This is a genomic window from Arthrobacter sp. ES3-54, assembly GCF_029504395.1.
In the GTDB taxonomy this organism is placed as follows: Bacteria; Actinomycetota; Actinomycetes; order Actinomycetales; family Micrococcaceae; genus Arthrobacter.
Genome location: NZ_JAQFIF010000011.1, coordinates 56419 through 114089, shown reverse-complemented (window position 1 = coordinate 114089; position 57671 = coordinate 56419). Strand labels below are relative to the sequence as shown.

The 57671-nt window shown below is 67.1% G+C and carries 51 protein-coding genes and 2 riboswitches (1 of these 53 running past the window's edge); of the genes, 27 read left to right on the top strand and 24 right to left on the bottom strand.

From position 1 onward, the window contains the following. From M2428_RS17265 to dcd, 4 genes are all read left to right on the top strand, one after another. A protein-coding gene (locus tag M2428_RS17265) for a LamG-like jellyroll fold domain-containing protein (RefSeq protein WP_277527190.1) crosses the window boundary here: on the top strand, positions 1–2453 show its 3' portion. The gene continues 580 nt to the left of window position 1, outside the view; only the last 2453 of its 3033 coding nucleotides appear in the window; its start codon lies beyond the left edge, outside the window; its stop codon occupies positions 2451–2453. Positions 2454–2855: 402 nt separating this feature from the next. Further along, positions 2856–3209 carry a hypothetical protein gene (locus tag M2428_RS17260; RefSeq protein ID WP_277527189.1) on the top strand — a complete coding sequence of 118 codons (354 nt, stop codon included), beginning with the start codon at positions 2856–2858 and terminating at the stop codon, positions 3207–3209. A 54-nt stretch (positions 3210–3263) separates the two neighbouring features. Beyond that, on the top strand, positions 3264–4715 hold the full coding sequence (locus M2428_RS17255) for a polysaccharide biosynthesis tyrosine autokinase (protein ID WP_277527188.1): 1452 nt from the start codon (positions 3264–3266) through the stop codon (positions 4713–4715). Between the two features lie 157 nt (positions 4716–4872). Further along, entirely contained in the window at positions 4873–5448 is a 576-nt protein-coding gene (gene dcd, locus M2428_RS17250; RefSeq protein WP_277527187.1) for a dCTP deaminase, read from the top strand. Between the two features lie 66 nt (positions 5449–5514). Here dcd and M2428_RS17245 read toward each other — a convergent pair whose 3' ends face one another. Genes M2428_RS17245 through M2428_RS17235 form a run of 3 tightly spaced genes read right to left on the bottom strand, consistent with a single transcriptional unit; the run spans position 5515 to position 8639 of the window. Next, positions 5515–6711 carry a cation:proton antiporter gene (locus M2428_RS17245; RefSeq protein WP_277527186.1) on the bottom strand — a complete coding sequence of 399 codons (1197 nt, stop codon included), beginning with the start codon at positions 6709–6711 and terminating at the stop codon, positions 5515–5517. A 5-nt stretch (positions 6712–6716) separates the two neighbouring features. Beyond that, positions 6717–7199, bottom strand: coding sequence for a TrkA C-terminal domain-containing protein (locus M2428_RS17240; protein ID WP_277527185.1), 483 nt, complete (start codon positions 7197–7199; stop codon positions 6717–6719). 39 nt (positions 7200–7238) lie between these two features. Next, positions 7239–8639, bottom strand: coding sequence for an MFS transporter (locus M2428_RS17235; RefSeq protein WP_277527184.1), 1401 nt, complete (start codon positions 8637–8639; stop codon positions 7239–7241). 277 nt (positions 8640–8916) lie between these two features. On the opposite strand from M2428_RS17235, the gene M2428_RS17230 reads away from it, so the two are divergent. From M2428_RS17230 to mnhG, 6 genes are read left to right on the top strand one after another with little or no spacing between them, the layout of a single operon-like run. Further along, positions 8917–11922 (top strand): Na+/H+ antiporter subunit A, encoded by a 3006-nt coding sequence (locus M2428_RS17230; protein WP_277527183.1) that lies wholly within the window; start codon positions 8917–8919, stop codon positions 11920–11922. Continuing rightward, positions 11919–12479, top strand: a complete 561-nt coding sequence (locus M2428_RS17225; protein WP_277527182.1) for a Na(+)/H(+) antiporter subunit C — start codon at positions 11919–11921, stop codon at positions 12477–12479. The genes M2428_RS17230 and M2428_RS17225 overlap by 4 nt, the downstream gene beginning before the upstream one ends. Then, positions 12476–14107 (top strand): Na+/H+ antiporter subunit D, encoded by a 1632-nt coding sequence (locus M2428_RS17220; protein WP_277527181.1) that lies wholly within the window; start codon positions 12476–12478, stop codon positions 14105–14107. Before M2428_RS17225 ends, M2428_RS17220 begins: the two co-directional genes overlap by 4 nt. After that, positions 14104–14649, top strand: coding sequence for a Na+/H+ antiporter subunit E (locus M2428_RS17215; RefSeq protein WP_277527180.1), 546 nt, complete (start codon positions 14104–14106; stop codon positions 14647–14649). The genes M2428_RS17220 and M2428_RS17215 overlap by 4 nt, the downstream gene beginning before the upstream one ends. Then, positions 14646–14924 (top strand): monovalent cation/H+ antiporter complex subunit F, encoded by a 279-nt coding sequence (locus M2428_RS17210; RefSeq protein ID WP_277527179.1) that lies wholly within the window; start codon positions 14646–14648, stop codon positions 14922–14924. Before M2428_RS17215 ends, M2428_RS17210 begins: the two co-directional genes overlap by 4 nt. After that, positions 14914–15321, top strand: a complete 408-nt coding sequence (gene mnhG, locus M2428_RS17205) for a monovalent cation/H(+) antiporter subunit G (RefSeq protein WP_277527178.1) — start codon at positions 14914–14916, stop codon at positions 15319–15321. The genes M2428_RS17210 and mnhG overlap by 11 nt, the downstream gene beginning before the upstream one ends. A 74-nt stretch (positions 15322–15395) precedes the next feature. Here the strand turns inward: mnhG and M2428_RS17200 are convergent, their stop codons facing one another. Then, a complete protein-coding gene (locus M2428_RS17200) occupies positions 15396–15659 on the bottom strand; it encodes a DUF4235 domain-containing protein (RefSeq protein WP_277527177.1) in 264 nt (87 codons plus the stop codon). Positions 15660–15698: 39 nt separating this feature from the next. Continuing rightward, positions 15699–16244: a heme-degrading domain-containing protein gene (locus M2428_RS17195; protein ID WP_277527176.1), complete on the bottom strand. Its 546-nt coding sequence runs from the start codon at positions 16242–16244 to the stop codon at positions 15699–15701. 187 nt (positions 16245–16431) lie between these two features. After that, a riboswitch (TPP riboswitch) is annotated at positions 16432–16575 on the top strand. Positions 16576–16641: 66 nt separating this feature from the next. On the opposite strand from M2428_RS17195, the gene M2428_RS17190 reads away from it, so the two are divergent. From M2428_RS17190 to M2428_RS17170, 5 genes are all read left to right on the top strand, one after another. Continuing rightward, complete coding sequence (locus M2428_RS17190; protein ID WP_277527175.1) at positions 16642–17289, top strand: ECF transporter S component; 648 nt, start codon at positions 16642–16644, stop codon at positions 17287–17289. Between the two features lie 44 nt (positions 17290–17333). Then, positions 17334–19007 (top strand): ATP-binding cassette domain-containing protein, encoded by a 1674-nt coding sequence (locus tag M2428_RS17185; RefSeq protein ID WP_277527174.1) that lies wholly within the window; start codon positions 17334–17336, stop codon positions 19005–19007. Then, positions 19004–19807, top strand: coding sequence for an energy-coupling factor transporter transmembrane component T (locus M2428_RS17180; RefSeq protein ID WP_277527173.1), 804 nt, complete (start codon positions 19004–19006; stop codon positions 19805–19807). The genes M2428_RS17185 and M2428_RS17180 overlap by 4 nt, the downstream gene beginning before the upstream one ends. Positions 19808–19957: 150 nt before the next feature. Further along, positions 19958–21481, top strand: a complete 1524-nt coding sequence (locus M2428_RS17175) for a UDP-N-acetylglucosamine 1-carboxyvinyltransferase (RefSeq protein ID WP_277527172.1) — start codon at positions 19958–19960, stop codon at positions 21479–21481. Positions 21482–21590: 109 nt separating this feature from the next. Further along, positions 21591–22775 (top strand): glutamate--cysteine ligase, encoded by a 1185-nt coding sequence (locus M2428_RS17170; RefSeq protein WP_277527171.1) that lies wholly within the window; start codon positions 21591–21593, stop codon positions 22773–22775. Positions 22776–22791: 16 nt separating this feature from the next. Here M2428_RS17170 and M2428_RS17165 read toward each other — a convergent pair whose 3' ends face one another. Genes M2428_RS17165 through M2428_RS17155 form a run of 3 tightly spaced genes read right to left on the bottom strand, consistent with a single transcriptional unit; the run spans position 22792 to position 24656 of the window. Then, positions 22792–24000: an O-succinylhomoserine sulfhydrylase gene (locus M2428_RS17165; RefSeq protein WP_277527170.1), complete on the bottom strand. Its 1209-nt coding sequence runs from the start codon at positions 23998–24000 to the stop codon at positions 22792–22794. Continuing rightward, on the bottom strand, positions 24001–24411 hold the full coding sequence (locus M2428_RS17160) for a rhodanese-like domain-containing protein (RefSeq protein WP_277527169.1): 411 nt from the start codon (positions 24409–24411) through the stop codon (positions 24001–24003). Beyond that, positions 24408–24656, bottom strand: coding sequence for a DUF1737 domain-containing protein (locus M2428_RS17155; protein WP_277527213.1), 249 nt, complete (start codon positions 24654–24656; stop codon positions 24408–24410). Before M2428_RS17155 ends, M2428_RS17160 begins: the two co-directional genes overlap by 4 nt. A gap of 120 nt (positions 24657–24776) precedes the next feature. Beyond that, a riboswitch (SAM riboswitch) is annotated at positions 24777–24892 on the bottom strand. A gap of 342 nt (positions 24893–25234) precedes the next feature. Here M2428_RS17155 and M2428_RS17150 point away from each other — a divergent pair. Next, entirely contained in the window at positions 25235–26215 is a 981-nt protein-coding gene (locus tag M2428_RS17150) for an ATP-grasp domain-containing protein (RefSeq protein WP_277527168.1), read from the top strand. An 804-nt stretch (positions 26216–27019) separates the two neighbouring features. Here M2428_RS17150 and M2428_RS17145 read toward each other — a convergent pair. Then, positions 27020–28141, bottom strand: coding sequence for a DDE-type integrase/transposase/recombinase (locus M2428_RS17145; RefSeq protein WP_277527167.1), 1122 nt, complete (start codon positions 28139–28141; stop codon positions 27020–27022). A 374-nt stretch (positions 28142–28515) separates the two neighbouring features. Further along, entirely contained in the window at positions 28516–29478 is a 963-nt protein-coding gene (locus M2428_RS17140; protein ID WP_277527166.1) for an aminodeoxychorismate lyase, read from the bottom strand. 142 nt (positions 29479–29620) lie between these two features. Between M2428_RS17140 and cls the strand changes: the two genes are divergently transcribed. Then, entirely contained in the window at positions 29621–31048 is a 1428-nt protein-coding gene (gene cls / locus M2428_RS17135; RefSeq protein ID WP_277527212.1) for a cardiolipin synthase, read from the top strand. Positions 31049–31125: 77 nt separating this feature from the next. Here cls and pabB read toward each other — a convergent pair whose 3' ends face one another. From pabB to M2428_RS17100, 7 genes are all read right to left on the bottom strand, one after another. Next, complete coding sequence (gene pabB, locus M2428_RS17130) at positions 31126–33180, bottom strand: aminodeoxychorismate synthase component I (protein ID WP_277527165.1); 2055 nt, start codon at positions 33178–33180, stop codon at positions 31126–31128. Further along, entirely contained in the window at positions 33177–33737 is a 561-nt protein-coding gene (locus tag M2428_RS17125; protein WP_277527164.1) for a low molecular weight protein-tyrosine-phosphatase, read from the bottom strand. Before M2428_RS17125 ends, pabB begins: the two co-directional genes overlap by 4 nt. A 75-nt stretch (positions 33738–33812) precedes the next feature. Beyond that, positions 33813–34370 (bottom strand): NUDIX domain-containing protein, encoded by a 558-nt coding sequence (locus tag M2428_RS17120; protein WP_277527163.1) that lies wholly within the window; start codon positions 34368–34370, stop codon positions 33813–33815. A 121-nt stretch (positions 34371–34491) separates the two neighbouring features. Further along, positions 34492–35115, bottom strand: coding sequence for a LysE family transporter (locus tag M2428_RS17115; RefSeq protein ID WP_277527162.1), 624 nt, complete (start codon positions 35113–35115; stop codon positions 34492–34494). A 49-nt stretch (positions 35116–35164) separates the two neighbouring features. Then, positions 35165–35716, bottom strand: coding sequence for a dihydrofolate reductase family protein (locus tag M2428_RS17110; protein WP_277527161.1), 552 nt, complete (start codon positions 35714–35716; stop codon positions 35165–35167). A gap of 161 nt (positions 35717–35877) precedes the next feature. Further along, positions 35878–36330 (bottom strand): hypothetical protein, encoded by a 453-nt coding sequence (locus tag M2428_RS17105; protein WP_277527160.1) that lies wholly within the window; start codon positions 36328–36330, stop codon positions 35878–35880. A gap of 128 nt (positions 36331–36458) precedes the next feature. Next, positions 36459–37274 (bottom strand): class I SAM-dependent methyltransferase, encoded by an 816-nt coding sequence (locus M2428_RS17100; RefSeq protein WP_277527159.1) that lies wholly within the window; start codon positions 37272–37274, stop codon positions 36459–36461. Positions 37275–37424: 150 nt separating this feature from the next. On the opposite strand from M2428_RS17100, the gene M2428_RS17095 reads away from it, so the two are divergent. Continuing rightward, a complete protein-coding gene (locus M2428_RS17095; protein WP_277527158.1) occupies positions 37425–38795 on the top strand; it encodes an amino acid permease in 1371 nt (456 codons plus the stop codon). Between the two features lie 14 nt (positions 38796–38809). On the opposite strand, the gene M2428_RS17090 is transcribed toward M2428_RS17095, so the two are convergent. After that, positions 38810–39376, bottom strand: a complete 567-nt coding sequence (locus tag M2428_RS17090; protein ID WP_277527157.1) for a MarR family transcriptional regulator — start codon at positions 39374–39376, stop codon at positions 38810–38812. A 230-nt stretch (positions 39377–39606) separates the two neighbouring features. Here M2428_RS17090 and M2428_RS17085 point away from each other — a divergent pair, with 230 nt between their 5' ends. Continuing rightward, on the top strand, positions 39607–41850 hold the full coding sequence (locus M2428_RS17085) for an MMPL family transporter (RefSeq protein ID WP_277527156.1): 2244 nt from the start codon (positions 39607–39609) through the stop codon (positions 41848–41850). Between the two features lie 37 nt (positions 41851–41887). Here M2428_RS17085 and M2428_RS17080 read toward each other — a convergent pair whose 3' ends face one another. Next, a complete protein-coding gene (locus tag M2428_RS17080) occupies positions 41888–42850 on the bottom strand; it encodes an NAD-dependent epimerase/dehydratase family protein (protein ID WP_277527155.1) in 963 nt (320 codons plus the stop codon). A gap of 125 nt (positions 42851–42975) precedes the next feature. Between M2428_RS17080 and M2428_RS17075 the strand changes: the two genes are divergently transcribed. The 6 genes from M2428_RS17075 (at position 42976) to M2428_RS17050 (ending at position 48780) form a co-directional block, all read left to right on the top strand. Then, a complete protein-coding gene (locus M2428_RS17075; RefSeq protein WP_277527154.1) occupies positions 42976–43764 on the top strand; it encodes a TetR/AcrR family transcriptional regulator in 789 nt (262 codons plus the stop codon). Between the two features lie 91 nt (positions 43765–43855). Beyond that, positions 43856–44311 carry a hypothetical protein gene (locus tag M2428_RS17070; protein WP_277527153.1) on the top strand — a complete coding sequence of 152 codons (456 nt, stop codon included), beginning with the start codon at positions 43856–43858 and terminating at the stop codon, positions 44309–44311. Between the two features lie 322 nt (positions 44312–44633). Then, positions 44634–46502 carry a molecular chaperone DnaK gene (gene dnaK, locus M2428_RS17065; protein WP_277527152.1) on the top strand — a complete coding sequence of 623 codons (1869 nt, stop codon included), beginning with the start codon at positions 44634–44636 and terminating at the stop codon, positions 46500–46502. A 2-nt stretch (positions 46503–46504) separates the two neighbouring features. After that, on the top strand, positions 46505–47179 hold the full coding sequence (locus tag M2428_RS17060; protein ID WP_277527151.1) for a nucleotide exchange factor GrpE: 675 nt from the start codon (positions 46505–46507) through the stop codon (positions 47177–47179). A gap of 179 nt (positions 47180–47358) precedes the next feature. Further along, complete coding sequence (locus M2428_RS17055) at positions 47359–48342, top strand: DnaJ C-terminal domain-containing protein (protein ID WP_277527150.1); 984 nt, start codon at positions 47359–47361, stop codon at positions 48340–48342. A 15-nt stretch (positions 48343–48357) separates the two neighbouring features. Next, complete coding sequence (locus tag M2428_RS17050; protein WP_277527149.1) at positions 48358–48780, top strand: helix-turn-helix transcriptional regulator; 423 nt, start codon at positions 48358–48360, stop codon at positions 48778–48780. A 98-nt stretch (positions 48781–48878) separates the two neighbouring features. Here M2428_RS17050 and M2428_RS17045 read toward each other — a convergent pair whose 3' ends face one another. The 3 genes from M2428_RS17045 to M2428_RS17035 all read right to left on the bottom strand — a co-directional run bounded on the left by M2428_RS17045 (position 48879) and on the right by M2428_RS17035 (position 52475). Then, positions 48879–50204 carry an MFS transporter gene (locus M2428_RS17045; protein WP_277527148.1) on the bottom strand — a complete coding sequence of 442 codons (1326 nt, stop codon included), beginning with the start codon at positions 50202–50204 and terminating at the stop codon, positions 48879–48881. A 103-nt stretch (positions 50205–50307) separates the two neighbouring features. Then, on the bottom strand, positions 50308–51033 hold the full coding sequence (locus M2428_RS17040) for a FadR/GntR family transcriptional regulator (RefSeq protein ID WP_277527147.1): 726 nt from the start codon (positions 51031–51033) through the stop codon (positions 50308–50310). A gap of 83 nt (positions 51034–51116) precedes the next feature. Next, on the bottom strand, positions 51117–52475 hold the full coding sequence (locus M2428_RS17035; protein ID WP_277527146.1) for a Gfo/Idh/MocA family oxidoreductase: 1359 nt from the start codon (positions 52473–52475) through the stop codon (positions 51117–51119). A gap of 448 nt (positions 52476–52923) precedes the next feature. Here M2428_RS17035 and M2428_RS17030 point away from each other — a divergent pair, with 448 nt between their 5' ends. Continuing rightward, positions 52924–53322 carry a hypothetical protein gene (locus M2428_RS17030; protein WP_277527145.1) on the top strand — a complete coding sequence of 133 codons (399 nt, stop codon included), beginning with the start codon at positions 52924–52926 and terminating at the stop codon, positions 53320–53322. A gap of 91 nt (positions 53323–53413) precedes the next feature. After that, on the top strand, positions 53414–55576 hold the full coding sequence (locus tag M2428_RS17025) for an elongation factor G-like protein EF-G2 (protein ID WP_277527144.1): 2163 nt from the start codon (positions 53414–53416) through the stop codon (positions 55574–55576). A gap of 21 nt (positions 55577–55597) precedes the next feature. On the opposite strand, the gene M2428_RS17020 is transcribed toward M2428_RS17025, so the two are convergent. Together M2428_RS17020 and M2428_RS17015 are read right to left on the bottom strand one after the other, a co-directional pair. Continuing rightward, positions 55598–57007 (bottom strand): aldehyde dehydrogenase family protein, encoded by a 1410-nt coding sequence (locus M2428_RS17020; protein ID WP_277527143.1) that lies wholly within the window; start codon positions 57005–57007, stop codon positions 55598–55600. 143 nt (positions 57008–57150) lie between these two features. Further along, positions 57151–57465 carry a hypothetical protein gene (locus M2428_RS17015; protein ID WP_277527211.1) on the bottom strand — a complete coding sequence of 105 codons (315 nt, stop codon included), beginning with the start codon at positions 57463–57465 and terminating at the stop codon, positions 57151–57153. Positions 57466–57671: the final 206 nt, after the last annotated feature.

The window sequence follows — 57671 nt, the reverse complement described above, 5'->3', positions numbered from 1 at the left end:
CAGCCCGTGCGCTGGACATTCCCGCCGGCAGGAACGTCGCCATCCTCGGCGGCGATTTCGCAAACGTCAACGGCGTTGCATCCCAGTCGCTTGCGGTGGTCGATGCGACTACCGGTGCGAACGTAAGAGCCTACGGCAGCTCCTTCATTTCCCGCACTTCGTTTACAAAGTCAATTGTTGACGACGGCCAGAGCTTCTACATCGGCAACGAGGGCACGGGCGGCGGCGTCTTCGACGGCAGGGCCCGATTTAGCCTCGACACGTTCGATCAGGTCTGGAGGGACACCTGCCTCGGGGCCACCCAGGCGGTGGATGTCTATGGCGGTGTTTTGTATGCCGCAAGCCACGAACACGATTGCTCGACCATGAACGAACTGGCAGACGGCGTTCGGCAGCACTTGACCGCGCAGAGCGTCGACACCCCTGCACCCCAGCTGGGGTGGAGCCCTGACACCAACGACGGCATCGGCGAGGGCATCGGCCCCCGGGCCATAGTCCACACGAACAAGGGCTCGGGCGACATGCTGTGGGTGGCTGGCGAGTTCACCACGACCAACGGCAGGGCCCAGCAGGGACTGACCAGGTTCGGCCCCGGTCCGGGAACCGTGGCCCCTTCGGCGCCCAGCAACGTCAGCACGGAAAGCATCAAAACCGGTGAAAACCAGATCCGGTGGCGTGCCAGCCTCGATGCCGACGACTCGGCTCTGACCTACAGCGTCTACCGGAATGGCTCGGCGACTCCTCTGGGAACCGTGAACGCCAGCTCGCTGTGGTGGTCGACCGGCCAGGTGTCCTTCACGGACAAGACAGCCGTACCCGGGACGCAGTACAGCTACCGCGTCCGGGCGACTGACGGCACCAATACCGGCCCGCTCTCGGCGTCGGTTGCCGTCACCACAGCCAGGAGCACTGCCTCCTACCCGGCAGCTGTCCTCGGCGCCGGTGCGACCACGTACTGGCGGCTTGACGGCAGCGGTCCGACGGTCGGCGCAGACAGCTCTCCGGGCAACAACCTGGAACTGAGCTACGGCGGCCCGGCATTTGCCGGCGACACCGGAACCATCAACAACGATTCCAGCCGGTCGACGACCTTCAACGGCACTAGCGCCTACGCCTACGGCCAGAATCGCGGCAATGCTCCAACCGTCTACACTGCAGAAGCCTGGTTCAAGACGAACACGACCCGGGGCGGGAAAATCTTCGGCTTCGGCAATGGCCAACCGAACCGGCACGGGACAAATCCCGGGCTCAGCGGAAACTATGACCGCAACCTCTACATGACGAACGCGGGCACGCTGATCTTCGGTGTTTATGTCAACGGCACAAGGACCGTCAGCACGGTGCTTCCCTACAACGACAATGCCTGGCACCATGCGGTGGCGACACAGGGCAGTGACGGCATGCGTCTCTACGTTGACGGAACCCAGATCGGCGCTCTACCGAACCAGACGGCGGCGCAGACCTACTGGGGATCGTGGAGGATTGGCGGAGACCAGTTGAACTCCTGGCCGTTGCGGCCGTCGAGCAACTACTTCGCCGGCTCCATCGACGAGTTCGCCGTGTACCCCACGGTACTTTCGGCAGCGCAGGTCACCGACCACTTCAACATCGGCAAGGGAATCGGACAGCCGGTCCCCGACACACAGGCTCCCGCGGCCGTGACAGGAGTTGCGGCCGCGGTCAACGCAAGTGATGTGACGGTTTCTTGGGATGCGTCCACTGACAACGTAGGGGTCACCGGTTACCAGGTCCACCGCTCCGATACCAGCGGGTTCACCCCGTCAGCAAGCACCCTCGTCGCCACGGTGAACGGGAGCACGCTCAACTGGGTTGACGCGGGCCGTCCGGCGGGAACCTCGTACTATCAGGTTCTCGCCGCCGATGAGGCCGCCAACATCAGCGGCCCGTCCAACGAAGCCTCCGCAACGGTGGTTCCGTTACCGCAGCCCGTCTCGCTCACGCTGACTCCGACCGCCGACACCTATGTGAACGCGGGGGCGCCGAATACCGCAACAGGGGCCTTCACGACCCTGGCCACCAGGGGCACGTCGGCCTACATCACCTACATGAGATTCAACGCTTCCGCGCAGGTTCCTGCGGGCCAGCACCTCGTGTCGGCAACCTTGAGGTTCTCAACCACTGCGGATTCCTTCGCCGGGTCCAACGATCCCCAGCAGACCGTGGCGATGGCCGGTGACTGGTCCGAGGCAACGACGACCTACAACAACCGTCCGCAAACCAACGGCGCCCTGCTGGGCACCCTCGCCGGCCCGACGGCACCCAACGCGTCGTACTCAATCCCACTCGACGCGACCGCCGTCTCGGCAGCGCTCGCAGGTGACATCAACTTCTCGATGCAGAGTTCAGGAACCGACAACATGTGGTTCTTCTCGCGGGAAGCTGCTGTTGCCAAACGTCCGGTTCTGGTCCTGAACTTCGAGCCGAACGCCTAGATCAGAACAGCTCTCGAAAGAAAACATCCCATGTATAACGGTCTCTCGAAATCCCTGGGAATGGTGCTCCTGGCGGCTGCGGTTCTCGCAGCCGCCGGTTGCACCTCACCGGGAAGTCCCAACTCCACCTCGGCGGCCCCCAGTGCCCCGTCTCTGTCCACCCCGAGCGCTGAACATCCGGCTGCTGATCCGACGGGGACTTCCTCGCCGCTTCCAGCCGCCAAAGTGGCTGGGACAGCGGCCCCCGCTGATCGTTCCGCGCCGTCCAGCACTGTGCAGACCGCACCTAAGCCCACTTTTGCGCCCCCTGAGCAGAAGTACCTCTCTTCACGGGTCCCCCAGGGCACAGACCCGAATGCTGTCCTTCAAGTCGGACAGGAGCGCTGTGCCCAACTTGAGACTGTGAAAGCAACGGACAAGTTGGCCGTGGTGTCCCAGTTGATCGAGAAGCTGGATACCGACGTGGCCGACGCGATTGCTGATCTCTGTCCCGGACTCCAGCCCGAGCTCGATGCCGCCGGCCGCGGGTTCACCGATGGTGACTTCACTATTGGTGCCGCAGCGCCTAAGGAGGGCGGCGGTTCAATCTCGGCAGGCAGGTACGAGGCTTGGAATCCGTCCCCGAACTGCACGTTGGTAGTCTACGACGCAGCAGGCGGCACCATCGCGGAATCGAACGGTGCGTCCGCGGTCACCATCCCCGCCAAGGCCGCCCGCGTTATGTCGGATGGATGCTACACCTGGCTGGCAGCATGAAACCGCGCCGATTCGTCTGGGCTGCAGCGATCATCGCCCGTGAAAGGACACGCAATGGACGTCCGTGAACAATTGCTTATACTGCGCCGAAGCTGGCGCCTGATCACTGTCCTGGCGCTGCTGGGAACGATACTCGCGGGCGTGGCCTCCCTGCTTACGCCCACTTCCTACACGGCTACGACCAGCCTTTTCGTCTCTACGCAGAACTCGGAAACGTCCGCGGAACTGCAGCAGGGCAGCGTCTTCGCCCTGGCGCGCGTCCAATCGTATGTCGACGTCACTTCGAAACCAACCGTTCTCCAGCCGGTCATCGACAAGCTCAATCTCGGAATGACCCCGGAAGCCCTGGCCGCCAAGATCAAGGCATCAACCGCGCGCAACACGGTAATCATCGACATCGAGGCCAGAGACAGGTCCGCCCAGCGGAGCGCCGAGATCGCCAACGCAGTGGCCGCCAGCCTTATCACGACTGTCGCTGACCTCGAGCGGCCGACGAACGGGACGCCGACCCCGGTCCGGCTCAGCCCCGTGGATCATGCCACCACGCCGACCGAGCCGTCGAATCCCAACGTGAAGCTGGATCTTGGTTTGGGCCTGCTATATGGGCTTGCAGCCGGAATCGCGGCGGCGGTGCTGCAACATGTCCTGGATCGCAACATCAGGACTGAAACGGATCTGCGCAAGACGACCAATCTACCGCTCTTGGCAGGAATCACTGAGCAGGCTGCCGGGCGTCTGCCCGGCGCGGCTCCCTCCGTCCTGGACGGAACGGGCGCGGAGGCGTTCCGCAAGCTCCGCACCAACCTGCAGTTCGCAGGTGTGAACCGGCCGATGCGCTCGATTGTTGTGACGTCGGCGTCCGCGGGCGAGGGAAAGAGCACCGTTGCGCTCAACCTTGCCGTAACTGTCGCCAAGGGAGGTCAAAAGGTCATCCTGGTGGACGCGGACCTTCGCCTCCCGTCAGTGGCCGCGGCGACAGGTATCGAGGGGGGAATCGGCCTCACCACTGTCCTCGTCGGATCAACCAGCCTCGAGGACAGCATTCAATACTGGTCCGACGACGGCTTGGCACTTCTGGCCTCGGGACCTTTGCCGCCCAATCCCAGTGAGCTGCTCGGTTCAGTAGCCATGAGCCGTCTTCTGGATGAACTGCAGACGAAATTCGACCTGATCATCATCGACTCTCCGCCGATCCTCCCTGTCACCGACGCCAGTGTGCTGACCAGAAGCACTGACAGCGTGCTCCTGGTAGTAGGAACGAAAAGGGTGAGCCAACACAGTTTGGCCAAGGCGATCGACCAGCTCAACTTTGTCGACGCACATATCTTGGGCGTCGTTCAAAACCGGATCCCCCGCCGGGGCCCTGACGCCAACACCGCATACATTGCCGGCTACGGCGCCACACATCCCGAAAGCGTTCCGTCTGTCCAGAAGCACGACGACGACGGATCCTTCCGTCCCGCCCACGTTCGCCGGAGCAAGGTTGTGAGTTTGGAAAGTACATGATTCCGGCACGTTTTCAGACCCTGCCCGTCGTAGTGGCGCACAGCCGGAGCGGAGAGCCGCCATCTTTTCCGACGTGTCGCGGTAGGAGTGAAGTCACACTGGGCGGCTGCGCCCGTTCATGCAGCCCGGCAGGGCGCCGTGCGGTATTTTTGAACGTGTGCTGATCTCTGACCGCGACATTCGAACCGAAATTGACTCCGAGCGTATTATCCTCGAACCGTTCGACCCCGCCATGGTCCAGCCGTCCTCCGTGGACGTCAGGATCGACAGGTTCTTCCGGCTGTTCGACAACCACAAATACGCCCACATTGACCCGGCCGAGGAGCAGCCCGAGCTGACCCGCCTGGTGGAAGTGGAGTCCGGCGAGCCGTTTATCCTGCACCCGGGGGAGTTCGTTCTTGGCTCCACCTACGAGACCGTGACGCTACCGGATGACATCGCGGCCCGCCTCGAGGGCAAGTCCTCACTTGGCCGGCTCGGCTTGCTGACGCACTCGACGGCAGGCTTTATCGATCCCGGATTCTCCGGCCACGTAACGCTGGAACTGTCCAACATGGCCACGCTGCCCATCAAGCTGTGGCCCGGGATGAAGATCGGCCAGCTGTGTTTCTTCCGGCTGTCCTCCGCCGCGGAGCACCCCTACGGTTCGGGGGAATACGGCAACCGCTACCAGGGCCAGCGCGGCCCCACTGCCAGCCGCAGCCACCTGAATTTCCACCTCACCGACATCTAGGCAGACACTTAGCACCGCGGCTCGTAGCACAGGCATCCAGTGCCGCGGCTCGTACCGGCGGCAGGCTTACGCCGGGCCGGAGGTCCGGAAAGCGGGACCCCGCACGGGACGGCGCAGGGCCCGGACGAGTGGCTCCACGAAGCGGGCCGCCAGCGGCCCCACGATTGCCATGATCAGGACATAGGCGGTGGCGAGGGCCGCCAGATCCGTGGGCACCACGCCGGAGGCGACGGCCAGTCCGGCGATGACAATCGAGAACTCGCCTCTCGCGATCAGGGCGGCGCCCGCACGGTACCGGCCGGGAACGCCAATTCCGGCCCGTTTGGCCGCCCAGAACCCGGTGATCATCTTGGTGGCTGCCGTCACTACGGCCAGCAATAGGGCCCAGCCGAGGACCGGAGGGATGGATCGGGGATCGGTGTTGAGGCCAAAAACAACGAAGAAGATCGCTGCGAAAAGATCACGGAGCGGTTCCAGGACGCGGGTGGCGCTGTGGGCCGTGGCGCCGGAAATGGCGATGCCGAGCATGAACGCTCCGACGGCCGCGGAAACCTGCATGGCGGCGGCGAGCCCCGCCACGAGGAGTGCCGCGCCCAGCAGGTTGAGCAGGAAGACCTCGGAGTTCTCGCTGTGCACCGCCTTGGACACGTGGTGGCCGTGCCGCAGGGCCACCACCAGGACCAGGGTGACGACGGCCAGGGAGATGCCCACGGTCTGCAGGCCCATCAGCAAGCTGACGCCGGCCAGCGTGGCGGTCAGGACCGGCAGGTATATGGCCATGGCCAGGTCCTCGAAGACCAGGATGGAAAGGACCACCGGGGTTTCCCGGTTGCCGATCCGGCCGAGATCGGTAATCACCTTGGCCGCGATCCCGGAGGATGAAATGTAGGTGACGCCGCCCATCACCATGGCCCCCACGCCGCCCCATCCCAGCATCACTGCGAGCATCGCGCCGGGCAGGAAATTGAGCAGCAGGTCCAGGATGCCGGCTTGCCAAGACCTCCGTAGCCCGGTCACGAGCTCGGCTGCCGTATATTCCAGTCCAAGCATAAGCAGAAGCAGGATCACGCCGATCTCGGCGGAAAGATGGGCGAACTCGTGCATGCCTTCGAGTTTGACGAGGCCGCCGGCCCCGAAGAACAGCCCGCCCACCAGATAGAGCGGGATGGGCGACATGCCGATCCGCCCGGCCAGTCTGGCCAGCAGGCCGAGACAGAAGACGACGGCCCCCAGCTCGATCAGGGTCAGGGCGAGCGGATCCATGCCGCTTATCCGTTGCGCAGGATGCTGGCCGCCGTGTCCAGGCCTTCTTGTATTCCCACCGCAACGAGGAGGTCACCAGGGTGAAGGACGACGTCGGGCCCCGGGGAGGGCAGGACCTCGCCTTCGCGCATGATGGCCACAATCGAGACCCCGCTGCGGGTCCGGATGCACGCCTTGCCCATCGGCTGGTTCTGGAAGGGGGACTCGGCGCTGATCGAAAACTGGCGCGTGACGATCCCGGGGATTTCCCGGTGCTCTTCGGAGAGTTTCATGGCAAGACGCTGGCCGCCCAGAAGGTTGCCCAGGGTGGCGGCCTCGTCCGCGGTCAGCGGCACGGAGGCCTGGCATGTGTCGGGATCGTCCCAGGTGGAGACGATGAGTTCCGTCTGGCCCTCCCGGTATTCCACCACGCCGATCCGGCGTCCGGAGGCAGTCATGAAGTCCTTGCGCCGGCCGAGGCCGGGGAGGTCCGTCTCATCCACGTTCATATCATCAGCCTAGTGCGCGAACCGGATTTTCGGCCGCCCTCAGGCCTCCGGGACCTCCGCGATTTCGGTCTGGTCCGGGGCTTTGACCGGCAGGAGCACCAGCAGGCCTGCGAGCAGCACCACCATGATGCCGAGAATGCCCCAGCGCTGGGCCTCGCCTGTTGCCACGAAGGGGGTGGCGACGGTGATGCACACGGTGAAAAGGGCGGGGGCGAGGAAGCTCACGGCCCGGCCGGTGGTGGCGTAGAGGCCGAAGAGCTCGCCGGATTCGCCGTTGGGGGCGAGCCGGGCGAGGTAGGCGCGGGACGACGACTGGGCCGGTCCCACGAAGAGGCACAGCAGCAGGCCGAAAATCCAGAATGTGGTGCTCCCGGCCCAGGCCATGCCAAAGAACTCGTAGCTGCCGTTGCCGAGGACCAGGATTGCGGTGCCCGCCACCAGCAGGCCGGCGAGGGACGCGATAATCACGGCCTTGGGCCCGATCTTGTCATCCAGGAAGCCGCCGAGGATGGCGCCGACGGCGGCCACGACATTTCCGAAGATCGCGAAGAAGATAACGTCCTTGAGTTCGAAGCCAAAGGTGCCGGCCGCGATCACCCCGCCAAAGGTGAAAACCGCGGCCAGCCCGTCCCGGAAGATGGCGCTCGCGAGGAGGAAGTAGATGGTGTGCGGGCTGGTCCGGTAGATCGCCTTGATGCGCCGGACGAGCAGGCCGTAGGAGCCGAGGAAGCCAATGCCCGCGCCCCGCTCGGAGCGTGGCAGCTCCGGCACCGCGAACAGCACGGGCAAGGCAAAGATGAAGAACCACAGGGCCGAGAACACTGCCACCAGCCGGATGTTCAGGCTGTCCGCGGTGGAGGCGCCAAACCACTCGAAGCTGGGCTGGACAAAGAGCTGGAGCACAATCAGCAGCGCCACAATGCCGCCGAGATACCCCATTCCCCAGCCGAATCCGCTGACCTTGCCGATGTTCCGCGGGGTGGAGATCTGGGCGAGCATGGCGTTGTAGTTGACCCCGGCAAATTCGAAGAAAACGTTGCCCAGTGCTATCAGCGTGACACCAAGGATCAGGAAATCCGGCCGCGGGAAGACGAAGAAGCACAGCCCGGTCAGGAGCGCGACGGCGGCCGTGTTGACCCCCAGCCACAGCTTGCGCCGGCCGCCGGTGTCCGAGCGTTGCCCGGTGACCGGGGCCAGGAGCGCGACGGCCACGCCGGCGAAGGCCAGCGCGGCGCCCAGGACCGCCGAGGCCTGGTCCTCCCCGCCGAAGGACTTGGAGGTCAGGTAGACGGTGAAAACAAACGTTGTCATGACGGCGTTGAAGGCTGCCGAACCCCAGTCCCACGCGGCCCATGCGAGGATCCGGCCCCTGTGCGTGACGGGACTTCCCGATTCCAGTTCCGAGGGGCGCATGGCCTCTGGGGCGGCGGCAGTATTCATAGCCTGAATGGTAACCGCCCAGGGTGTCCTTGGAGGGGCAGCATGCGGGGTCTCCGGCGGGGTTTTGCCGGGCAGTGTTTAGCTCCGGGGTCGCTATGGCTTCGAACTGTGCTCGGCTGGTTGTTATGGGCCGGTTGTTCAGGGCCGGTCTTCAGGGGCCGGTGTCCCTGCCAAAAGAATTTGTACACGCTTGGTAAACTGTCCGCACCGAACCTAACAAATGACCCGCCTGCTCCAACTTGCTGACAATCGACTTTCTGACGTTGCGGAGATACCAGTGATCACAGTCCTTGCCGTGCACTTTGCGGTGGCTGCTGTGGCCCCGCTGCTGTTCCGGAAGTTTGGCAGGAATTCGTTCTTCGCCCTGGCCGCGGTCCCCGCGGCCTCCTTTGTCTGGCTGCTGCTGCAGCACGACGCCGTCTATACAGACGGGGCGATCACGGAGGTGGTGCCCTGGATTCCCGGCCTGCAGCTCGACCTCGCATTCCGGATGGATGCCCTGGCCTGGGTCATGTCCCTGCTGGTGCTGGGGGTGGGTGCGCTGGTGCTGGTCTACTGCGCCCGCTACTTCGAGAACAAGGACGACTACCTCGGCGGTTTCGGGGCGCAGCTCCTGGCCTTCGCCGGTGCGATGTTCGGCCTCGTTACGGCTGATGACCTCCTGCTGATGTTCATCTTCTGGGAACTGACCACGGTGCTGTCGTACCTGCTGATCGGCTACGCCCGCACCCGGCTGTCAGCGCGGCGCTCGGCGCTGCAGGCGCTGGTGGTTACTACCGCCGGCGGGCTGGCCATGCTTGTGGGGCTCATCATCCTCGGTGCGACAGCCGGAACCTACCGGATCCAGGCCATCTTGGACCAGGCGCCCGCCTTGGTCGCCGGGCCCGCGGGCGGGGCGGTGAACGCCGCCGTCGTCCTCATCCTGATCGGTGCGATCACCAAGTCCGCCCTGGTGCCGTTCCACTTCTGGCTTCCCGGCGCGATGGCTGCCCCCACGCCCGTGAGCGCCTACCTGCACGCCGCGGCCATGGTGAAGGCCGGGATCTACCTGGTTGCCCGGCTGGCCCCCGGATTCGCCGAAACACCGCCGTGGCTGCCGATCGTGCTGGGCCTGGGCCTGGCCACCATGCTTGTGGGCGGCTACCGGGCCCTGCGGCAGACCGACATCAAGCTCATCCTCGCCTACGGCACCGTGAGCCAGCTGGGCTTCATGACCATGGTGGTGGGCCTGGGCACGCCCGAGGCGGCACTCGCCGGACTGGCCTTCCTCCTGGCGCACGGGTTGTTCAAGGCCACGCTCTTCCTGGTGGTGGGCATCATCGACCACCAGGCCGGGACCCGCGACATCCGCGAGCTCTCCGGCGTCTACGGCTCGGCCCGGGCACTGGCGATCGTAGCGGCGATCGGCGCGGCCTCGATGGCCGGCGTACCGCCGCTGGCCGGCTACGTCGCCAAGGAATCGGTGTTCGAGGCCTTCATCGAGTACACCTCGGCGTCCGGGACCGGGCCCTGGCTGCTGGGAGGCGTGGTCCTGGGCTCCATCCTGACCTTCGCCTACAGCGCCCGCTTCATGTGGGGCGCCTTCGCCTTCAAGCCCGGCGTGGAGCCCACGGACTTCAAGCCGGTCAAACCCGCCTTCCTTGCCGCGCCGGCGATCCTGAGCCTCCTCACGGTCCTGTACGGGCTATGGCCCGCCCCCGTTGACGGCTGGATCCAGCCGTATGCGGAGCTCTTTGTGGACGGCTCCGAGTCCTCGCCGGGGCACTTGGCGTTGTGGCACGGCCTCACCCCGGCCCTGGGGTTGACCGCGGTGACGTTCGTCCTGGGCCTGGCCATGTTCTACGGCCGCAACGCCGTGGCCCGGCTGCAGGCACTGGTGCCGGGCTGGATCGACAGCGACCGCGCCTACCAGAACACGATCGGCGCCCTGGACGACACCGCTGTCTGGATCACCGGCCGAACCCAGCGAGGCTCCCTGTTCTTCTACCTCTCCGTCATCCTGACCGTGGCGTTCGTCCTGCCGCTGACGGCGCTGCTGCTGGCCAATAAGCCGCTGCCGGACGGTCTCTATTTCATCGATCCCGGAGCGCCGCTGCAACTGGTGGCCGGCGCCGGGATCGTGATCGGGGCGCTGGCCGCGGTGCGCGCCAATAAACGGTTCCTGGCCGTCCTGATGGTGTCCGTCACCGGCTACGGGATCGCCATGATGTTCGCGCTGCAGGGAGCCCCGGACCTTGCCCTGACCCAGATGCTGGTCGAAACCATCATCCTGGTGGCGTTCGTGCTGGCCATGCGGAGCCTTCCGCCGGGGCTTCGGGACCGCACCGGCGGCAAATACCGAGTCATCCGCGTGGTGATCGGCCTGGCCTTCGGCGTCACCATGATCTTCGTGGCCATCTACGCCCTCGGCGCCCGAGTGGCAACGCCGGTCTCCCTGCAGTTCCCGCAGCTGGCCTATGAGGGCGGCGGCGGCCTTAACGTCGTCAACGTGACCCTGGTGGACATCCGGGCCTGGGACACCTTTGGCGAGATCTCCGTCCTGGCCCTGGCCGCCACCGGCGTGGCCAGCCTCATCTTCGTCCGGGGCCGCGGCGACCGCATCCGGACGTCCGCAACTGTCGCGGAAGGGACCGTGGGCCGGCGGACCGGGGCCAGGGGCAGCACCCGGGACGACGCCGCCCTGGCGATGTCCCGGCGGTTCGCTGCCGCCACGAGCGACGCCTGGCTGGTGGCCGGCCGGACCCTGGCGCCCGAGCGCCGCTCGATCATCTTCGAGGTGGTCACCCGCCTGATCTTCCACTCGATCATCGTGTTCTCCCTCTATCTGCTCCTCGCCGGCCACAACCTGCCCGGCGGGGGCTTCGCCGGTGGCCTCACCGCCGGCCTCGCCCTGACCATCCGCTACCTGGCCGGCGGCCGCTTCGAACTCCGCGAAGCCACACCCGTCGGCGCCGGCACCCTGCTGGGGATCGGCCTGGCTACGGCGGCGGCCGCCGGAATGACGCCGCTGCTGCTGGGCGGCCAGGTGTTCCAGAGCGCCATCGTGGAGCTGTGGCTGCCGGTCTTTGGCGACATCAAGTTCGTCACCTCGACCATCTTCGACATCGGTGTGTACATCGTGGTGGTCGGACTGGCCCTGGACGTGCTGCGCAGCCTCGGTGCGGAAATCGACGAGCACTTCGAAGAGCCCGCCGAGCCCTCCGAAGACGAGGACAGCGGCAGAATCCCCGCCGAAGCCACCGTCGAGGCCGACGCCGAAACCACTTCCAAGGGGAGAACATGAGCGTCAACCTGACCCTGCTGGCGGTGATGGGCGCCCTCTACGCCTGTGGCATCTACCTGATCCTTGAGCGCAGCCTCACCCGGGTGCTGCTCGGCCTCATGCTGCTGGCCAACGCCACCAACCTGCTGATCCTCGCCACCGGCGGCTACGCCGGGCTGGCGCCGATCTTCGACAAGGACACCCCAGCGGAGGACTACAACGACCCCCTGCCGCAGGCCCTGATCCTGACCTCGATCGTGATTTCCTTCGCCGTGACGGCATTCATGCTGGGCATCATCTACCGCACCTGGGTCCTGGCCCGCCAGGACGAAATCCAAGACGACGCCGAGGACCGCCGCGTCGCGGAAACGCCCAGCTTCGATGCCGAGGACGACTCCGTCATCCCGGTCGAGACGTCAGAATTCCCGCTGGCCATGGTCGGCTCCGACGGCGCCGGAACCAACGGCACGGCCGCGGTCATGTCCGGTGGCCGCCCCATGCGGGCCGACAAAGCCGCCTCTGAAGAACAGCCCGGCTCCCTGAACGTTGACCCCAGACCGGAAGGAGGCGAAGAGTGAACATCACCAGCTTTGCCCCGCTCGCCGTCGTACTCCCCATCATGGGCGCCGCCCTGACCTTCCTGCTCATCCACTACCCCCGGGCCCAGCGCGCGATCAGCATCGCCGTCCTGACCCTGACCCTGCTGCTGGAATGCTGGCTGCTCGCCTCCGTCTGGGAAGGCGGGACGGCCGCGGTGGACATCGGCGGCTGGTTGCCGCCCTGGGGCGTCGTGCTGGTGGTGGACCAGTTCTCCTCGCTCATGCTGGTGGTGTCCTCGACCGTGAGCCTTGCGGTTCTGATCTACGCAACCGGACAGGGTATGGCCGACGGCGACCGCGACGCGCCGGTCTCGATCTTCCACCCGACCTACCTGATCCTCGTGGCCGGGGTGTCCAACGCCTTCCTCTCCGGAGACCTCTTCAACCTCTACGTCGGCTTTGAGATCCTGCTGACGGCCAGCTACGTGCTCATCACCCTCGGCGGGACGGGCCCGCGCATCCGGGCCGGCGTGACCTACGTGGTGGTCTCAGTCGTGTCCTCGGTGCTGTTCCTGATCGCGATCGCCATGATCTACGGCGCCACCGGAACCATCAACATGGCGGACCTCGCCATCAAGCTCGGGGACCTCGACCAGGGCACCCGGACGCTGCTGCACGTGATGCTGCTCGTGGCCTTCGGCATCAAGGCCGCCGTCTTCCCGCTGTCCTTCTGGCTCCCGGACTCCTATCCCACCGCGCCGGCCCCGGTCACCGCGGTGTTTGCCGGGCTGCTGACCAAGGTGGGCGTCTACGCCATGGTCCGCACGGAGACGCTGCTCTTCCCGGGGGATGCGCTCAACGCCCCGCTCATGGTCGCGGCGCTGCTGACCATGGTGGTGGGCATCCTCGGCGCCCTGGCCCAAAGCGACATCAAGAGGCTCTTGTCCTTCACCCTGGTCAGCCACATCGGCTACATGGTCTTCGGCCTGGCCATGTCCACGGTGGCCGGCCTGGGCGCCGCCGTGTTCTACGTGGCCCACCACATCACCATCCAGACCAGCCTGTTCCTGGTGACCGGCCTGATTGAACGCCGCGGCGGCAGCTCATCCATGGACCGCGTGGCCGGGCTGGCCAAGCTCTCCCCGGTTCTGGGGGTCCTGTTCTTCGTTCCCGCCATGAACCTGGCCGGAATCCCGCCGTTCTCGGGTTTCCTGGGCAAGCTGGGGCTGCTTCAGGCAGGCGTCGAACTGGGCACGCCGCTGGCCTACGCCTTGGTGATCGGCGGCGTGCTGACCAGCCTGCTGACGCTGCTGGCGATCGCGAGGGTCTGGAACCGGGCGTTCTGGCGCAAGCCGGAGGACGCTGAGCACCCCGATCCGGTGCTCCTGGCGGCGCCGGCGGACTCCGCCACCGGGGACCGGGCCGGGAAGACGAACGTGACCCTGCTGCCCCGCACCATGGTGGGATCCACCCTGGGCCTGGTGGTCTTTGGCGTGGCCCTGACGGTCTTCGCCGGGCCGCTGTTCAGGGTGGCCGACCAGTCCGCCGAGGAAATGCTGGACAGGTCCTCGTACATCCAGGCCGTGCTGGGCGAGGACGCGCCGGTGCCGCCCGTGCCTCCGGCGGCCCAGCCCGGGCAGGCCCAGCAGCAGGGCGGCGGCAAATGAACCGGAAAAGGATCTCGCTGCGCCAGGAACTGCCGCTGCTGGTGTGGCTCGTTTTTGTCTGGGGCGCGCTGTGGCAGAACTTCAGCCCGGGCAATCTCCTCTTCGGGGCCCTCATCGCCGTGCTCGTGGCACGGATCTTCTATCTCCCCCCGGTGGAGCTCGGCGGCCGCTTCAACGTCCTCCGCGCCGTGCCCTTCGCCCTCATCTTCCTCGGAAAGGTGGTCGCGGCAAGCTTCCAGGTCCTGTACCTCGCCGTGGTCCGCGGCCCCAACGTGGTCAGCGCAATCGTCGCCGTGCCGCTCCGGAGCCACTCCGACCTGCTGGTCACGGCCACCGGGCATGTGATCTCGCTGATCCCGGGATCCCTCGTGGTGGAGGTGGACAGATCAACGTCCACGCTCTACATCCACGGCATCAACGTCCGCAATGCCGAGGACGCGGCCAAGCTGCGCAAGGAGGTCCGGGACACCGAGGCCGGGCTGATCAGGATCATGGGGACCAAAGACGAACTGTCCGCCCTTACCCAGGAGCTCGCCGCATGATGCAGACCGTCCTGACGGTGACCGCCGTCGTACTTTCCCTGGCCGCCGCGGGGGCGATCATCCGGATCGGGCGCGGCCCCTCGCTGCTGGACCGGGTGCTCGCCGCCGACGTGCTGCTGGCCATTTTCGGGGCGGCCCTGTGCATCGACATGGCCGTCAACCGGCACCTCAACAACCTGATGCTGCTCGTTGCGATTTCCCTCATCGGCTTCGTCGGCTCGGTCACCGTGGCCCGCTTCGTGGCTGAGAGGAGGGAGGGCAGCCGTGAATCCTGAAACAGTGATCGATGCCGTCTCGGCAGTGTTTATGGTGGTCGGCGCGCTCATGTCACTCGGCGCCGCGATCGGGCTGTTGCGGTTCCCGGACCTCATGAGCAGGATGCACGCCGCCACCAAGCCGCAGGTCCTGGGCCTGTTCCTGCTGTTGGCGGCCCTTGGCCTGCAGATGCGCACCTGGTGGGTGTGGCCCGTCCTGCTGGTGGCCTGGCTCTTCCAGCTGCTCACCGTCCCCGTGTCCGCCCACATGGTGGGCCGGGCCGGCTACCGGACCAAGCACCTGCATCCGGAGCTCCTGAGCTCCGACGAGCTTGAGGCCGTAGTCCAGAAGGCCGCCCAGAAGGCCGCCCAGAAGACGGCCAACCACGGAGTGGACGACGACGACGCCGGCCGCTGAGCCCGTGGGGGACGGGCGCGGCGGCCAGCGCCGTCGGCCATGCCGCGACCGGTGCCGCGGCTAGCCGAGTCCGGTCAGACGATTTCCTGGGACTTGGCGAAGCGGGTGATCGCGCGCTGGGTGCCGCGGTTGGCGAGCACCTGGATGATGGCGCTGACCGATGCGGAGATCAGGGCGAACGTCAGGGCCGAGCGCAGCGTGGTGGGGACGTCGTCGTCGTCGCCCTTGGGCGGCTTGTTGCCCGTGGACTTCTCCCAGATGGCGTCCACCAGCTTGGTGCCGGCAAAGCCGGCCACAAGGCTGATGCCGGTGCCGAGCAGCTTGATGAGGATGTTCATTCTTCGGTCTCCTTGGGACGGGAACGGATTTCCCCTAGCCTAGCGTTCCGGTGTCAGGACCATCCGCAGGGCCTCGACCACCAGGTCGTGGTCCGCCTTCTGGGGCAGGCCGGACACGGTGACGACGGCGACGGCGCCCGTGCCGCGCACGTATATCGGGAACGCCCCGCCGTGGGCGGCGAACTCCGTCTGATCCCACCAGGCGTTGTCCTCGATCCTTCCGCCGGCAGCCCGGGCCCGGAGGCCCACCAGCAGGGACGGGACCTCGTACCGCAGCGCGGTGCGCTTCTTGGCATTGATCCAGCGCTCGTTGTCCGGCGTGGCGCCGTCCAGTGCGGCGTGGAAGAGCACCTGCTCGCCTTTGGTGATGTCGACGGCGATGGGCAGCGAGCGTTGCCTGCCCAGCTCGACCAGGAGGAGGCCGAGGTCCAGGGCGTCGTCCTTGCTGAACGACGCGAACTGGAGCGCGTCCATCTCGGCCAGCACGCGGCCGATGAGCGCCGCCAGTGACCCCGGCGGCTGCGGCTCGCTCGAGTCCGGTTCGTATTCCCCGGAGGGATCTTGTGTGGCTGGTGTCTGCGTCAAAATAATCCAGCTTTCCCGTAGGTGACGCGGCCGCCCGCTGGCGGGTCCGGGTGTCCGACACGTCGACTCTACCAAGCCGCTTTTCCCGGCCGCGGTGGCCGTCCCTGCCCGGACCCCGATTGTGACGGCACACCACTGAAAACCCGGCCGTCCGGGTGTAAACTGAGCCAGCCCACAAGGGCGAAATAATTTACGACAGGGGAGCGCCGCCGTCGGGCATCGCCGGAAAAATCCGGGGAAACCTTTGGTGGGCGCTGAGAGTGCGGACAGCCGCAGACCCTCGAACCTGATCCGGTTAGTACCGGCGCAAGGGAGTCGAGTTCTCAGGGTGCGCGGAGGGCGGCGGAAGCCGAGGCCGGCCGGAGCACCCTCCCCTCCTGTTCCTCAGGAGGACGACATGACAGATATTTCAGCGCAGCATGGTTCCGCCAGCCGTTCATCCGCTCGGCGCAACTACAGCTGGCGTGTGGTGGACATTGTGGTGGCCGCGTTGATCGCCGTTGCCGGCGGCGTCATTTTCTGGGCCTGGTCCCAGGGCGCGAACCTGATTTCGGTTCCGGTCAACGCGCTCTACCCGCCGCTCAGCGGACTCTACGCCGGCGGCTGGATGATCCCGGCGGTGCTGGGCATGCTCATCATCCGCAAGCCGGGCGCAGCGCTTTTTTGCGAAACGGTCGCGGCCACGGGCGAGCTCATCATGGGTTCGCAGTACGGCACCACGGTGCTGATCTCCGGTGTCCTGCAGGGCCTCGGCGCGGAACTGGTCTTCGCTGCCTTCCTCTACAAGAAGTTCAACCTGCCGGTCTCGCTGCTGGCCGGAGCCGGCGCGGGCCTCTTCTGCGGCCTGAACGATTCCTTCCTGCCGTGGGGCTGGAACATCGCCTACGCTGCCGGTGACAAGCTCGCCTACATCGTCTTCACCACAATCTCCGGCGCAGTGATTGCCGGAGGACTGGCCTGGCTCGCCACCCGCGGCCTGGCCAAGACCGGAGTGCTGGGTTCCTTTGCCTCCCGCAAGGCCGCCACGGAGCCCGTGTTCTCCTGATCCCTTCTCCCGAACACACTCATCCTGAATCCCGCAGAGAACCCATGAGATCTTCACCAGGCGTCCGGCCGGCCGCCGTCACGGCCCGCGGCTGGGGCTGGCGGCATGCCGGACGGCCCCGGCCCGCGGTCAGCGGCCTTGACCTGGACATCCAGCCGGGGGAGCGCGTGCTTCTGCTGGGGCCCTCCGGCGCCGGAAAATCCACGCTGCTCCACGCCCTGGCCGGCGTGCTGGGCGACGGCGCGGCCGGCGCCTCGGGGGCAGCGGGCGACGCCGAGGACGCCGACGAGACCGGAAGCCTGCTGATCGACGGCGCCCCGCCACGGGCGCAGCGCGGCCGCGCCGGGCTTGTGCAGCAGGACCCGGAAACCCAGGTGGTGCTTTCCCGCCTCGGCGACGACGTCGCCTTCGGGGCGGAGAACCTCGCTGTCCCGGCGGCAGAGATCTGGCCGCGGGTGCGCGAGGCGCTCGACGACGTCGGGCTGGGCCGGCTGCCGCTGGACCACCCGACCTCGGCCCTCTCCGGCGGACAAAAGCAGCGGCTGGCGCTCGCCGGGATCCTCGCGATGCGGCCGGGGCTGCTGCTCCTCGACGAGCCGACAGCCAATCTCGACCCCGCCGGCGTCCTGGAGGTCCGCGATGCCGTGGGCCGCTGCCTGGACAAGACCGGCGCCACCCTGGTGGTCGTGGAGCACCGGGTGGGGGTCTGGAAAGACCTGGTGGACAGGATTGTGGTGCTGCAGCCCGGGTCCGCCACGGACTCCGCGGGATTGAACTCCGCCGTACTCATTGACGGGCCGCCGGACCGGGTCCTGGCCGAGGCGCGGGACATGCTCATCGGTGCGGGCGTGTGGGTGCCGGGCTACGTCCCGGCGACTCGGACGCGGCGGCCGGCGCGGGACGCAGGGCAGCTCCTGCTCGCGGCCGAGGGGCTCGCGGTGTCCCGCGAGCGGCCGCGGCGTGCCGGGCTGCGCGACGGCTTCCGCACGATCGCGCCGCGCCCGGTCCAGGCCGGGGTTTCGGTCCAGGTCCGCACCGGCGAGGCTCTGACCATCACCGGACCGAACGGTGCGGGGAAGTCCACCCTGGCGCTGACGCTGGCCGGTCTCCTGCGGCCCGTCGCGGGGACGGTCTCGGCCGCGCCGGCGCTCAGCGGCGGCGCCAGTGGTCACGCCAGGGGCCGCTCCGCTGGTCACTCCCCTGGTCACATAGGCGGCGGCGCCGGAACCGATCCGTACCGGTGGAAGGCCCAGCAGCTGATCGCCAGGATAGGCACCGTGTTCCAGGAACCCGAGCACCAGTTCGTCACCGGCAGGGTCCTGGACGAACTCATGTTCGGCCCCCGCCACCTCGGCTACGGCGAAGACCGCGTTGACGAGCTGCTGGAGCGGCTGCGGCTGACGGAGCTGGTGGACGCCAACCCCTACACGCTCTCCGGCGGCGAGAAGCGCCGCCTTTCGGTAGCCACGGTGCTGGCGGCGCACCCTCAGGTGCTGGTCCTGGACGAGCCCACCTTCGGCCAGGATGCCAACACGTGGGCCGAACTCGCCTCGTTCCTGTCCGAGCTCCTCGACGCCGGCACCGCCGTCGTCTCCGTGACGCACGACGCCGAATTCAGCGCCGTCCTCGGCGGCACCGAACTCCGCCTCCGGCCACGGGAAACCGCCGCCGCTGCTCCCGGCCCGGAACTTGAGCTGCCGGAAGGGGCCTCGCCGTGAGGGACGCACTGAGCCTGCGCGGCAACCATGCGCTGCTGACCCGCGCCAACCCGCTCGCCAAGTTCACGGCGGTCACCCTGATCACGCTGGTCCTGGCGCTGTCCATTGACTGGGTCTCGGCGTCGGTGGCGCTGGCATTCGAACTGCTGCTCCTGCCGCTGGCTGGCCTGACCCTGGCACTGCTGTGGCAGCGGGGCTGGCCGCTGATCCTCGCGGCGGCACTGGGCGGCTGGAGCACCGCCATCCTGGCGCCCGACGCCGGTTCCGTGCTGGTCGACGCCGGGATCTGGTCCATCAGCGCCGGCTCCCTGCAGCTGGGGATCGGCTTCATGCTCCGCGGGCTTGCCATTGCGCTCCCTGCGGTGCTGCTAATGAGCTGCACCGACCCCACGGACCTGGCCGACGCCCTGGCCCAGAATGCAAAACTGCCGCACCGGTTCGTCCTGGGCACCTTGGCCGCCATGCGGCTGGTCGGGATCATGGCCGAGCAATGGCAGACGATCGGTATGGCCCGGCGGGCCCGCGGGGTGGGTTCGAGCGGCAACCCCTATCAGCGGTTCCGCGCCACTTTGGGCCAAAGTTTCGGCCTGCTGGTGCAGGCGATCCGGAGCGCCTCACGGCTCGCGGTGACCATGGAGGCCCGCGGCTTCGGCGGCGCCGCGCGGACCTGGGCCAGGCCGTCTACTTTCAGCGGACTCGACGCCTGGGTGCTGTTGGGCGGGCTCGGCATCGCGGCAGCAGCCGCCGCCGCGGCCCTCGGTGCGGGCACTTGGAACCTCGTCTTCCTCACGCACCAGTAGCCGGCGCCGCCACCGCCGGCGCCACTGATTCAAGCGCCGCAGCACACCGCAGTCCGCCCGTTATCGCATGATGCGGGTATCCCTGTGAGATTAACGGCATTCCGGCCGGAATGCCCTGGGTTAATAAATCATCCGTGATATTTTCGGGACATGACTCAACCGACTGCTGAACATGTAGGCCTCCTGCTCCGCGAAGCCCGCGGGGCGAAAGGCTGGACCCAGGGACAACTCGCCGCCGAGCTCGGCACCAGCCAGAGCGCCATCGCCCGGATGGAACAGGGCAAGCAGAACCTGAGCCTGAAGATGATCCAGCGCCTAGAGGCGATCGTCGGGCACAGCATCGTCAAGGTGGGCCGGCCCCAGATGACCCACCTCCGGGTCGAGGGCGGCCGCACGCTCGCCGGTGCGGTGGACGTCAACAGCAGCAAGAATGCCGGCGTCGCGCTGTTGTGCGCCAGCCTCATCAACCGCGGCACCACCACCCTCCGCCGGCTGGCCCGGATTGAGGAAGTCAACCGGATCGTGGAGGTGCTGACCAGCATCGGCGTCGAATGCACCTGGCTCAACGCGAACGACCTCCAGATCCGCCGCCCCGCGGTCCTGGACCTGGCATCCATGGATGTGGAGGCGGCCCGCCGGACCCGCAGCGTCATCATGCTCCTGGGCCCGCTCCTGGACGAGGCCGACATCTACCGGCTGCCATACGCCGGCGGCTGCGACCTCGGCACCCGCACCGTGCAGCCACACATGCAGGCACTGCGCCAGTTTGGCCTGAGCGTGGAAGCGAAGTCCGGGTTCTACGCGGTGCAGGCGCCGCCGTCGGACGCCCATGACCGCTCGTTCGTGCTGAGCGAACGCGGCGACACCGTCACCGAGAACGCCATCATGGCCGCAGCCCACCGCCGCGGCACCACCATCATCCGCAACGCCAGCCCCAACTACATGGTGCAGGATCTCTGCTTCTACCTGCAGATGCTCGGTGTGGAAATCGCGGGGGTTGGCACCACCACGCTGGAGATCACCGGCCGCCCGTCGATCGACGCCGACGTCGAATACTTCCCGTCCGAGGACCCGATCGAGGCGATGAGCCTCATCACCGCCGGCATCGTGACGAACTCGGAAGTCACCATCCGCCGCGTCCCGATCGAGTTCATGGAAATCGAACTCGCCACCCTCGAGCAGATGGGCCAGCGGCTCGAGGTCTCCGGGGAATACTTTGCCCGCAACGGCCGCACCCGCCTGGTGGACGTCACCACCAAGCCCTCGGAACTGCGGGCGCCGGAAGACAAAATCCACCCCATGCCTTTCCCCGGCCTGAACATCGACAACCTGCCCTTCTTCGCGGTGATCGCCGCCAACGCCCACGGCCAGACCATGATCCATGACTGGGTCTACGAGAACCGGGCCATCTACCTGACGGAACTGAACAAACTGGGCGCCCAGGTCCAGCTGCTCGATCCCCACCGGATTTATGTCAATGGGCCCACCAAGTGGCGTGCCGCCGAGGTGGGCTGCCCGCCGGCCCTCCGCCCCGCCGCCTGCCTGCTGCTGGCCATGCTGGCCGCCCGCGGCGTCTCGGAGCTGCGCAACATTTATGTCATTGAGCGCGGCTATGAGGATCTGGCCGAACGGCTCAATACCATCGGCGCGAAGATCGAGTATTTCCAAGACTGATCCTCGGCAGCGCGGGGTCGGATCGCGCCGCCCCAAGCGGTGCCACGGGCCCCGCGTGACCCCCCGCCGGTGTGGCACGTTTCGGCCGATCGTGACGCACAATAGAAACATGCGAACCTTCGGCGCGGAGGAAGAACTGCTCATAGTGGACCCCGAATCGGGGATGCTGCTTGCCCTCGCCGACCTGATGCTGCCCAGCCTGGTTCCGCCGAAGCAACCTGCCACCGGGGTCCGCGGGACACAAAAACCGGTCCACGAGGGCGCCGACTTCAGCTACGAGCTCAAGCTCGAACAGATCGAAACCCAGACGCGGCCTTGCCTGGAGTACACGGAACTGCTCCGCCAGCTCAGGCAAGCCCGGGTTCTGGCGGACACCGCCGCCCGCGCTCACGGCGGCCGCGTCGCAGCCCTGGCAACGTCACCCCAAGGCTCCGCCACACACCTGACGCCGAATCCGCGCTACATGACCATGCAGCAACGCTTCGGGCTCACAGTCCGGAATCAACTGACCTGCGGCCTCCACGTCCACACCTTTGTGGAGTCCCCGGAGGAGGGCGTGGCTGTGATGGACCGGATGCGCGACAAGCTTGCCGTGCTGATAGCACTCAGTGCGAATTCCCCATACTGGAACGGGGCTGAGACCGGATTCGAAAGCTACCGCACCCAGGCGTGGAACCGCTGGCCGGGGTCGGGTCCCACGATGATTTTCGGCAGCTTGCCCGTCTACCGGCGGACAGTGAAGCGGCTGGTGGAAAGCGGCGTCCTGATGGACGAGGGGATGGTCTATTTCGATGCACGGCTGGCCCGGCAGCACCCCACTGTGGAAGTCCGCGTCGCCGACGTCTGCCTGCGGGCCGAGGATGCTGCCCTGATTGCCGTGCTGGTGCGGGCCCTCGTGGAGTCGGCGTCGCGGGAATGGAACGACGGCGTCGAACCCGCCCCGGTGCCCACGCTGCTATTGCGGATGGCCGCTTGGCAGGCCAGCAACTGCGGACTGCGCGCGGAGCTCCTGGACTTCGGAACCTTCACCCCTGCCCCGGCCGCGGACGTGGTCAGGGCACTCGTGGACTTCCTGGCCCCGGTGCTGGAGGAGCAGGGCGAGCTGGACCTGGTGCGCGAGGGCGTCGAACGGATCGTGGCTGAGGGCACCGGTTCCCAGTTGCAGCGCGGGCCGTTCCGGGCGGGCGGGCTGCCCGCCGTCGTCGAACGGGCCGTCGAACTGACAACTCAAGGGGCCGCCGCCGGGGAACCGCTCGGCGGGAACGTGCCCCTGGACCGGCTGCGCCGGGGCTGAGCTGGCACGCCGCTGGCTAGACCTGCTTGAGCGCTTGGCCGAGGTCGCGGATCAAGTCCTCGACGTCCTCCAGGCCCACCGAGAGCCGGACCACGCCGTCGCTGAGCCCGATCGCCGCACGGCCTTCCGGGCCCATCGCGCGGTGCGTGGTGGTGGCCGGGTGCGTAATGAGCGTCTTGGCGTCGCCAAGGTTGTTGGAGATGTCGATGATCCGCAGCGCGTCCAGCAGCGCGAAGGCGGCCTGCTTCGCAGTGCGTCCCGGCGAAGGCGAAAGCTCCAGCGTGAGCACGGTCCCGCCGGCCTTCATCTGCTTCACGGCGAGGGAGTACTGCGGGTGCGACGGCAGCAGCGGGTACAACACCGCGCCGACCGCAGGCTGTCCCTCGAGCCATTCAGCCAGCCGCAGGGCGGAGGCCGAGGAATGGTTGACGCGCAGGGCCATGGTCTCCAGGCCCTTGGTGAGCACCCAGGCATTGAAGGCCGACAGCGCCGGACCGGTGTGCCGCATGAGCTGCTTGACGGGCCCGTCAATGAATTCCTTGGTGCCCAGGATGGCCCCGCCCAGGACCCTGCCCTGGCCGTCGATGTGCTTGGTGCCGGAGTAGACCACCACGTCCGCGCCGAGGTCTCCGCAGCGCTGCAGCAGCGGGGTGGCGAAGACGTTGTCGACCACCACCGTGGCGCCGGCCGCATGCGCCAGTTTGCTCACGGCGGCGATGTCCACGATTTCCTGCATGGGGTTCGATGGCGACTCGAAGAACACCGCCGTGGTCGGCTCGGACAGCGCAGCCTGCCACTGCTCCAGGTCCGGTCCGTCCACGAAGACCGTATCGACACCCCAGCGCGGCAGGATCTCGTTGAGGATCACGAAGCACGAGCCGAACAGTGAGCGGGCTGCGACCACGCGGTCGCCGGCAGCCAACAGCGCGCCGAGGGCGGTGAAGACGGCGGACATGCCGGACGCCGTCGCGAAACATGCCTCGGTTCCCTCGAGCAGCCGGAGCCGCTCCTGGAACGTCGCGACGGACGGGTTGCCGTAGCGGGAGTAGACGAAGCGCTCGTCCTCCCCGGTGAAAGCGCGCTCGGCGGCGGCCGCGGACTCGTAGACGAACCCTGAGTTGAGGAAGATCGGCTCGGTGGTTTCCTGGAAGCCGGTGCGGTCCAGGCCACCGCGGACGGCCTGGGTGTCGGCGGCCCAGCCGGCGGCGTCGGGATTGAAGGTCACTTAGATCTTTCCGAGGTTGGTGGGCAGGCCGCGGTTCTTCCAGCCGTTGACAGTGCGTTCGCCAAAGCGGTCGGTGTCGCCTTCGAAGCCCTCAAGAACGTTGTACGAGGTGTAGCCGGCGGCCGTCGCGGCCGTCGCGGCGGCGGCCGACCGGGCACCGGACCGGCAAAGGAACACCAGCTCGACGGCGGTTTCCTCCGGTGCCTGCCGCTTTAGCTGTTCCACGAAGTGCGGATTCGGCGCGCCGCCGGCGAGGTTCCACTGGATGAAGAGCGGATCGTTTTCCGTCGCTTTCGTGTCCGGGATGCCGATGTGGGCCCATTCGCCCTCGGTCCGGACATCCACCAGAATGGCTCCCGCCTCAAGCTTGGCCCACGCCTCAGTGGGGCTGAGGTCTCCTGCGTAGCTCATGCGTGGCCCTCGAATGCTCCAACAGCGTCAAACTCGTCGGCGTCGAGCTCATCAACCGCATTTGCCACGGCGGCGTCCGCGCTCGCAATGGCAGCCGGCAGGACCAGCGCCTGCGCCACGATCACGGTGCTGCCGTTGAAGCTGGCGGCGGGGCTTCCATGCAGGACATAGCCCTCGGCCAGGGCGGCCGACACGCGCTCACAAAAGGCGCGGTCATCCGCACCGGTGAACAGGCGGTAGGCCAGTCTTTCCTCGCCGGCGGGGGCTGTGCTGGGGGCTGCACTGGGGGCTGTGCCGGGGGCGGCTGAGGTACTGAGTATTTCGGGTACCGCGGGTGTTGACGTGTCGGGCACGACGGATCTCCTCTTTCACGCTTGCAGCTCGAATGGTCGATATGCCGAGTATTCACCTGAGGCACCCCGCCGCGAAAAGGGAGGGTTGCCGACCGGCCAGTCAGGGCTTGGCACCGGTTCTCATTACTCCCCAAAAACGTAACACCAACGACGCCGACCCGCACGGCCGCCGTCGTCATGTTCCGTAACCGGGCTACGCCCGACGGGCTGGTGGATCGTATGCGCGCACCTCAAGCAAGTAGTAGCGGGCTCCAACTTCGGGTATTGCCCACTCGTGCGTGCGCGGACGATTCGCCGTCTACTAGGGGAATGGTCCTGCATGTCAGCCGGAGTTGCGGCTGATTCGAGCAGTCCGTCAATCAAGCAGTCCGTAAACGAGTCGTCTGTCCGTCAACAAGTCTGTGGATCGGTGGCCGGAACCGTCGGCGCCGCAGCCGCGGCCCGGCCAGTGACGGCGGAATGGAGCAATTGTGGGCCCGCGCATACTGGTTACCGGGATAGCAAGCGCCGCCGGCCGTACGGTCGCGGCCCAACTCGAAGCCCGCGGCCTCCCGTATCTCGGCTCCGACGCCCGCGCCGACACCCGCGCCGACGCCCGCGCCGACACCCGTCAGGCGGAGACTGTTCCCGCCGCAGCCGCGGTCAGGCTTTTGCCGCCGACGGACCCGGACATGATCCTGGACCTGCGCCGGCTGGTGGACCGCGAAGCCATCAACGTCATCATTCCGACCCTCACCGTGGAACTCCCGGTCCTGGCCGCGGCCCGTGCCGGATTCGCCCAGGACGTGCGGATCATCGTGGGCGACCCTGCCGCGGTGGCGCTCGCCAACGACCACCTGTTTACCACGTGGGCGTTGGAGGCAGCCGGCATTCCGGTGCCCCGGTTCGGCGTTCCGGGCGACCTCGCCGCTGCGCCGGCATCCCTCGCCGGCCTCAGCGGCCCCGTGGTGGTCAAGCCGCGGGTCTTCGAAGGCTCCCGTGGGGTCCACGTGCTGGCCGGAACCGCATCCGTCACCTGGAAGAACATGCCCACGGGGCAGCTTGTCCAGGAGTTTATCCCGGGCGCCGACTACGTCTGCCTGGTGTTCGGCACCCCGGCGCGCAACGCGATGGCGCCAGTTGCGGTGGTCCTGGAGAAGACCAGGACTCCGTATGGACGCGCCGGCAGCGACGAGGTCAGCCGCAGGGTACCGGCCAGCGAGGCCGGGGACGTACGGAAGCTGGGCCTGGCCGCCGTCCGCACGCTCGGGCTGACCGGGCCAGTCCAGGTCCAGATCCGCCGCCGCGCGGACGGAAACCCTGTGGTGCTGGGCGTCTGCGCGACCCTCGGGGAGAACAGCACGTGGGCCCCGGAAATGCTCGACGCCGTGCTGGCAACCTTCATGCTCCCGGCGTTCAACCCCGCCTCGTTCCGGCGGTGCCCGGCAATTCCCGCGGACGCCCTGGGGTGAGGCGCCAGCGTTGATGGAATTGTTCGCCACGGTCCGGTCAGTGCGTGATGAGATGGGATCCATGTCGGGGCCTGCGCGGGCTGCCAGCCGGGCTCCTGAATAACCGGATCAGCCCACCGGTCAGGGCAGTCGCCAGGAGGAGGATCAGCCGCACGGCACCTGCCAGGAGCATGAGCAGCACTAATCCGAAAATGAGGGGCAAACACAATATGAAAACGGCGACGAGGGTAACAACATAGCCGAATGCGTAGCCAACAAGGGTTGCCTGATCCATTGGACTGCCGTTCATTGCGATAGGGCGATTCCCTGAATTCTGCCGATGCCTACGGCAGTTGTACGGCATGTGGCGCGGGGCCACTGCCGCGGTTCCGGACAGCTTTGGGCCAAGCAGGATCCCGCGCCGTCGGCTGTTAAGGGGTCAGCTTCTCCGGGAGCCGGCCCGTCAACCATGTGCCCTAAAAACAGAACGGCGAAGGCCCGCGCGCCCCGCTGTGCGGTTCACGTCTATGCCGGGGCCCCTGCAGGACTCGCTCGATTTTCAATTCAGCTTCCCGGCGCCGCTGATCAAAAGTCCTCAACTGCCGGGTGGTCGGTGCCGGTGCCTCCGGAAAATTCTTGGCTGCCGCGCCGCGCGCACTGTTCCGCGCGGACGGTTCCTGGCTCACGCTCATGGATGGATCGTCCCACTTAGCCACTGTGGCGGACAGGGTCTTCAGGCCTTCCTACAAGCGACGGTTGCTAGTCGGCAGTGGCGAACTATTCGGCAAGGTGTCATGTCTCAGGGCTTCGTGGACACTTCATGTCTCAGGGCTTCGTGGACACTTCATGTCTCAGGACCCCGTAGACACTTGATGTCTCAGGACCTCGTGGACAGTTCGCGGGTTGGTGTTGGGGTGGTGTCGGATTTTCGGGGTATTGGGTTCGTTTTCTGCGTGCTCCCACGGGGTCAGCGGCGATTCCTGATGGCTTGCCGTTTCCGACGTAAGGGGTTCCTTTCGGGGGCCGGCGGTGGCTGATGATTTCGGTGCCCTGTGGTCCGAAGAACATGATGGTGGCGTCGTCGTAGATGATGTGGACGGTTATTCCGATGTGTTCTTTCCCCATTTGGAAATGAGTTCCCAGGATGGTTGCGCAGCCGTCCCTGCGGACTATCCGTTGCGTGCTGTGGCGGGCTGATCCGGTTGCCGGTACCTGCTCCGGCGCGATGGGTGCGGGTGTTCTTGGGGTGGCGTCCCACGCCTCGCGCGGGGTCGTGCCGGGAGGCAGGCCCTGATGGTCACGTTCGGTGTTGTAGTAAAGATCGAAGGTGTCGACCTGAAGTTGCAGGGCGGGCATTGAAGGCGCCGGGAGCTGCCGGTGCAGGTATTTGTGCAGGGTCTGGTGGAAGCGTTCATTCTTGCCCTGCGTGGTGGGTTTGTAGGGTTTGCCCGTGATCGGCTCGATGCCCCTGGCCTTGAGGAATTCGACCAGCGCGCCGGTGCGTCCGCGGCGGGTGGGGTTCAATGCCGCGCCGTTGTCGGAGAGGAATTTCTGCGGCGCACCGTGGCGTTCGATGGCCAACGTGACGACGGCGATCGCGGCGGCACTGGTTTCCCCGGCGGCCACCAGGGAAGCCAGTGCCAGGCGCGAATGGTCATCAATGAGCTGGAAGATCGCTACCTTGGTGCCGTCGGCGAGCGGCCACTCGGTCGAGTCGATCTGCCAGCACGCATTGGGCTGAGGATAGACGAACCTTTTGTAAGCACTTCGCGGCTTCTTCCGGGGCTCCGGCACCACGGCGCCGGCCCGGGCGAAGATCCTGGCCACGGTGGCCCGTGACGGGGGCCGGAGGCCTTGCCTGGTCAGCTTTGCCATCACCGACAGAGGGCCGTGGTCCAGGCCCAGTCCCTTAAGTTCGTCCCGGGTACCAAGCAGGAGATCAATCATGGCCGGGGCAGTCGCGGTCGGCATGGTCGACGGAAGCGGAGGCCTCTTCTCCAGCGCCTTCACAGGTCCCACCTCAGCGGCCGCCGCCCGGACCTGGTAGAACCAAGCCCGGGAGACGTTGTGCTTCCTGCAGAACGCGGTCACCGCACCCCTGGGCGATTCTTCGGACCACGTCGCGACAGCATGCCGAATCCTGATATCCGGTTGGGATTTACTCATGAACAGCAGCAAACCCCAGCCCAAGTGTCCACGAGCTCCTGAGACATGGTGTCTACGAAGTCATGAGACAGAACTGTCCATTAAGTCATGAGACTCCACAAACTATTCGGCAAGGCGAACTATCCGGTCGTGGAGAACTACTCGATCGTGGAGAACTACTCGATCGTGGCGAACAGGGCGTTGAGTTCGGCTGTGAGCTGGCGTCGCAGTTCCGGGGTGCCGATTTCCTGGCCGTCGATGTGGTTCACCGGGGCCAGGAGGCGAATGCTGGAGATCAGCCAGACCGCGTCGGCGTCCAGCAGGTCCTTCGGCTCCAGCGGGCCGTAGCCCAGCTCCCAGCCGGCAGCTTTGGCGGCGGTGAACAGGGCACCCTGTGAGGTGCCCGGCAGGATGCCGCTGTCCAGCTGGGGCGTGATGAGCCGCCGGATGGTGCGGACGCCGCCGGCGCCGTCGTCCGCGGTTTCCAGGTGGGCCAGCAGAACGGTCGACGTCGGTCCCTCCAGGACCCGGCCGTCCGCGGACGTGAAGATAACGTCGTCGGCGCCGTGGCGGTGGGCGTAGCGCAGCGCTGCCATGTTCACGGCGTAGGAGAGGGTTTTGGCGCCGAGCAGGAGCCAGGGCGCGCGCTCGCCGACTTCGCTGTCATAGCCGCGGTCCAGCAGGATGACATCGATCCCCGTCTCGCGCTGCCGTCGGCCTGCGGGCGCGGGTGCGGAGGCCTGGACCCAGCACGTGGGGGCGGCGGCGCCCTCCGGCCCACGGGTGACGAGCAGCTTCACCACTACCTCGTCCGTGCCGCCCGCTGCCGCCGTGGCCGGGTCCTGCCGCCGGAACTCGCCGATGGCCGTGTCCACCGCGCGCCGCCAGGCGTCCTCGGCAGGGATGTCCAGCTCCAGCAGCCGGGCCGAACCGGCCAGCCGGGTCAGGTGTGCCTGGATCTTGCGGGGCCGGCCGCCGACGGCCAGCAGCGATTCAAAAACGCCGTCGCCGCGGGTGGCGCCCAGGTCCGTGGCCATCAGTTGTGGCTGCGCCGCGTCGGCAACCCGGCCGCCTTCGAACGCCGGGTCGAGGAAGACCAGCACGGTCGCGGGCGCAGGAACAGAGGCAGGAGTGGTCATGGCTACAGCTTAGTCTCGGTGGTCCCGGGATAGGATTTGCTGATTGCCCGTTCCGGAACTGTTCCGCGGGCCTTGTACTTTGAGGGGTTCGCCTGTGCTGTGGCCATTTCCGCTGGCGGAAACTTTACCGTCCTGGGCAATCATGATCCTGACCGTGATCGACTTCGCCATCCGGGTGCTGGCCCTGGGCATCATCCCCGGAAATCGGCGGCCCACCACGGCAATGGCGTGGCTGCTGGGCATCTTCATTGTGCCCGTCCTGGGTCTGGCCTTGTTCCTGCTATTTGGCAACTTCCGGCTCTCCCGCCGCCGCCGTGCCCAGCAGGATGCGGTCAACACCCGGATCCAGGCCGGAACGTCGGAGCTGCAGGCTGTCGAAAGCCGCTACGCCGGTCCCGAATGGGTGGCGTCGGCCGCTGAACTGAATAAGACGCTGGGATCGCTGCCGATGGTGGATGGCAACAGCGTGGAGTTGCTGCCCGGCTACCCCGACTCCATGAAGGCGATGGCCGCAGCGGTCCGCGGCGCCAAGTCCTTCGTCAATGCCGAGTTCTACATCATGAGCTCGGACCACGTCACGGACGATCTGCTCACCGCACTGGAGGAGGCGGCGGAGCGCGGCGTCGAGGTCCGCGTCCTGTTCGACCACCTCGGCACGCTCCGGATCAAGGGCTACCGCCAGCTGAAGGCAAGGCTCAACGCCAGCAAGATCCGCTGGCGGCCCATGCTGCCGCTAAGCCCGGTGCACGGCCAGTGGCGCCGGCCGGACCTCCGCAATCACCGCAAGATCATGGTGATCGACGGCGAGATCGCCTTCACCGGATCCCAGAACCTGATCGAGCCGTCCTACAACAATCCCAAGCACCGCAAGGTGGGCCGCGAATGGGTGGAGCTCATGGCCTGTATGCGCGGGCCGATTGTCACCACCCTGAATGTGGTTTTCGCGACCGACTGGCTCAGCGAAACCGACGAATCCCTGGAAGAGCAGCTCGAACACGAGCCGGAGTCCCACCCCGGAAACATCACGGCGCAGGTGGTCCCCAGCGGCCCCGGGTTCATTACCGAGAACAACCTGCGGCTCTTCAACACCCTGATTTACTCTGCGCAGCACAAGATCTCGCTCTGCAGCCCCTACTTCGTCCCGGACGACTCGCTGCTCTATGCGGTGACCACGGCGGCGCAGCGCGGCGTCGAGGTGGAACTCTTCGTCTCGGAAAAGGGCGACCAGTTCCTGGTCCACCACGCGCAGCAGTCGTACTACCAGGCCCTGCTCGAGGCCGGGGTGCGGATCTACCTGTACAAAGCGCCGTTCGTACTGCACGCCAAGCACTTCACCATCGACGACGAGGTTGCCGTGCTGGGCTCCAGCAACATGGACATGCGCTCCTTCTCGCTGAACCTCGAGGTCTCCGTCATGCTCCTCGGGGAGGACATCGTGCAGCGGATCCGTGCCGTGGAGGACACTTACCGCACCATCTCGCACGAGCTCGTGCTCGAAGACTGGATGAAACGGCCCATGCAGGTCAAATACGTGGACAATGTGGCAAGGCTGAGCGCAACCCTGCAGTAGCCCTGCCGCTGGGGGAAGTCTTCGGGAACGTCAGCCGCTGGCGGGACAGTCTTCGGGAACGTCAGCCGCTCGGGAACTCAGGCGCTGGGGAACTGGGCGCCGAGCGCCGAGAGGACGCCGAACGCTTTGGTCCGGACTTCCTCGTACTCCTCCTGCGGGGACGAGTCGGCGGTGACAGCGCCGCCGACGCCGAGGCTCAGGGTCGCCGTGCCGTCGTCCAGCGCGCTCATCACGAGGGTCCGGATCGCCACCGAAAGGTCGGCGGCCCCGTTCAGGGAGAAGTAGCCGATTGCCCCGGAGTACACCCCCCGCGGTGCGGCCTCCAGCCGCTCCAGGATGGCCATGGTGCTGACCTTCGGGGCGCCGGTCATCGAGCCGGCGGGGAAGCAGGCGGCCACCGCCTCGGCCCGCGGCAGTCCGGGCCGCAGCCGGGCATCGATGGTGCTCACCATTTGGTGCACGGTGGCGTAGCTCTCGATCGCACACAGCCGGCCGACGGCCACCGAGCCCGGGACGGCGAAATGGCTGAGGTCATTGCGCAGCAGGTCCACGATCATGATGTTTTCCGCGCGGTCCTTGGCCGAGGACTCCAGTTCCTGCCGCAGGGCAGCGTCCACGTCCGGTTCCGTATCCCGGCGGCGCGTGCCCTTGATCGGTTCGGCCCGCATCCTGCCGTCCGCGGCAATCTGCAGGAAGCGCTCCGGCGACGTGCTGGCCACGGCGAGCTCGCCGAACCGCAGGAAGCTGGCGAAGGGGGCGGGGTTGCGGCGCCGCAGGTCCAGGTAGGTGGGCCACGGATCCATACCCTGAGGGCCAGTGGGCGAGTTGGCGGTGAGCGCCGTGGTCAGGCAGACCTCGTACGTGTTGCCTTCCGCAATCTCGCGCTGGGCCTCGGTGACCTTTGCCTTGTAGCCGGCTTCCGTGTCCCGGGCAGTGAAGCGCGGGGCGGCCGGTCGCCCAGGAGTGTTGCCCCGCGGCGCGGTGCCGGGCGCCGGGGTGGCCGCGGCGACGGCCGCGCGTGCCACCTTGAGCCAGTCCCCGGCGTCGGGTGCGTCCAGGGTCAACAGCCAGGCTGTGCCCTCGGCATGGTCAAGGACCACGGCGCGGCCGGCGAAGAGCAGGCAGGCGTCCGGGGTGGCGGCGGCCACGTCATTGCCGCCGGTTTCGCGTTTGAGCTCATAGCCGAGGTACCCGAGCCAGCCCAGGGTGAACTCGCATGGGTAGGCCTCTGGCGCCCGGAGCGCCCGGCGCCCCCAAACGCCGTCGAGCCAGCGGAAGAACGGGCCGTCGGTGGTCACCGTGGCCTGGCCCGTACTGACACGCGTCCGTCCGGAACTGTGCCGGACGGCCTGGCCGAAGCGGCCGCCGTCGTCGGCCAGGATGCTGAAGCGGCTGCGCTCCGCGGCCTCCGGGGCGAGGCCCGCCGGGGCCAGCGAGGAGTCGAGCCACACGGCGTTGGCTGAACCGCCGAAGAGCTCCGCAAACAGCTGCCCGGCCTCCGGCTGGGCGTCGATCCGTTCTGCCAGCAACTGCAGGCCAAGCCGGGCGGTGAGTTCGGGCAGCAGGGCGGGGGCCACTGCCGGGATGTATTGGAGGGCCTGCAGGACGTCGTCAGGTGCGGTGCCGTCCGCACGGTTGAGTACGTGCACATCTGCGCGGGCCGGGACGTCGTCGGCCGCCAGCCACTCCGCTTCCTGAGCAGCCCACTGGTCCCAAAACGGTTCGTAGGTGTCGCCGTCCCGGGCCAGCGCCCTGGCCCGGCGGTCGGCGTCGGAGGAGTCTGCCCAGATCACGGCGTCCAGCAGGGGGAGTGCCGCTGCTGCTGCGGCGCCGACGCCCTCCACCAGGACGATTTCGGCAGGTCGTGTGGTGCGGGCGTCGCCGTCGTAGTGCCGCTCCCAGTCCCAGCTGACCCACTCCGCGCTCTCCCCGCGCCGCAGGGGCGAAAGCACGGTGGTGACGTAGCGTTCAATCCCGGCGGCGAGCCCGTTCCAGCCGGGATAGATGTCCTCGAGGTGGAAGAGTGAGACTTTGCGGTGTTCCCTGAGCCGCGCCGCCAGTTCGATGGCCAGGGTGGTCTTGCCGGAGCCGGACCGCCCGTCGATTGCGATGATGACGGGTGCGGGGCTCATGAAATAGAGCGTACCCGCTGACCTTCGCTGCCGTGATGTTGCCCGTCCCGTCGCTGAAGCTCGGTGCGAACGTGCTGCACAATCCCCGGAATTGAGGCCCTGATGAGGTTCCAGGTGGTGTCGAAGTCGGTGTGGCCGCCGTACCACGGGTCCTCGATGCCCTGCTCCAGCGGGTCCTTGTCCGCCAGGGCGGCGTCGAAGCTGCGGAGCATGCGGATCTTGGCCAGGGATTCCTGGTCCGGTGCTGCCTGCCGGAGCCAGCCGTAGTGGTCGACGTCGAGGGCCAGGACCAGCTCCCGGCTGGCAAACCATTCAGGCTGCCATTCGCGCGCCACGTGGCGGTCCGATGCGATGTTGTGGGCTGTGAGTTTGCGGGCGGCCCGGGGATCGATGGGCCGGCCGGCCTCATACGCTGTGGTGCCGGCGGAATCGACCACGGCCCCCGTGAGGCGCTCGGCCCGGAATGCCTCCGCCAGCATGAGTTCGGCCATCGGAGACCGGCAGATGTTTCCGGTGCAGACCGCGATGATCCGGTACTGGCTCGACATTGAGATCATAGCTAAGCATGAACGATCCGGGCCCCCTTGGCTAGCTGGCCCCCGCGATGTGTTACAAAAAATGTCAAGCGACATTCAGTTTTTGTCATGACCGGATTCGTCGGCAGGCGCGTCGCGTGCTGCCGGACCAAGCCCAAGATGCCGGACCAGCGCGTCGAGGACCGGCAGCTGGCCCTTGACCAGCCTGGACCGGGCTTCGGGCTCGGCAGTCCATTCGGCGCGGTCGATCTCGGGGAAACTGCTGATCGTGCCGGATCCTCGCGGCCACTCCAGCGTGAAGGTGTTGCTCACGATTTGTGCGGGCTGAAAGTCAGACTCGGTCGTGAAGACCGTAATGATCTTGCCGGAGGGCTGGCGGAAGTCGCCGAGCCGGTGGTAGTCAGCGGCAGGTGCCGGGGTGCCGATTTCCTCCGCGAATTCGCGGAGCGCAGCCGCCAGCGGATCCTCGTCGGGCGGGTATTCACCCTTGGGGATGGACCAGCCTTGGGCCTCCTTGCGGGCCCAGAACGGCCCGCCCATGTGGGCTATCCAGACCTCCAGCTGCGGCGCGGCGCCGGGCTGGGGCGGCGCGTTGCTGGGCCGGGATGTACTCCGCAGCCGGTACAGAAGAATGCCGGCGCTCCGAACGGTCATGGCTCCTCCTGCCCCAAGGCTATTCCCTCCGGTTCGGAATCAGGTCCGGAATCAGGTCCGGAATCAGGCCCGCGACGGTCCCGCTGGCGCCGCCCGGGCTGGCCGGAGGCGCCCGCGGCGCCTAGTGGATCGCGGCCAGCAGGATGCCGACGCCGACAAAGAGCCCGCCGAACGTCCGGTTCAGGACTTTCTGTCCTCCGGCGTCGCGGGTGAAGCGCTGGAACGACCGGGCCGCTGCCGCGAAGAAGAGCCACATGACCAGGACGTCGATCACGATCACTGTGGCGGCCAGGACCGCGTATTGCGGCAGCAGCGGCTGCTCCGGCCGGATGAACTGGGGCATGAAGGCCAGGAAGAAGACCACGGCTTTGGGGTTGAGCAGATTGACCCAGAGGCCGCGGCGGAACATGGACAGGCCCGGTTCGTTGCGCAGGGCGGCGGCCTTCTCCTGGTCCAGGTCCGGTTTGTGCAGGAACTGCCGGATGCCCAGGTAGACCAGGTAGGCGGCGCCGGCGTAGCGGATCACGTTGAAAACGACCGGTGAGCTCGCCACGAGCACCCCGACGCCGAGGGCCACGATCAGGATGTGCACCACGAGGGCGGCCTGCTGGCCCAGGATGCCCCAGAGGGAACGGCGGAATCCCGAATTCAGGGAGTTGCTCATCGTGTTGATGGCGCCCGCGCCGGGGGTGAAGCTGATCAGGATGCCGGCGCCGGCCAGGGCCAGCCAAAGGGAGGGTTGCACCAGCCAAGTTTACGGTCCCGGCCGTGGCCGGCCTGATTGATGACGGGAGTCAGTCGCGGCGCAGGCCGTAGCTGAGAATCATGTTGCCTTTGCTGGTCTGCTGGGACGACTGCAGCTCCAGCCGGGTGAGGGGATCGCCGTCGTTGAACAGCCGCCGCCCGCTGCCCGCGATCACGGGATGGACGATCAGCATCAGGGTGTCGAGGAGCCCGGCGAACAGCAGCTGGTGGGCCAGCGAGATGCTGCTGAAGACCCCTATTTCGCCCCCGTCGCTGTCCTTCAGGCCTGCCACGAAGTCCTCCAGCGGGCCCTCGATCAGGCGCGAATTCTGCCACTCCAGCTCCCCTGTCAGGGTCCGGGACGCGACAAACTTCGGCAGCGGATTGATGAACCCCGCGAAGTCGGCGTCGCTTTCGGCGTTGGGCCAGTACTGTGCCCACTGCTGGTACCCGATGCGGCCCAGGAGCGCGGTGTCGATCCGGCCCATCATCTCGCCCATCCCGGCACCCAGCTCTTCGTCGAAGCTGTCGAATTGCCACAGGAACGGGTCTTCAACCACGCCGTCCACAGAGCAGAAAAGGCCGGCCGTCAATTTGCGCATGGGGTTCTCCTTACCGGGGGTCTCTAGTGCACCCTATCCGCTGACCCGGAAGCAGGGAATGGCTGCCGAAAACTCGTTAGCGGGCAGTCCGGGAGGATGGCTGTGCCGCCAGCACCGCGAGCCTTGGGCGTGCCCGGGGCGCGCCCAAGGCCCGCCAGGGTCTAGCCGTTGGACGTGTAGCCATCCGTGGCAGTGCCGCCCTGGCCGCCGTGGCCTCCGCCGGGTCCGCCCTGGCCTTCCTCGGTTGCGGTCACCGTGAAGTTCGCATCCAGCAGGACGGTCGCGCGGGTGCCGTCCGCCTTCGTGATGTGGGCTTCGTAGGTTGCGCCGTCGGCGTCGGTCTCCATCCGCTCGATCGTCGCGTTCGGCTTGGCGGCCTTCACCGCTGCCTCGACCTTCGTCGCGGTGTCGCCGGTGAGGACCTCCTCCGTCTTCCCGTTGGCCTGGTGTGGCCCGCGCTGGCCGCCGGTGCCGTAGCCATTGGTGGCCTGGGTCGAGGACGAGCCGCTGGTGGAATCGGCAGCCATCGCGGGGATGGCCGACGCGCCGATGGCGCCGCCGCCGATCACCGCAGCGAGCATGATGCCCGCGGTGGTTTTGTTGATCTTTGCCATTGTGAAACTCCTTTGCTGAGGCCCGGATGCCGGGCCGGCCGAGTTTTCGGCCTGGACCCAGCCTCAGCCGCGGAGTTATGGCTGCACTTTCGGCAGGCTGTGCCAGTGCTGTGACCACTGGCGGCCGCTCAGGCCCGGGCGATGACCTCACCGTTGGGAATTAGGAACCAGCCGTCGTCGGTGGATCCCCACCGGTGCCAGCCCGCGGAAATCCGGGCCAAATCCGCCTCGCTGGCCAAGCCGTACTCGAGCGCCTGGTCGGCAAAGGACGAATGCAGCACCCGCTCGCCCCACACCCGGGCCTGCCAGCGCCGCTCATGCCCGGTGGCGTAGAGCCAGTTGCTGCTGGACGGCGCCACGTCCGTGAACCCGGCGGCCTGCGCCCAGGACACGAGCCGGCGGCCGGCGTCGGGCTCGGCGCCGTTGCGGCGGGCGATCCGCTGGTACAACTCCATCCAGTCGTCCAGCTCGGGAATGGCCGGGTACCAGCTCATGCCATGGAAATCGGCGTCGCGCACCGCCACGATCCCGCCGGCCTTGGCCGCCCGGCGCATCTCCCGGAGGGCCGCGACCGGGTCCGTGAGGTGCTGGAGGACCTGATGGGCGTGGACGACGTCGAACGACTCATCCGGGAAGTCGAGGTCATAGATGTTGCCGGCGGCAAAGTCGACGTTGTCCACGCCGCGCTCGACGGCGAGGGCCGCGGCCTGGGCGATGACGTCGGCGGAGCGGTCCAGGCCCGTGACCCTGCCCGGTGCCACGAGTTCCGCGAAGTCGCACGTGATGCTGCCCGGCCCGCAGCCGACGTCGAGGACGTTCGCCCCGGGCGTGAGATACGGGATCACGAACGCTGCCGAGTTCTCCGCCGTGCGGGCGGCATGGGCACGGACCACCGACTCGTGGTGGCCGTGTGTGTACACGTCGTCAGGCTGCTGCGCACTCATAGTGGAACGCTACCCTCCCGCGACCGGAAAAGTGCAGACCCTCTAAGTGTGATCGCCATTTCGGTCGTCCCGCGCCGGCAGGCAGTATTTTGCGGCTGGCCGTCAGTTTTGCCGCTTCCGGCGCCGGAGATTCTGCGGATGAATGGAGGAGTGAAAAACAACAGCAGCAATGACCCCAGCGGCAGCGGACTGGGCCTGTTCCGGGCCACCGGAATCTATGTCGGGGCGATCCTGGGCTCGGGCGTCCTGGTGCTTCCCGCCATCGCGGCCAAGGAGGCCGGCCCGGCATCGCTCCTGGCATGGGCCGTCCTGTTGGTGTTCTGCATCCCGGTGGCCTTCAGCTTCGCCGAAATGAGCCGCCAGCAGCCCGACGCCGGAGGGATCGCCCACTTCGTCAAGCGCGCCTTCGGGCGCCGCGCCTCGGTGGTGGCCGGGTACCTCTTCTACTTTTCGATCCCCTTCGGCGCCCCGGCAACGGCCGTGATCGGCGGTAATTACATCGCCCACGCCGTCGGCGGCGGCCGGGAAACCGCCGTCCTCGCGGCGGCAGTGATCCTGCTGGCCGCCTTCGCAAGCAACGCCGTCGGCATCAGGGTTTCCAGCCGCATGCAACTGGCGCTCATGGTGCTGCTGGTGGGACTGCTCGCGCTCGCCGTCGTGCTGGCAGCCCCGCACGCCAAGGCGGAAAATTTCCAGCCCTTTGCCCCGCACGGCTACTGGGCGGTCGGCGGCGCGGCGAGCCTGCTGTTCTTCTGCTTCGCCGGCTGGGAAGCGGTCTCCCATCTGGCCGGGGAGTTCCGGAACCCCGGGCGCGATCTCCGGCGGGCCACGTGGCTCACCCTGATTGTGGTGGGCGCGGTCTACATCGGCGTTGTCGCCGCCTCGGTGGCGGTCCTCGGCCCGGAACTGCCCGCCACGGCGGTGCCGGTCGCGGCTTTGCTGGAAAAGGGGTTGGGCTCACTGGCGGCCCCGCTCACCGCCGTCGCCGCCGCCGCGCTGACTTTCGGGCCCATCAACACCTTCGTGGCCGGTGCCAGCCGGCTCGGGGCCGCCCTGGCGTCCGACGGCGTGCTGCCGCCCGCCCTTGCCCGCGGCGGCGGTCGCGGTCAGGTGCCCGCCGGAAGCCTGGCAACCCTGGCCGTCCTGACGCTGCTGTCCTTCGCCGCGGCCATCGCCGGACTCACCGACATGCAGTTCCAGATCGGGGCCGCCTCGGCCTGCTTCACGGCCGTCACCGCTTTTGGCCTGGCCGCCGGCATCCGGCTGCTGCAGCCGCGGACCGCCGCCTGGTATGGCGTGATCGTGGCGGCGGCCGTCATGGTGGCCGTCCTGCTCTTTAGCGGCTGGGCGCTCGGGGTCCCGCTGGCACTGGCAACGGCCGCCGTCGGCGTCGGCGGGCGCTTCGGCCGGAGCCCGCAGCCGGAGGCGACGGCGATAGTTGCGCAACCGGAGGCGGCACTGAAAGCTGTGCAGCCGGAGGCGGCGGCTCTTGGCCAGCCGCAGGCTGCTGCGCGCCTGTGACGGCGCGCAGCGCGTCAGTCGGGGCGGTGCTCCGCTGCGGGGCCGCGGGCGGCTTCCTCGCCGGCCCGGACGGTGGCATCGATCATTGAGTTCATAAACCGGGTGACAATCTCCAGTTCGTCCGGCGTGAAGCTTTCCATCGCCGCGCCCATGTGGCGGGCCAGCGGGAGGAACATGGCGCTGCCGTCGCGGTAGGCCTTGGGGGTCATGCGCAGCTGCACCTGGCGACGGTCCGCGCCCTCGCGCTCGCGGACCACGTGGCCGGAACTGTGGAGCCGGTCGATCAGTGCGGTGGTGGCAGGGGAGCTGAGGTTCAGCTCTTTCCGGAGCACTCCCGGAGTGACGATCTGGTCGCGCGCGGTATGCCGCATGATGACGGCGAGGGCGTTGAGATCCGTGCGGTGCATGTCATTGCGGCCGCCGGCCGAGTCCACATAGCGGTTGGCTTCGAGGGTGAATTCCTGCAGAAGCCGGACGAGGGGCGGCGGGCCGGCCGCTTCGGGCGGTCCTGCGCCTTCGGATCGGCCTGCGCTTTCGGGCGGGCCTGCGTTTTTGGACGGACCGCGGGATTCGGCTGGCATGGCGGACCTCCTTCATCCCTTAATACGGCCGCTTTGGTCTGACCGCGACCGGTCGGCGCTGTCGACGCGCCTCCCGGAGTCTACTGCAGTGTCTCCTGCAGCGGCCTGACGCCGGTGCCCTTCCATTCTCCTCCGGCACTCGCGTCCCCGGACTTATCTCTATGATGGAGATAGTCTACTATGGAGTTGATTGTTGACCTCGTGCCGGTGCCCACCCTAAAGAAGGACACATGAAAACGACTTCGCCCACCTCGACGCGCGTCCCTTTCTGGCTGCGGTGGCTGGTTCCCGCCGTGCTCGTCGTGGCCTGGCTGGCGATCGCCGGCGTGGGCGGCCCGACATTCGGCCGCTTGAGTGAGGTGTCATCAAACGATCAGGCATCATTCCTTCCCGCCCGGGCGGAGGCCACCGAGGCTGCGGACTGGCAAGCCAAATTCCGGGACTCCAAGGAGATCCCCGCGGTGATCGTGGTGGAGAGCAGCTCCGCCTTTACTCCGGCCCAGCTCCGCGAGGCTGCGGCACTCAAGAACAGGCTTGAGGCAATTCAGGACGGCAGCATGGTGATCGGCCCCATCCCCTCCGAGGACGCCAAGGCAGTCCAGTTCGTAGTACCCATTCCTTCCTCGGCGGAAGTGAAGACGGTAATCAAGGAACTGCGCGATGAGGTGCAGGGGTCCGCGCCGGCAGGAATGCAGACCTTCGTTACCGGACCGGCCGGGCTCACGGCGGACCTGGTGAGTGCCTTTGCCGGAATTGACGGCATCCTGCTGCTCGTGGCCCTCGGGGCCGTGTTCCTGATCCTGCTGATCGTCTACCGTTCCCTGCTGCTGCCCGTCATGGTGCTGTTCGCGTCCGTGTTCGCGCTGTGCGCCGCGATCCTGCTGGTTTTCGGCATGGTGAAGGCCGGCTGGATCCAGCTGAACGGCCAAAGCCAGGGCATCCTGTCCATCCTGGTGATCGGCGCGGCCACCGACTACGCCCTGCTGTACGTGGCACGGTTCCGCGAAGCCCTGACCCACACCACCGACCGGACCGCGGCCGCCCTAACCGCATGGAAGGCGGCCTGGGAACCCATCCTGGCCTCCGGCGCCACGGTGATCATCGCGCTGCTCTGCCTGCTCTTCTCCGACCTCAACTCCAACAAGGCCCTCGGCCCCGTGGCGGCGGCGGGCATCCTCTGCGCGCTGTTCGCGGCCCTGACCCTGCTGCCGGCCCTGATGGCGCTGCTGGGCAGGGCGGCGTTCTGGCCGTTCCAGCCCAAGCTGCTGCCCGAAGCCCAGCGGGAACCGGAGATGGTCACCGGGCTGGAGGGCCAAAAGGGGCTGTGGCGGGCCACCGGTTCGCTGATTGCCCGCCGGCCGCGCACCGTCTGGGTTGCCTCGGTCCTGCTGCTCCTTGTTGCCGGTGCCGGCATCCTGCAGCTCAAGGCCAATGGCGTGGCCCAGACCGACGTCATCCTCACTGCCTCCAATGCCGTCGACGGACAAGATGCCTTGGGCCGGCACTTCGACGCCGGGTCCGGCAGTCCGGCGGTGATCGTGGCCAACCAGGCAGAGGCCCAAGAGGTGCTGGATCGGGTCAAGGCGAGCGACGGCGTCGGGGACGCCTATCTGCTGGCCGATGGCGGGGTCCCCATCATGACCGGCGCCCCCGCCAACCAGGGCAACCCCAGTGCCCCCACAGCCCCGGCGGCGCGGGACGGGAGGGTCCTGATCAACGCGACCCTGAACTACGCCGCGGACTCCACCGAAGCCGAAGGCGTTGTGGTGTCGCTCCGCCAGGGACTGAAGGAGATTGACGGTGGCGTGTTGGTTGGTGGCGTGACGGCGACGGCCCTGGACACGAACACCACGGCCCAGCGCGACCTTGTCACCATCATCCCGGTGGTTCTGGGCGTGATTCTGGTGATCCTCATGCTGCTGCTGCGCTCGGTGCTCGCGCCGGTTTTGCTGGTCTCCTCGGTGGTGCTGTCCTACGCAGCGGCGATGGGCGTCTCAGCCTTCGTGTTCAACAACGTCTTCGGCTTCCCGGGGGCGGATGCAACGGTGCCCCTGTTCGGCTTCGTCTTCCTCGTGGCGCTGGGCGTTGACTACAACATCTTCCTGATGAGCCGGGTCCGGGAGGAATCCCTCAAGCAAGGCACCCGGCCCGGTATCCTGCGCGGCCTCGGCGTGACCGGTGGGGTCATTACCTCGGCCGGGGTGGTCCTCGCCGCCACCTTCGCGGCCTTGGGCGTTATTCCGATCATGTTCCTGGTGCAGCTGGCCTTCATCGTCGCGTTCGGCGTCTTGCTGGATACGGTGCTGGTCCGCTCGCTCCTGGTGCCCGCGCTGGCCTACGACATCGGCCCGCGGCTCTGGTGGCCCGGCAGGCTCGGCCGGCCCGGGAACGATGCCGCGGCCCGCGGCGGTGCTCCGTCCTCCCGGCCGACGTCCTCCCGGCCGGCGGAAAATGAGGACGCCGGAGTCCGCTAGGCGGAACCGAATGCCGCAGCCGCCGTCACTGTCCGCCTCACTGTTCGCCGTCCCCCCACCAGGCGACGGTGGCGGCGGCTGCTTCGTGCAGCGGGGTCGGCGCCAGCCCCAGTGCGGCCTGGCTCGCGGCGGACTCCATCACAAATGGCCGCTGGAACTGGTACAGGGTCTCTGCCAGTTCCCGCATGTCGGCGGAAAATACTCCCATCGTCCGCAGCGCCCAGCCGGGGACCGCCGTGACACGCGGCGCCCGGGCCCCTGCCGCCGTGGCGAATGCGCCCGCGATCTCGCGCTGGGTCAGGGCGGGCCCGGTGGGTGCATGCCACACCCGGTTCCACACCTGCGGCCTGTCCGCCGCCGCGATCATGGCGGCTGCGAGGTCCGGGACGTACGTGAAGGAATGCGGCTGGTCCGCCCGTCCGATTACCATCAGGGATTTGCCCGCCACTACCGGCTTCACCATGCGCTCGCCGGAGTGTGCCCCGCGGACCCTGGGGCCGAAGAAGTCGCTCGCCACCACGCTGACCGTGTCCGTTGCGGATGCCGCGCGGGCCTTCAGAAGTGCCGTCCGGATGCCACGCTTGCCGCCCTGCGCCTCACGCGGGCCTTCCTCGGTCATCGGCCGTTCCGGTGCGCTGTAGGAATACAGACTTTCCGGGAAGACCACGACGGCGCCCGCCGCCCCGGCCGCGGCGAGCACGTTCTGCTCGGTGCCCGGCAGTTCCCTGGCCCACACGTCGGCGTCGTACCGCGAAGCGTGGATGCAGTGGAACACGGCTGCGGCGCCGTGGAAGGCCTCGCCGAGCCGGTCAGGCTCCGACACATCAATCGACAATTTTTCGACCAGCGGGTGGGTCGGTCCGCTTCCGGACCTCGTCAGGATGCGCACGCGGTTGCCCGCAGCGGCCAGTTGTTCCGCAACGGTCCAGCCCACGGGGCCGGCCCCTGTGACGGCATAGAGCCTGGACGGTTGACGCCCGGAGGCAACAGGTTCGGACATTTCAATCTCCTTTATAAATTTTGAGAGCAGTGCTCTCCCATTCAGGATGCGTCGGCGGGTGCGGCCAAGTCAAGAGCGGTGCTCACATTTGTTGACAGTGCTCTTGTTTGTGGAATGCTGGAGTCATGCCAGAAGACAGGATTGAAGCCGGGAATGAAGCTGACGCTGATGTGCTTCCGGCGGCCGCGGCTTCCCGGCGCCGTACCCCGCGCGAGCGTGCCCGGGCCCAGACCGTCGCCGATATTGTCCGGCTGGGCCGGGAGCACTTGGCGCTGCACGGGGCCGCCGCACTGTCCCTCCGGGCCGTAGCCCGCGATCTCGGGGTCGTCTCCTCGGCGGTCTACCGCTACGTGGAGAACCGGGAGGAGTTGCTGACCCTTCTCCTGATCGATGCGTACAACGAGCTTGGCGATGATGTGGATGCCGCCGTCGCGGCGGTGCCGGAAGCCGATTTCGGCGGCCGCTTTGCGGCGCTGGGCCGCGCGGTGCGGGACTGGGCGCTGCGCGAACCCTCCCGCTACGCCCTGCTTTTTGGCAGTCCGGTGCCCGGTTACCAGGCCCCGGCCGAGCGGACCACCGGCCCCGGCACCAGGGTGATTACTGCCCTCATTGGCATCCTCGACGCCGCCTTCCGGGCCGGGCGGCTTGCTGCGACGGGCCGGCGGAGTCCCGCCGTGGCGGCCGGGCTGGCCGGGGATCTGGCGAAAATCCGGACGGAGTTCGGCCTGGCGGTGCCGGACGACCTCCTGGCCCGTGGCGCCCTGGCCTGGACCTCACTCTTCGGAGCCGTCAGCTTCGAAGTCTTCGGACAGTACGGTGCCGGCACGTTCACTGCCCGGGAGGAGCTCTTCGGCCACCACCTCGCGGTGCTGGCCGACGTCGCCGGCCTGCCGCCGGCCGGCGCTTCCCTATGAACCAGGTTTCCCTGTTGCACCGCGGCGGCGCTAGATAGACTGCCCCTGCGCCCGCACGGGCGCGCCCGATGCGTCCAGGAAGGATCCATCCATGTCTGAAGAGAACAGGCCTGAAGAGAACAGGCCTGAAGAGAACATGTCTGAAGCGAACGTGTCCGGAAAAGCGGCGTCCCAAAACGCCGATGCGGGTGCCGCTGAGGATGAAGCGGAGGCCGCGGCACCAGAAGGGCAGTACGTCGAGGGCGACTACGGCTCCGCCGGCACGGCAGGCGAAGTCCCGCCCACTGCCGTCGAGGGGGAGTATGCGGCGGGGGACTACGGCGACGCAGGCGTGGCCGGAGCGGCCGTCGTCGGCGACGTGGAAGGCGACTATCCCGAGGGTGACTACGGGGAGGGCGGGGTCTCCGGTAAACCTGCACTCGCCGAGGAGGGGGAGTACCCCGAAGGCGACTACGGGACAGCCGGAACGTCCCGTCCCCAGCAGGCCGGCCGGCCGGCCGCGGGAGAGCCTGCAGGCGACGACGACGCCGCCCGGGGCGACAACTAGCGCGAGGGAAGCTGGGGCGACCAGCCGGCGCGGGCGCCGGCTGGTCTGCGGTGTGGTCTGTGCGCAGGTTCGCGCAGGGCGAAACGCTTCCCGGGAAGTGCCACAGGGGCTGCAATCCGGGGAATCTAGGCTGCGATGAGCGGCCGCGGGCCGGCCGCGGGTTCAAAGTTGAGTCGATGTCGCTCAACTTTGAATTGACTTATGTCCGCGTCTGGGTAAAGTTGAGTCTAGATCGCTCAATAACGGTCGGACCCATGCGGTTGATACCGCTGTGGTCCGCGGCCATCTCCGCAAGATTCCAAGGAAAGTAAGGAAGCAATCCATGTCACGTGCAGTAGGAATTGACCTCGGAACCACTAACTCCGTCGTCTCCGTTCTCGAAGGTGGCGAGCCCACCGTCATTGCCAACGCCGAGGGTGGCCGCACCACGCCGTCGGTTGTTGCCTTCTCCAAGTCCGGCGAGGTCCTGGTCGGCGAGATCGCCAAGCGCCAGGCCGTCAACAACATTGACCGCACTATCGCGTCCGTCAAGCGCCATATGGGCACTGACTGGACCGTCGCCATTGACGACAAGAAGTACACGGCGCAGGAAATTTCCGCCCGTATCCTCATGAAGCTAAAGAACGACGCCGAGTCCTACCTTGGCGAAAAGGTCACCGACGCCGTGGTCACCGTGCCGGCCTACTTCAACGACGCCCAGCGCCAGGCCACCAAGGAGGCCGGAGAAATCGCCGGCCTGAACGTCCTGCGCATCGTCAACGAGCCCACCGCGGCCGCTCTGGCCTACGGCCTGGACAAGGGCAAGGAAGATGAGCTCATCCTGGTCTTCGACCTCGGCGGCGGCACGTTCGACGTCTCCCTCCTTGAGGTCGGCAAGGACGAGGACAACTTCTCCACCATCCAGGTCCGCGCCACTGCCGGTGACAACCACCTCGGCGGCGACGACTGGGACCAGCGCGTCGTGGAGTACCTGCTGAACCAGCTCAAGGTCAAGGGCATCGACCTCACGAAGGACAAGATTGCCCTGCAGCGTCTCCGTGAAGCTGCGGAGCAGGCCAAGAAGGAACTCTCTTCCTCATCGAGCACCAACGTTTCCCTCCAGTACCTGTCCGTCACCCCGGACGGCCCGGTCCACCTGGACGAGCAGCTGACCCGCGCCAAGTTCCAGGACCTCACCAAGGACCTGCTGGACCGCACCAAGAAGCCGTTCCAGGACGTCATCAAGGAAGCCGGCATCAAGCTCTCCGAGATCGACCACATCGTGCTCGTCGGCGGTTCCACCCGCATGCCGGCCGTCTACGACCTCGTCAAGGAACTGGCCGGAGGCAAGGAGCCGAATAAGGGCGTCAACCCCGATGAGGTAGTCGCCGTCGGTGCAGCCCTGCAGGCCGGTGTCCTCAAGGGTGAGCGCAAGGACGTGCTGCTGATCGACGTCACCCCGTTGTCCCTTGGCATCGAAACCAAGGGCGGCATCATGACGCACCTGATCGAGCGCAACACCGCGATCCCCACCAAGCGGAGCGAGACCTTCACCACGGCGGATGACAACCAGCCGTCCGTGGCCATCCAGGTCTTCCAGGGTGAGCGTGAGTTCACCCGCGACAACAAGCCGCTGGGCACATTCGAACTCACCGGCATCGCTCCGGCTCCCCGCGGCGTCCCGCAGGTCGAGGTCACCTTCGACATCGATGCCAACGGCATCGTGCACGTTTCGGCGAAGGACAAGGGCACCGGCAAGGAACAGTCCATGACCATCACCGGCGGCACCGCGCTGTCCAAGGAAGACATCGACCGCATGGTCCACGACGCCGAAGAGCACGCAGCCGAGGACAAGGCACGCCGCGAGGCAACCGACACCCGCAACACGGCCGAGCAGCTCGCCTACTCCGTGGACAAGCTGATCGCGGACAACGCCGACAAGCTGCCCGAAGAGGTCAAGACCGAGGTCAAGGCCGACGTCGACGCCCTCAAGAAGGCCCTCGAAGGCACCGATGACGCCGCCGTGAAGACTGCTTTTGAGAAGCTGCAGGCTTCCCAGACCAAGCTCGGCGAAGCCATCTACGCCCACGCCGGATCCCCCGACGGCCACGCGGGCGCTCAGGGTGCCCCCGCCGGCGAGCCCGCAGCCGGCTCCGGCTCCGACGAGGACATCGTCGACGCCGAAATCGTTGACGAAGACGAGAAGAAGTAATCATGCCGCACCACGGTAACGAAGAAGAGCACGGTTCTTCCGAGAACCCGAGCCGCGGCAACGAGCACGAGAACGAGCCGCAGAAGCCGGTGATCCACGACAACCGCAAGGTTGATCCGAAGACCGGCCAGGCCCGCCACCCTGACCAGGAGCACGCCGGCGCCGGGGACTCCGGTTCCGGGGATGCCCTGTCCCAGGCGGAGGACATCCTCAACAGTGTTGAGGTGCCCGCCGAGGAATCGGTGGCGCAGGGCGTTGACGCGGCCGCGGCGGAGGAGCTCAGGAATGACCTCCGCCGGCTGCAGGCCGAGTACGTCAACTACCGCAAGCGGGTCGAACGCGACCGCGCCGTGGCAGGGGAAATGGCCGTCATCGGCGTCCTGAACTCCCTTCTCCCGGTGCTGGACGACGTCGACGCCGCCCGCCAGCATGGCGACCTCGCGGACGGCCCGTTCGCCGCGATCGCCGCCAAGCTGGAGGCTGCGCTGAAGACGTACGGACTGGTCCGCATCGATGAGACCGGCGTGGAGTTCGATCCGACCATCCACGAGGCCCTCATCCAGCAGCCCGGCACGGATATCGAAATCGACACCGTCAGCCAGGTACTGCGCTCGGGCTACAAGTCCGGCGAACGCGTCCTCCGCGCGGCCCAGGTCATCGTGGCGGTTCCGGCGTAGGGTTACGCCCACGCCTTCGCGGATGAGGGGGCCCCGCCCCTACGCGTGGTGACTTGGTCCTGACGGACCAAGTCACCACGCTCCGGCAGGCCCGATGCCACGCCCGGGCCCCCTCATCCGCTGCGGCGTTCAGCGGTAATCTCGCCTTAACGCTTTTGTACTTTAGAGAGGAAACGCCATTGGCTAGCCAGGACTGGGTGGACAAGGACTTCTACAAGATCCTTGGTATCGCCAAGGACGCTTCCGACGCCGACATCAAGAAGGCCTACCGCAAGCTTGCCCGGCAGCACCACCCGGACAGGAATGCCGGTGATGTCGCGTCGGAGAAGAAATTCAAAGACATCTCCGAGGCCTATTCCGTGCTCTCGGATCCCGATGAGCGCCAGCAGTACGACGCCATCCGGGCCATGGGGGGCGGCGCACGCTTTGCCCCCGGCGGTAGCGGCGGCGCCGCCGGCGGAGCTGGCTTCGAGGACCTCTTCGGCGGTCTCTTCACCGGCGGCGGGGGGCGCCATTCCGGCAGTTACAGCACGGCCGGCGGCATTCCGCCCGAGTTCGCAGATCTATTCGGCGGCGGCGGGTTCGGCGGCGGGGGCCAGTCGTTCCAGCGGGCTCCGCAGAAAGGCGCGGACCGCACCGCGTCCACCTCGATCTCGTTTGCCGGGTCAATCCGCGGCACCACGATTGGCCTGCGCGAACCGGACGGTGAGGTCATCGACGTCCGCATCCCGGCCGGGATCAAGGACGGACAAAAGGTCCGCGTCCGCGGCAAAGGACAGTACGCCGCCGCCGGCAACGGCGACCTCATGGTCACCGTCTCGGTGAAGCCCCATGAGTTCTACGTCCGCGACGGCGACAACCTCCGGATCCACGTCCCTGTCTCCTTCCCGGAGGCGGCCCTGGGGGCGGATATCGAGGTTCCGACGATCGACGGCGACAAGGTCAAGGTCAGGGTTCCCGCGGGGACGCCCTCGGGCCGCACGCTGCGCGTCAAGGGCCGTGGCGTCAAGCACACCAAGGCCACCGGCGATCTGCTGGTGACAATCGACGTCGCTGTTCCGCGGAAGCTGAACAAGGAAGCGGAGGAAGCCGTGAAGGCCTTCGCCGCGGCGACCGCCGATGAGGACGTCCGCGCGGGCCTGGCAGCCAAGGCCCGGCTCTAGGAGCGGGATCCAGCCATGGCCATCGACTTCGATCAGCCGATCTTCGTCATCTCCGTTGCCGCAGAACTGGCGGACATGCACCCGCAAACACTGCGCCAGTACGACCGGCTGGGCATCGTCTCGCCCAGCCGTGCCCCCGGCAAGTCGAGGCGCTACTCGCAGCGGGATGTGAACATGCTCCGCGAGGTCCAGCGGCTCTCCCAGGAGGGGGTCTCGCTGGAAGGCATCAAGCGGATCCTGCAGCTGGAGAACCAGGTGGCCGCCCTGCAGCGCCGGGTCAGTGAACTGACTGAGGAGCTGGGCCGCCGTCGCCAGGCCGTCGATTCGCGGATCTTCGCGGCCGGAACTGCCGGCGACGTCGTCAGCCTGGCCCGCGGCAAGCGCCCGCAGGCGCGGTCGCAGGCGCTGGTGGTGTGGCGGCCGCGGGGCATCGACTAGGACGGGCTCTAGGAAAACACTAGGACAAACAGCAGTGCCCGGGACCACTGGTCCCGGGCACTGCTGTTGTTGCGTGCGGTGGGTGCTGCCGGTGGCGCCTACTTGCCGGCTGCGATGAGCTCGTCGACGCTGGCGCGTTCGCGCTTTCCCCAGGTTTCCCGGGTGACCAGGGCCGCGATGAGCCCGATGGCTCCGCAAGCCATGTAGACGATTGCCACGCCGCTCCAGCCCCAGGCGGCTGCCGTGGCTGCTGCGATGAGGGGGATGAATCCGGAGATTGCGGCCGAGAACTGGTAGCCGATCGAGGCCCCCGAGGTCCGGGTGTTGGCGGGGAACAGCTCGGAGAACCAGGCGCCCTGGGAGCCGGCGAGCATATCGTGGAGGATCGGCAGCCCGATGATATACACGAGGATCACCAGGAACGGGACGCCGGTGTTGACCATGAGGAACATCGGGAAGCCGAAGAGAATAATGCCGGCAGTGCCGATGATGTAGAGCTTGCGGCGTCCGATGCTGTCCGTGAGCCGGCCCCAGAGGATGGTGGCGACGACGCCGATTGCCGCGGCGAGCACCAGGCCGGTCAGGCCCGTCTGGCGGTCGACTAGCTTGTTGGCGACGATGTAGGAGAGCAGGTAGGTGACGATCACGTAGAAGCCACCGGACTCTGCCAGCCGAAGCCCGATGACCCGCAGGATCGTGCGCCAGTCATTCTTGATGACGGTCAGGAGCGGATTCTTGACGAGTTCGCCCTTGGCCTTCGTCTCCTCGAACTCGGGGGATTCGCTGACCTTCATTCGGATGATGATGCCGGCGATGATCAGGACGGAGCTGGCGAGGAACGGCACGCGCCAGGACCATTCGTTGTTCCAGCCGGTGGTGGCAAGGAAGACGAGGTTGGCTAGCAGCAGACCAAGCGGGACACCAGCCTGCGGGATGCCGGTGTAGCGGCCACGCTGTCGCCACGGAGCATGCTCAAAGGTCATCATGATGGCGCCGCCCCATTCGGCGCCGAAGGCCAGGCCCTGGATGATCCGGATCGCGACGAGCAGGATCGGTGCCAGGACGCCGACCTGCTGATAGGTGGGCAGGACGCCGATCAGGAAGGTCGCGGCACCCATAACCAGCAGCGCGCCGACCAGGACCGGTTTGCGGCCGTACTTGTCGCCGAGGTAGCCGCCGATCAGTCCGCCCAGCGGCCGCATGGCAAAGCCCACGGCGAGGGTGGCGAACGCGAGCAGTGTGGCGGCGACGGGGTCTTGGCCGGGAAAGAATGCGGTGCCGAAATACAGCGCAGCGGCCGTGCCGTAGGCCAGAAAGTCGTAGTTCTCAATGGTCGTTCCTACGGCGCTGCCGATCGCGACCTTGAGTTTGTCCGGCGAGCCCAGCTCGGCCTGCCTGGCGTGTGACTGCGTGAGAGCACTCATGTGCGTCGATATCTCCTTCGATATGGGACGGGTTTCTCCCGCCCCTGCTTGTCGCAGACGCTGCACCAGGTGAGGCCGGTCCTCCGGCGTCACTGAGGCTGGTTCAGGCCCCGACGTTTCCTATGTTGTAAAAGCCGCGAATGTGGTCACCCACGGCCTGCCTGGCCACGGTCGGTTCCCGCCGTTGAATTGCTTCGAGGATTTCCCGGTGTTCCCGGCGCACCACGGTGGCCGTTTCTTTCCAGTTCTCTAAGCGGGCATATGCTTCGATCATTTGCCGGTTGATGGCGATCCTCAGGGACCCCATCAGGTTCGAGGTCAGGGAATTGCCCGTGGATTCGGCGATCCGGACGTGGAAGGCTGCGTCCAGCCGGTTGAACTCGGCGGTAGTGATGTCCGGGTCATCCATCCGGTCCAGGATCAGGCCGAGGTCCTTGTGGTCCTGCTCGGTCGCCCGCACTGCGGCTTCCTCGCAGCACCAGGTCTCCAGCGCGATGCGGGTTTCGAGTACATCGGTCTGGTCAAACTGGCCGAGCGCCAGTTGGAGCTTGAGAAGGTTCACGAACCCGGATCCGGGCTCGCCCACCAGCACAGCTCCTCCCTCCGCGCCGCCGCCGGGGCGGATGTCGACGATGCCCAGGGCCTCCAGAACCCGGAGGGATTCCCTCAAGGACGGTCGGGATACGCCTAGCAGCGCAGCGAGATCCCGCTCGCTGGGCAGCTTGTCTCCGGCTTTGAGCCTGCCATCGAGGATCCGCTCCTCGATTTGGGCCATCACTTGCTCGTACGTCCGGATCCGTTGTACGGGTTCCCACGTTTCTGCCGTCATGCCGCCACCTCTTCAATTTCCTGCCGTCAGCCTGCCGCCGACGAACTGCCTTTCTATCGTAGTTGTTGGCTTGACGGTCTGACCTATGTGCTGAGGAGTGATTCCGCGCGGAACTCGCTCTCGAGTTCGCGGCGGATCTGGACGGCGAGGAGGGTCTCATCGGCGTCGACGTCGTCCCATGAGACGGTGCCGTCCTGGGGGACGTCGCGCTTGAGTTTCATGCCGTGCGCGAGGCCCAGCGGCAGGGCGTTGCGCTCCAGGGAGATCCGGGCCGGGGCCAGCTTGCCGAACGCCGTGTAGCCGCCCTCTCCGTCCAGGATTTCGCCGGCCTTGAGGTCCTTCTTGGCCGTCGTCATGACGTCGCCGCGGAAGCCGGTGGGGGAACCGGTGGCTTCCCCACGCAGGACGGCCGAGGCGATGCTGACACCCAGCTCGAGTCCGATCATGTGGTACGGGCGGTACAGCGAGCCGTAGCGCCCGGTCGAGTCGGTCTTGACCCCGTACTCAGCAAAGCACTGCGCGGCGTAGTCAGTCTTCGCCTCGAAGGTGACATACACGCCCCAGCGGAGATCGCGCTCAACTTCGGTTCCGTCACGGTTCAGGCTTGAGGCGATCTCCACGGTGCCACGCCTGGTCAGGATGCCGCCGACGGACTTTTCGCGGTAGATGTTCGGGAGGTCGTCCACCCCGGCCGGCGGGAAGAAGAGGCCCTCGTCCTGGGGGGTCAGTCCCGTGCCGTTGGCCACTGCCGCCATTTCGATCGCCGATTTGGTGCCGTCGAGGAAGGAGTTGAACATCTTGGGGTTGAAGTCGCCGGAGGCGAGCTGCTTGTCGCTGAAGCCGTAATAGTTCCAGACCGTGTCCGGGGTGGAGTAGTTGTACTCGGGGAGGTATTTGGTGCCCTTGCCGGCTGCGACGATGTCGAATCCCACCGTTCGGCACCAGTCGACCATTTCGCAGATCAAGGCCGGCTGGTCGCCATAGGCCATGGAGTAGACCACGCCTGCGGCTTCGGCGCGGCGCTGGAGGATTGGGCCCACCATGCAGTCGGCCTCGACGTTGACCATGATGATGTGCTTGCCGTTGTCGATGCTTTGCACGGCATGGGCGGTGCCGACAATCGGGTTTCCGGTCACTTCCAGGATGACCTCAACCTCCGGGAGCCGGATGAGGTCAGCGGAGCTTTCCGTGACGAAGGTGGTGCCGTTGCGGAGGGCCTCGGCGAAGTTCCTGGCGGCGTAGCGCTCGGCCGGCCAGCCCGTGCGCTGAAGTGCGCCCCTGGCCTTGGGAACGTCGATGTCGGCGACGCCCACAACGTGGATCCCTTCAGTGTTGAGTGCCTGCGTGAGGAACATCGAGGCAAATTTTCCGGCGCCAATGACACCGACCCTGATGGGCCCCTGCGTGGCGGTTCGCTTCTGCATAAGCGAGTAGAGATTCATGTTGGCTACTTCCTCGTAGTATCACTGGGAGTCATTCGGTCTGTTGGTCAGACCATCTGGTGTTGTAACCATGACATGGCCGCAGGCAATGTGTCAACCGTCATGTTCTTGGTGGCTGCGGGTGCCCGGGCAAGTAGCCGCAGGTGCGAACTGAGTACATCCGGAATGCAATCAGGTAACCGGTTATCCGATAGTCGGGTACCCGATTTGCGTGACTTCATGCCCCGGCCGCGCGTTGAATTGGAGTGTCAGAAAATGCTGGTATGACACGCTCATAGCTCCTGCGGGAGGCCCGGGCACAGAGCCAGCGCAGGAGCAGCGTAGACGCCGGGGGGCATCGCATGCATGATTCAGCCCAGCTTGGTCCGTCCATTGTCGATTCATCGCCGCCTGGTCCGCCGCAGCGCGGTTGGTCCCGGCCGCGGCCGGCGACATTGACGGGCACACCGTGAGCCCGGGGCTCCAGGCGGCCGTCCTGTTTGCCGGCTCGCTCCCAGGGCACGTCCTGATGTCCCTGGGGCAGACCCTCGTGGTCGTATGTCTGTGCTTCGACTTCGTCCGCGCAGTTTCCGTCCCGCGGTCCCGTCGCCGGTACGTGGCCAACACCGCGTTCCGGACACTTGCCCTGCCTTCCATCCTTATCATGGCGTTCAGTGTGCTCATCGACGCCGCCTCCGGCTCCTGGCAGGACGTCGGCGCAGGGGTCTTTGTCCTGGTCGCCGTGATCTTCCGGTGGCACCATGACACCGACGAGGACAGTTGGTGGAAGGGCAAAGGCAAAGCCTTGGGCCGGTGGTTCCGGAACCGGGCGGCCTCCGGGTCCATGGTTGCGCCGGCCACGGCGTGAAAAAGCCCTTGCTGTCCGGGCGTCCCAGGGTGTCCAATCCTTAACACAAGGCCCTGCGGGGCACGAGTGGATGCGACGCCGGGAGGTTCTCATGCCGTCGAAAGGCGCCAAAACCCCGTCAAGGGGCCCGGTCCGGGGTACGTCTGACCTCCGCCGGGCAGACGCCAACGGCGTCGCGCCGCCAGAGCAACCGGACAAGATCCGCAATGTGGCACTCGTGGGGCACTCCGGGTCCGGGAAAACGATGCTCACCGAGGCCTTGTTGGCCGCCACGGGAGCCACCACGCGCAAAGGCTCGATCGCCGAGGGCACTACGGTGAGCGACTCGGACCCCTCCGCCATCGCGCAGCAGCGCTCCGTGGCCCTCTCGGTGGTGCCGGTGACGGTGGGGGAGACCAAGGTGAACCTGCTGGACACTCCCGGCTACACGGATTTCATCGGCGAGCTGCGGGCCGGGCTCCGTGCCGCGGATGCGGTGCTGTTTGTCGTCTCGGCCACCGACGACGTCGACGCCGCGACCACCGCGCTCTGGAGCGAGTGCCAACGGCTCGGAATGCCGCGGGCCGTGGCCATCAGCCGCCTGGACCATCCGCGCGCGGATTTCGACGCCGCCGTTGCCCGCTGCCGCCTGGCCTTCGGCGACGCCGTCGTTCCGCTCTACCTGCCGGTCCGCGCGGACGGTGCCGTCACAGGGTTGCTGGGGCTGCTGACCGGAACGGTTTCCGAGTACGCTCCGGCGGAACAAGCGCCGGTCACCCGGGCCGCGACCGGCGTCGAGCTTGCCGCGGCGGAGTCCGCTCGCGGCGCGCTGATCGAGGGGATCATTGCCGAGAGCGAGGACGAGACGCTCATGGACCGGTACCTCGAAGGTGAAGAAATCGCTCCCGATGTCCTGATCGCCGATCTGGAGACGGCCGTGGCCCGCGGGTCCTTTCACCCGGTGCTGCCAACGTCAGCGGAATCCGGGCTCGGCCTGGCGGAGCTGCTCGAGGTCCTGGTGCGCGCGTTTCCAACGCCGGGGGAGCGCGACGTCCCGGCGGCGACAGGCCTCGACGGCGTGCCCGCCGGCCCGCTGGAGTGCGATCCCGAGGGCCCGCTGCTCGGTGAAGTGGTCCGCACGACGATCGACCCGTTCCTCGGCCGCGTCTGCCTGGTGCGCATCTTCTCCGGCGTGGTGCGAGAGGACGCGGCCATCCATGTGGGCGGCCGCGGAATGGCGGACCGCGGCCATGAGGACCACGACAGCGACGAGCGGGTCACACACCTGTACTCGCCGCTGGGATCGGGACTGCGGCCGGTGCCGTTCTGCGTCGCCGGGGATATCTGCGCGCTGACCAAACTGGGCACCGCCGAGACCGGCGACACGATCTCGGCCAAGGAACTGCCGCTGCTGGTGGCCCCCTGGGACATGCCGGACCCTCTCATGCCGGTTGCCATCGAAGCTGCCACGCACGGCGACGAGGACGCCCTGGCCCGGAACCTGGGAAAAGTCACCGCCGGGGACCCGACGCTGCGGGTGGAACGCAACTCCGAAACCCACCAGCTGATCCTGTGGTGCATGGGCGAGGCGCACGCCGACGTCGTCCTGGGCAGGCTCCGGGACCAGGGCGTGAACCTGCAGACCGTCCCGGTTATCACACCGCTTCGGGAGACGTTTGCCGCCCCGGCGGCCGGTCATGGGCGCTATGTCAAACAATCCGGCGGCCACGGCCAGTATGCCGTTTGCGACATCGAGGTGGAACCCCTCGACCGCGGATCCGGGTTCGAGTTTGTCGACAAAACTGTGGGCGGGGTGATTCCCGGGCCGTTCATCACCTCGGTGGAAAAAGGCGTGCGGGCCCAGATGCAGAAAGGCGTCTCCGCAGGCTTCCCCGTCGTGGACATCAAGGTCACGCTGATCGGCGGCAAGACGCACAGCGTGGATTCCTCCGATGCGGCGTTCCAGGCTGCGGGCGCGCTGGCCCTCCGGGAAGCGGCGGCCGCAACCCGTATTCAGTTCCTGGAACCGGTCTCGTCCGTGACCATCAGCGTTTCGGAAGACCACGTGGGCGCGGTGATGAGCGACTTGTCCTCGAGGCGGGCGCGCCTGACCGGAACGAGCTCCGCCGGAGCCGACGGCACCGAGATCAGCGCCGAGGTTCCGGACCAGGAACTGTTGAAGTACTCGGTGGAATTGCGGGCCCTGACGGCTGGCAGCGGCCGGTTCCGGCGCAGCTACCTGCGGCACGAACCTGTGCCGCAGGCGCTGCGCTGATGGCCCCAATCAAGGGCAGCGTCAGCCGTTGATGACCTGCGGGACGCCGAGGGCTTTGAGGCCTTCGACGCCGAACTCGAGTCCGTAGCCGGACTGCTTGGCGCCGCCGAAGGGGATGCGGGGGTCCACGGCGCCGTGCTTGTTGATCCAGACGGTGCCGGCCTCGATCCGGGCCGCCACCTTCCGGGCTTCGGCGGGGTCGGCGGACCAGACGGAGGCGCCGAGTCCGACGTCGAGCCCGTTGGCCATGGCGACCGCCTCGTCCACGGTGCTGTAGCGGATGATCGGCAGGGCGGGGCCGAACTGTTCCACGGCCACCAACGGATTGTCGTTGTGGATGTCCGCGACGAGGGTGGCGGGGTAGAAGTGGCCGGTCCGGTCCGGGTCAGGGTTGCCGCCGAGCAGGATCCGGGCGCCGGAGGCGCGGGCGGCGTCCACGAGCGTGGCCACGATGTCGAACTGCGCCCGGTTCTGCAGCGGGCCCAGGACGTTGGCCTCGTCCAGGCCGTTGCCCATCGGCATGGCACGGGCCACGCTGGTGAGTTCCGCGCAGACGGCGTCGTAAATGGCGTCGTGCACGTAGAGGCGCTTGAGCGCCGCGCAGGTCTGGCCGGTGTTGATGAAGGCGCCCCAGAACAGGCCCTCGGCGATCGCCTTCGGGTCGGCGTCGGGCAGGACGATGCCGGCGTCGTTGCCGCCGAGTTCCAGGGTGAGGCGTTTGACGGTGCCGGCGGAGGATTTGATGATGGCCTTGCCGGTGGCCGTGGAACCGGTGAACATGACCTTGCCGATCGCGGGGTGTGCGGCGAGGGCCTCGCCGACGTCGCGGCCGCCGGAGACAGTCGTGAGGAGGCCCTCCGGGAGTTCCTGGTTGAGGATTTCGACAAGGGCAAGGACGGACAGCGGGGTGTATTCGGAGGGTTTGACCACCACGGCGTTCCCCATCCGCAGGGCGGGAGCAACCTGCCAGACGGTGATCATCATGGGCCAGTTCCAGGGGCCGATCGCGCCGACGACGCCGATGGGCCGGTAGTGCAGTTCGGCGCGGGTTTCGCCGTCGTCCACCACGGTTTCGGGGTTCAGTGGCGTAGCGGCAGCCGCGCGGAGCCAGGCGGCGCAGGCGCCGACCTCGAAGCGGGCGTTCGGGCCGTTGAGCGGCTTGCCCTGCTCCCGGGAGAGCAGGCGGGCCAGTTCCTCGGCGGAGCGTTCGACGGCGTCGGCGGCCCTCAAGAGCGCGGCGGACCGGCCGTCGTGGCCCAGCGCGGCCCAGGCCGGCTGAGCGGCGGCTGCGGCGGCGATGGCCTGCTCGAGGTCCTGCACGGTGTGGACCGGGGCTTCGCCGACCGGTTGCCCGGTGGCAGGGTCAAGGATCGTGCGGGTCTCACCGGACACCGGGGTGATCGAGGCGAGGAGGGCGTCGTAGGTTTCCATGGGTACTCCACATCGAGTAGGCAATGCGCACCGGCCGGCGTGGCCCGAGGCTATGCCTCGAGTCTGCCCGACCCGCAGGAACTGGTCTTGTGTATCCGCGAACGGCTCTTGGCCTGTGGCGAACGGTTGCGTCCCGGGTGCAGTTAGGGCTGTCTGGGGGAGCCCGTCCGAAGCAGGAGTACGTCGTGGACCTCTTCAAGGGATGCGGCAATGGCTGAGCGATCGACACCGGCCAGGTACTGGAGAACGAGCCCGTCGAGGGCGGCGAACAGCGTGCGGGCCACAACGCGCACATTCTGGGTCAGGCCGGAGGCGCTCAGTCCGGCCGCCAGGGCATTGACGTAGTTTTCGTACAATGCGCTGACGGCTTCGGCAAGCTCGGGACGGCGGCGCGCTTCCAGAATCATCTCGTACTGGAACACCTGCAGTTCGGGTTCAGCCAGCAGCAAATCCAGCAGGGTTTGGGTGAACCATGCAGGCGGCGCACGGGCTGGTTCTCCTTGCCGGCTCCGATATCGCCAACGGCTGGAGCGGATTTATTGACGGAGCAATTGAGAGCGGTATGGCCGCCGCCCGTGACGGAGCCGGCCTGTTGGCACTGCTCCGGTCCTGAACGTCAGTCGTCAACCTCACTACGCTCAGGAACAATAACTGATCGCTGCAA

Coding starts and splice junctions, on each gene's coding strand:
- M2428_RS17110 (WP_277527161.1), bottom strand. CDS start 35,716: ATGCGCAAATTGACGGCCGGCCTTTTCTGCTCTGTGGACGGCGTGGTT.
- M2428_RS17100 (WP_277527159.1), bottom strand. CDS start 37,274: ATGAGTGCGCAGCAGCCTGACGACGTGTACACACACGGCCACCACGAG.
- M2428_RS17080 (WP_277527155.1), bottom strand. CDS start 42,850: ATGTCCGAACCTGTTGCCTCCGGGCGTCAACCGTCCAGGCTCTATGCC.
- M2428_RS17145 (WP_277527167.1), bottom strand. CDS start 28,141: ATGATTGATCTCCTGCTTGGTACCCGGGACGAACTTAAGGGACTGGGC.
- M2428_RS17105 (WP_277527160.1), bottom strand. CDS start 36,330: ATGGCAAAGATCAACAAAACCACCGCGGGCATCATGCTCGCTGCGGTG.
- M2428_RS17070 (WP_277527153.1), top strand. CDS start 43,856: ATGTCTGAAGAGAACAGGCCTGAAGAGAACAGGCCTGAAGAGAACATG.
- M2428_RS17225 (WP_277527182.1), top strand. CDS start 11,919: ATGAGCGTCAACCTGACCCTGCTGGCGGTGATGGGCGCCCTCTACGCC.
- M2428_RS17170 (WP_277527171.1), top strand. CDS start 21,591: ATGCGAACCTTCGGCGCGGAGGAAGAACTGCTCATAGTGGACCCCGAA.
- M2428_RS17210 (WP_277527179.1), top strand. CDS start 14,646: ATGATGCAGACCGTCCTGACGGTGACCGCCGTCGTACTTTCCCTGGCC.
- M2428_RS17175 (WP_277527172.1), top strand. CDS start 19,958: ATGACTCAACCGACTGCTGAACATGTAGGCCTCCTGCTCCGCGAAGCC.
- M2428_RS17120 (WP_277527163.1), bottom strand. CDS start 34,370: ATGACCGTTCGGAGCGCCGGCATTCTTCTGTACCGGCTGCGGAGTACA.
- dnaK (WP_277527152.1), top strand. CDS start 44,634: ATGTCACGTGCAGTAGGAATTGACCTCGGAACCACTAACTCCGTCGTC.
- M2428_RS17085 (WP_277527156.1), top strand. CDS start 39,607: ATGAAAACGACTTCGCCCACCTCGACGCGCGTCCCTTTCTGGCTGCGG.
- M2428_RS17215 (WP_277527180.1), top strand. CDS start 14,104: ATGAACCGGAAAAGGATCTCGCTGCGCCAGGAACTGCCGCTGCTGGTG.
- M2428_RS17185 (WP_277527174.1), top strand. CDS start 17,334: ATGAGATCTTCACCAGGCGTCCGGCCGGCCGCCGTCACGGCCCGCGGC.
- M2428_RS17075 (WP_277527154.1), top strand. CDS start 42,976: ATGCCAGAAGACAGGATTGAAGCCGGGAATGAAGCTGACGCTGATGTG.
- M2428_RS17050 (WP_277527149.1), top strand. CDS start 48,358: ATGGCCATCGACTTCGATCAGCCGATCTTCGTCATCTCCGTTGCCGCA.
- pabB (WP_277527165.1), bottom strand. CDS start 33,180: ATGAGCCCCGCACCCGTCATCATCGCAATCGACGGGCGGTCCGGCTCC.
- M2428_RS17140 (WP_277527166.1), bottom strand. CDS start 29,478: ATGACCACTCCTGCCTCTGTTCCTGCGCCCGCGACCGTGCTGGTCTTC.
- M2428_RS17235 (WP_277527184.1), bottom strand. CDS start 8,639: ATGAATACTGCCGCCGCCCCAGAGGCCATGCGCCCCTCGGAACTGGAA.
- M2428_RS17090 (WP_277527157.1), bottom strand. CDS start 39,376: ATGCCAGCCGAATCCCGCGGTCCGTCCAAAAACGCAGGCCCGCCCGAA.
- M2428_RS17035 (WP_277527146.1), bottom strand. CDS start 52,475: ATGAATCTCTACTCGCTTATGCAGAAGCGAACCGCCACGCAGGGGCCC.
- M2428_RS17025 (WP_277527144.1), top strand. CDS start 53,414: ATGCCGTCGAAAGGCGCCAAAACCCCGTCAAGGGGCCCGGTCCGGGGT.
- M2428_RS17160 (WP_277527169.1), bottom strand. CDS start 24,411: ATGAGCTACGCAGGAGACCTCAGCCCCACTGAGGCGTGGGCCAAGCTT.
- M2428_RS17190 (WP_277527175.1), top strand. CDS start 16,642: ATGACAGATATTTCAGCGCAGCATGGTTCCGCCAGCCGTTCATCCGCT.
- M2428_RS17020 (WP_277527143.1), bottom strand. CDS start 57,007: ATGGAAACCTACGACGCCCTCCTCGCCTCGATCACCCCGGTGTCCGGT.
- M2428_RS17240 (WP_277527185.1), bottom strand. CDS start 7,199: ATGAACGTGGATGAGACGGACCTCCCCGGCCTCGGCCGGCGCAAGGAC.
- M2428_RS17255 (WP_277527188.1), top strand. CDS start 3,264: ATGGACGTCCGTGAACAATTGCTTATACTGCGCCGAAGCTGGCGCCTG.
- M2428_RS17245 (WP_277527186.1), bottom strand. CDS start 6,711: ATGGATCCGCTCGCCCTGACCCTGATCGAGCTGGGGGCCGTCGTCTTC.
- cls (WP_277527212.1), top strand. CDS start 29,621: ATGATCCTGACCGTGATCGACTTCGCCATCCGGGTGCTGGCCCTGGGC.
- M2428_RS17045 (WP_277527148.1), bottom strand. CDS start 50,204: ATGAGTGCTCTCACGCAGTCACACGCCAGGCAGGCCGAGCTGGGCTCG.
- M2428_RS17060 (WP_277527151.1), top strand. CDS start 46,505: ATGCCGCACCACGGTAACGAAGAAGAGCACGGTTCTTCCGAGAACCCG.
- M2428_RS17125 (WP_277527164.1), bottom strand. CDS start 33,737: ATGATCTCAATGTCGAGCCAGTACCGGATCATCGCGGTCTGCACCGGA.
- M2428_RS17200 (WP_277527177.1), bottom strand. CDS start 15,659: ATGAACATCCTCATCAAGCTGCTCGGCACCGGCATCAGCCTTGTGGCC.
- M2428_RS17040 (WP_277527147.1), bottom strand. CDS start 51,033: ATGACGGCAGAAACGTGGGAACCCGTACAACGGATCCGGACGTACGAG.